Origin of the sequence: Paraburkholderia sp. C35 (assembly GCF_003121405.1) — a bacterium.
Taxonomy (GTDB): Bacteria; Pseudomonadota; Gammaproteobacteria; order Burkholderiales; family Burkholderiaceae; genus Paraburkholderia.
In genome coordinates this window covers 1-49760 of sequence record NZ_QBUY01000060.1, presented here as the reverse complement: position 1 = coordinate 49760, position 49760 = coordinate 1, and the positions used below count along the sequence as shown (strand labels likewise).

At 62.4% G+C, this 49760-nt stretch carries 47 protein-coding genes, 1 pseudogene and 1 riboswitch; of the genes and pseudogenes, 17 read left to right on the top strand and 31 right to left on the bottom strand.

The features are described 5' to 3' along the window. Positions 1–136: 136 nt before the first annotated feature. The gene (gene treA / locus DK391_RS28120) at positions 137–1849 is read right to left on the bottom strand and encodes an alpha,alpha-trehalase TreA (protein WP_239482974.1); all 1713 of its coding nucleotides are present in this window, start codon (positions 1847–1849) and stop codon (positions 137–139) included. 313 nt (positions 1850–2162) lie between these two features. Here treA and pdeR point away from each other — a divergent pair, with 313 nt between their 5' ends. Continuing rightward, positions 2163–4166: a cyclic di-GMP phosphodiesterase gene (gene pdeR, locus DK391_RS28115; protein ID WP_109481281.1), complete on the top strand. Its 2004-nt coding sequence runs from the start codon at positions 2163–2165 to the stop codon at positions 4164–4166. Positions 4167–4389: 223 nt separating this feature from the next. On the opposite strand, the gene DK391_RS28110 is transcribed toward pdeR, so the two are convergent. The 3 genes from DK391_RS28110 to DK391_RS28100 form a co-directional block, all read right to left on the bottom strand. Continuing rightward, positions 4390–5268: a crotonase/enoyl-CoA hydratase family protein gene (locus DK391_RS28110; RefSeq protein ID WP_109481280.1), complete on the bottom strand. Its 879-nt coding sequence runs from the start codon at positions 5266–5268 to the stop codon at positions 4390–4392. Positions 5269–5757: 489 nt separating this feature from the next. Then, positions 5758–6864, bottom strand: coding sequence for a malate/lactate/ureidoglycolate dehydrogenase (locus tag DK391_RS28105; RefSeq protein ID WP_109481279.1), 1107 nt, complete (start codon positions 6862–6864; stop codon positions 5758–5760). A gap of 153 nt (positions 6865–7017) precedes the next feature. After that, positions 7018–8478 (bottom strand): M20 family metallopeptidase, encoded by a 1461-nt coding sequence (locus DK391_RS28100; protein WP_109481284.1) that lies wholly within the window; start codon positions 8476–8478, stop codon positions 7018–7020. 228 nt (positions 8479–8706) lie between these two features. On the opposite strand from DK391_RS28100, the gene DK391_RS28095 reads away from it, so the two are divergent. From DK391_RS28095 to DK391_RS28085, 3 genes are all read left to right on the top strand, one after another. Beyond that, complete coding sequence (locus tag DK391_RS28095; RefSeq protein ID WP_109481278.1) at positions 8707–9015, top strand: superinfection immunity protein; 309 nt, start codon at positions 8707–8709, stop codon at positions 9013–9015. Between the two features lie 84 nt (positions 9016–9099). Then, complete coding sequence (locus tag DK391_RS28090; protein WP_109481277.1) at positions 9100–10254, top strand: epoxide hydrolase family protein; 1155 nt, start codon at positions 9100–9102, stop codon at positions 10252–10254. A 116-nt stretch (positions 10255–10370) separates the two neighbouring features. Next, positions 10371–10505, top strand: a riboswitch (ZMP/ZTP riboswitch). A gap of 39 nt (positions 10506–10544) precedes the next feature. Next, entirely contained in the window at positions 10545–11177 is a 633-nt protein-coding gene (locus tag DK391_RS28085; RefSeq protein ID WP_109481276.1) for a LysE family translocator, read from the top strand. 122 nt (positions 11178–11299) lie between these two features. Here DK391_RS28085 and DK391_RS28080 read toward each other — a convergent pair whose 3' ends face one another. The 5 genes from DK391_RS28080 to DK391_RS28060 all read right to left on the bottom strand — a co-directional run bounded on the left by DK391_RS28080 (position 11300) and on the right by DK391_RS28060 (position 15743). Next, the gene (locus tag DK391_RS28080) at positions 11300–11578 is read right to left on the bottom strand and encodes a YodC family protein (RefSeq protein ID WP_109481275.1); all 279 of its coding nucleotides are present in this window, start codon (positions 11576–11578) and stop codon (positions 11300–11302) included. Between the two features lie 534 nt (positions 11579–12112). Next, positions 12113–13600 (bottom strand): MFS transporter, encoded by a 1488-nt coding sequence (locus DK391_RS28075; protein WP_109481274.1) that lies wholly within the window; start codon positions 13598–13600, stop codon positions 12113–12115. A 49-nt stretch (positions 13601–13649) separates the two neighbouring features. Then, the gene (locus DK391_RS28070) at positions 13650–14282 is read right to left on the bottom strand and encodes a TetR/AcrR family transcriptional regulator (RefSeq protein ID WP_109481273.1); all 633 of its coding nucleotides are present in this window, start codon (positions 14280–14282) and stop codon (positions 13650–13652) included. 90 nt (positions 14283–14372) lie between these two features. Continuing rightward, complete coding sequence (locus tag DK391_RS28065) at positions 14373–15209, bottom strand: isocitrate lyase/phosphoenolpyruvate mutase family protein (protein ID WP_109481272.1); 837 nt, start codon at positions 15207–15209, stop codon at positions 14373–14375. 108 nt (positions 15210–15317) lie between these two features. Next, the gene (locus DK391_RS28060; RefSeq protein ID WP_109481271.1) at positions 15318–15743 is read right to left on the bottom strand and encodes an OsmC family protein; all 426 of its coding nucleotides are present in this window, start codon (positions 15741–15743) and stop codon (positions 15318–15320) included. A 321-nt stretch (positions 15744–16064) separates the two neighbouring features. Between DK391_RS28060 and DK391_RS28055 the strand changes: the two genes are divergently transcribed. After that, entirely contained in the window at positions 16065–16358 is a 294-nt protein-coding gene (locus tag DK391_RS28055) for a DUF4148 domain-containing protein (protein WP_109481283.1), read from the top strand. A 134-nt stretch (positions 16359–16492) separates the two neighbouring features. Here DK391_RS28055 and DK391_RS28050 read toward each other — a convergent pair whose 3' ends face one another. The 4 genes from DK391_RS28050 to DK391_RS28035 form a co-directional block, all read right to left on the bottom strand. Further along, a complete protein-coding gene (locus DK391_RS28050) occupies positions 16493–17047 on the bottom strand; it encodes a carboxymuconolactone decarboxylase family protein (protein WP_109481270.1) in 555 nt (184 codons plus the stop codon). A 49-nt stretch (positions 17048–17096) separates the two neighbouring features. Continuing rightward, a complete protein-coding gene (locus DK391_RS28045) occupies positions 17097–18434 on the bottom strand; it encodes an aspartate aminotransferase family protein (protein WP_109481269.1) in 1338 nt (445 codons plus the stop codon). A gap of 35 nt (positions 18435–18469) precedes the next feature. Next, a complete protein-coding gene (locus DK391_RS28040; protein WP_109481268.1) occupies positions 18470–19516 on the bottom strand; it encodes a C45 family peptidase in 1047 nt (348 codons plus the stop codon). Positions 19517–19643: 127 nt separating this feature from the next. Then, on the bottom strand, positions 19644–20504 hold the full coding sequence (locus DK391_RS28035) for a MurR/RpiR family transcriptional regulator (protein WP_109481267.1): 861 nt from the start codon (positions 20502–20504) through the stop codon (positions 19644–19646). 244 nt (positions 20505–20748) lie between these two features. On the opposite strand from DK391_RS28035, the gene DK391_RS28030 reads away from it, so the two are divergent. The 4 genes from DK391_RS28030 to DK391_RS28015 all read left to right on the top strand — a co-directional run bounded on the left by DK391_RS28030 (position 20749) and on the right by DK391_RS28015 (position 24307). Continuing rightward, entirely contained in the window at positions 20749–21006 is a 258-nt protein-coding gene (locus DK391_RS28030; RefSeq protein WP_162600924.1) for a hypothetical protein, read from the top strand. Positions 21007–21105: 99 nt separating this feature from the next. Further along, entirely contained in the window at positions 21106–21744 is a 639-nt protein-coding gene (locus tag DK391_RS28025; protein WP_109481265.1) for an NUDIX hydrolase, read from the top strand. A 126-nt stretch (positions 21745–21870) separates the two neighbouring features. Further along, positions 21871–23769, top strand: a complete 1899-nt coding sequence (locus DK391_RS28020; protein WP_109481264.1) for an acyl-CoA synthetase — start codon at positions 21871–21873, stop codon at positions 23767–23769. A 301-nt stretch (positions 23770–24070) separates the two neighbouring features. After that, positions 24071–24307, top strand: coding sequence for a hypothetical protein (locus DK391_RS28015; RefSeq protein WP_109481263.1), 237 nt, complete (start codon positions 24071–24073; stop codon positions 24305–24307). 134 nt (positions 24308–24441) lie between these two features. Here the strand turns inward: DK391_RS28015 and DK391_RS28010 are convergent, their stop codons facing one another. The 3 genes from DK391_RS28010 to DK391_RS45400 form a co-directional block, all read right to left on the bottom strand. Beyond that, the gene (locus DK391_RS28010; RefSeq protein WP_109481262.1) at positions 24442–25353 is read right to left on the bottom strand and encodes a LysR family transcriptional regulator; all 912 of its coding nucleotides are present in this window, start codon (positions 25351–25353) and stop codon (positions 24442–24444) included. 111 nt (positions 25354–25464) lie between these two features. Next, positions 25465–26211, bottom strand: coding sequence for an acetoacetate decarboxylase family protein (locus tag DK391_RS28005; protein ID WP_239482976.1), 747 nt, complete (start codon positions 26209–26211; stop codon positions 25465–25467). After that, positions 26112–26735: a tautomerase family protein gene (locus DK391_RS45400; protein WP_239482973.1), complete on the bottom strand. Its 624-nt coding sequence runs from the start codon at positions 26733–26735 to the stop codon at positions 26112–26114. Before DK391_RS45400 ends, DK391_RS28005 begins: the two co-directional genes overlap by 100 nt. Positions 26736–26962: 227 nt before the next feature. Here DK391_RS45400 and DK391_RS27995 point away from each other — a divergent pair, with 227 nt between their 5' ends. Beyond that, positions 26963–27844 (top strand): LysR family transcriptional regulator, encoded by an 882-nt coding sequence (locus DK391_RS27995; RefSeq protein ID WP_109481260.1) that lies wholly within the window; start codon positions 26963–26965, stop codon positions 27842–27844. A 79-nt stretch (positions 27845–27923) separates the two neighbouring features. Here the strand turns inward: DK391_RS27995 and DK391_RS27990 are convergent, their stop codons facing one another. Next, positions 27924–28295, bottom strand: a complete 372-nt coding sequence (locus DK391_RS27990) for a hypothetical protein (protein ID WP_239482972.1) — start codon at positions 28293–28295, stop codon at positions 27924–27926. A gap of 157 nt (positions 28296–28452) precedes the next feature. Next, complete coding sequence (locus tag DK391_RS27985; protein WP_109481258.1) at positions 28453–28797, bottom strand: hypothetical protein; 345 nt, start codon at positions 28795–28797, stop codon at positions 28453–28455. A gap of 449 nt (positions 28798–29246) precedes the next feature. Here DK391_RS27985 and DK391_RS27980 point away from each other — a divergent pair, with 449 nt between their 5' ends. Continuing rightward, positions 29247–30437 (top strand): porin, encoded by a 1191-nt coding sequence (locus DK391_RS27980; RefSeq protein ID WP_109481257.1) that lies wholly within the window; start codon positions 29247–29249, stop codon positions 30435–30437. Between the two features lie 73 nt (positions 30438–30510). Here the strand turns inward: DK391_RS27980 and DK391_RS27975 are convergent, their stop codons facing one another. Both DK391_RS27975 and DK391_RS27970 read right to left on the bottom strand, forming a co-directional pair. Continuing rightward, on the bottom strand, positions 30511–31860 hold the full coding sequence (locus DK391_RS27975; protein ID WP_109481256.1) for an LLM class flavin-dependent oxidoreductase: 1350 nt from the start codon (positions 31858–31860) through the stop codon (positions 30511–30513). Between the two features lie 66 nt (positions 31861–31926). Beyond that, positions 31927–33150, bottom strand: a complete 1224-nt coding sequence (locus DK391_RS27970; protein WP_109481255.1) for an acyl-CoA dehydrogenase family protein — start codon at positions 33148–33150, stop codon at positions 31927–31929. Between the two features lie 329 nt (positions 33151–33479). Between DK391_RS27970 and DK391_RS27965 the strand changes: the two genes are divergently transcribed. Then, positions 33480–34268: a MetQ/NlpA family ABC transporter substrate-binding protein gene (locus tag DK391_RS27965; RefSeq protein ID WP_239482975.1), complete on the top strand. Its 789-nt coding sequence runs from the start codon at positions 33480–33482 to the stop codon at positions 34266–34268. Positions 34269–34371: 103 nt separating this feature from the next. After that, positions 34372–34569 (top strand): hypothetical protein, encoded by a 198-nt coding sequence (locus tag DK391_RS27960; protein ID WP_109481253.1) that lies wholly within the window; start codon positions 34372–34374, stop codon positions 34567–34569. A 23-nt stretch (positions 34570–34592) separates the two neighbouring features. Here the strand turns inward: DK391_RS27960 and DK391_RS27955 are convergent, their stop codons facing one another. Further along, positions 34593–35615, bottom strand: coding sequence for a fatty acid desaturase (locus DK391_RS27955; RefSeq protein WP_109481252.1), 1023 nt, complete (start codon positions 35613–35615; stop codon positions 34593–34595). Positions 35616–35755: 140 nt separating this feature from the next. On the opposite strand from DK391_RS27955, the gene DK391_RS27950 reads away from it, so the two are divergent. Beyond that, positions 35756–36328 carry a hypothetical protein gene (locus tag DK391_RS27950; RefSeq protein WP_109481251.1) on the top strand — a complete coding sequence of 191 codons (573 nt, stop codon included), beginning with the start codon at positions 35756–35758 and terminating at the stop codon, positions 36326–36328. Between the two features lie 67 nt (positions 36329–36395). On the opposite strand, the gene DK391_RS27945 is transcribed toward DK391_RS27950, so the two are convergent. From DK391_RS27945 to DK391_RS27930, 4 genes are all read right to left on the bottom strand, one after another. Continuing rightward, positions 36396–37661 carry a hypothetical protein gene (locus tag DK391_RS27945; RefSeq protein ID WP_109481250.1) on the bottom strand — a complete coding sequence of 422 codons (1266 nt, stop codon included), beginning with the start codon at positions 37659–37661 and terminating at the stop codon, positions 36396–36398. A gap of 93 nt (positions 37662–37754) precedes the next feature. Next, the gene (locus tag DK391_RS27940) at positions 37755–38090 is read right to left on the bottom strand and encodes an HdeA/HdeB family chaperone (RefSeq protein WP_109481249.1); all 336 of its coding nucleotides are present in this window, start codon (positions 38088–38090) and stop codon (positions 37755–37757) included. Positions 38091–38284: 194 nt separating this feature from the next. After that, the gene (locus tag DK391_RS27935; RefSeq protein ID WP_109481248.1) at positions 38285–38950 is read right to left on the bottom strand and encodes a response regulator transcription factor; all 666 of its coding nucleotides are present in this window, start codon (positions 38948–38950) and stop codon (positions 38285–38287) included. Between the two features lie 107 nt (positions 38951–39057). After that, entirely contained in the window at positions 39058–40182 is a 1125-nt protein-coding gene (locus tag DK391_RS27930) for an SBBP repeat-containing protein (RefSeq protein ID WP_162600923.1), read from the bottom strand. Positions 40183–40524: 342 nt separating this feature from the next. Between DK391_RS27930 and DK391_RS27925 the strand changes: the two genes are divergently transcribed. Then, positions 40525–41703 (top strand): hypothetical protein, encoded by a 1179-nt coding sequence (locus DK391_RS27925; protein WP_162600922.1) that lies wholly within the window; start codon positions 40525–40527, stop codon positions 41701–41703. A 309-nt stretch (positions 41704–42012) separates the two neighbouring features. Continuing rightward, the gene (locus DK391_RS27920) at positions 42013–42216 is read left to right on the top strand and encodes a hypothetical protein (protein ID WP_109481245.1); all 204 of its coding nucleotides are present in this window, start codon (positions 42013–42015) and stop codon (positions 42214–42216) included. A gap of 72 nt (positions 42217–42288) precedes the next feature. Here DK391_RS27920 and DK391_RS27915 read toward each other — a convergent pair whose 3' ends face one another. Continuing rightward, a complete protein-coding gene (locus tag DK391_RS27915; protein WP_109481282.1) occupies positions 42289–42966 on the bottom strand; it encodes a response regulator transcription factor in 678 nt (225 codons plus the stop codon). A gap of 704 nt (positions 42967–43670) precedes the next feature. Between DK391_RS27915 and DK391_RS27910 the strand changes: the two genes are divergently transcribed. Then, positions 43671–44333, top strand: a complete 663-nt coding sequence (locus tag DK391_RS27910) for a GntR family transcriptional regulator (RefSeq protein ID WP_109481244.1) — start codon at positions 43671–43673, stop codon at positions 44331–44333. A gap of 2 nt (positions 44334–44335) precedes the next feature. On the opposite strand, the gene DK391_RS27905 is transcribed toward DK391_RS27910, so the two are convergent. From DK391_RS27905 to DK391_RS44985, 5 genes and pseudogenes are all read right to left on the bottom strand, one after another. Continuing rightward, the gene (locus tag DK391_RS27905) at positions 44336–44506 is read right to left on the bottom strand and encodes a hypothetical protein (RefSeq protein ID WP_162600921.1); all 171 of its coding nucleotides are present in this window, start codon (positions 44504–44506) and stop codon (positions 44336–44338) included. A gap of 42 nt (positions 44507–44548) precedes the next feature. Beyond that, positions 44549–46132 carry an AMP-binding protein gene (locus DK391_RS27900; protein WP_109481242.1) on the bottom strand — a complete coding sequence of 528 codons (1584 nt, stop codon included), beginning with the start codon at positions 46130–46132 and terminating at the stop codon, positions 44549–44551. A gap of 144 nt (positions 46133–46276) precedes the next feature. Continuing rightward, positions 46277–47020, bottom strand: coding sequence for a DUF2278 family protein (locus tag DK391_RS27895; RefSeq protein ID WP_109481241.1), 744 nt, complete (start codon positions 47018–47020; stop codon positions 46277–46279). Positions 47021–47050: 30 nt separating this feature from the next. Continuing rightward, the gene (locus tag DK391_RS27890; protein ID WP_109481240.1) at positions 47051–49330 is read right to left on the bottom strand and encodes an amylo-alpha-1,6-glucosidase; all 2280 of its coding nucleotides are present in this window, start codon (positions 49328–49330) and stop codon (positions 47051–47053) included. A 232-nt stretch (positions 49331–49562) separates the two neighbouring features. Then, positions 49563–49760 (bottom strand): annotated as a pseudogene (locus DK391_RS44985) (hypothetical protein); the annotation flags it as partial.

Below are 49760 nucleotides of genomic sequence, written 5' to 3'. Positions count from 1 at the left end.
TTTTGCCTACTTTTCTTTGCCGCGGCAAAGAAAAGTAGGTGCTGCCCCGCACAGGGGCGACGCATGAAGTACTGACACCGAATCGCGGATGCCAGCGAAATCAAAAGCAAAAAGCAAAACCAAAACCAAAACCAGCTCACTCCCCAGGAGCATAAAGATCCAACAACTTCAAAGTAACACCATTAGTCCACCCAAACCCATCCTGCAAAGGATACTCACCCCCACCACCACCTCCCGTCCCGGAACCCTCCACCACATACTTCTCAACCAGCTTCTGCTCCTTGCCATAAACATTCTTCACATCGGCAAGAAACCGCGTCCCAATCTGCTGCGCGAGATCCGCGCGTCCATACCGCCGTAAACCTTCGATCGCGATCCAGTGCAACGGCGCCCAGCCATTCGGTGCATCCCACTGCTGGGTCGTGTCGTACGTCGACGTAGTCAATCCACCCGGCTTCAACAACACCCCCGCGACGACATTCGCCGTCTTCTGCGCCCGATCAGGCCACGCCGCGCCCGCGAACAGCGGATACAGCATCGCCGGGGTCTGGTTGTCGCGCGACTTCGCGAGCTTCCAGTCGTAATCGCCGTAGTAACCCTTGCTGTTCCACAAATACCGGTTGATCCCCTCGGCACGTTTCGCCGCCTTGCCGATGAACTGCACCACGCAGCCAAAATCCCGCGCCTCGGAGCAGCCGCGCGCAATCGTCGTCTCCAGATGAAACATCAGGCTGTTCAGATCGACAGGAATGATCGCAGTAGTACGAACGGTCGTCAGATTCATGTTGTCGCCGAACCAGCGCGAACTGAAATCCCAGCCGCTCTCCGCCGTGGCGCGCAGATCGCGATACACCTCGTTCGGCGCGCGCCCCGTTGCCTGCTGCGCGGTCTGTATGTCCTCCAGATACGATTCGTCGCGCGGCGTGTCGAGCGCGTCCCAGTATCGGTTGAGCACCGTCCTGTCCGGCAGCACGACGACGTTGCGCGTCGCTTCACCCGGCTTCGTGGTCGACGCGCCCTGCATCCAGTACGCGTATTCCTTGCGCATCTGCGGCAAATACTTCTGATACACCCGCCCGCCCTCGACCTTCGCCGCCAGCTCGACCATGTACGAGAAGAACGGCGGCTGCGAACGGCTCAGATAGTAGGTGCGATTGCCGTTCGGAATGTGGCCGTACGTGTCGATCATGTACGCGAAGTTATCGAGCATGTTGTCGACGAGATCTTCGTTTCCCGACTCCTGCAACCCGAGCATCGTGAAATAGGTGTCCCAGTAATAGCCCTCGCGGAAACGCCCGCCGGGCACCACATAGGGCTTGGGCATCGGAATCAGCGAACTGTATGACGGCGCGCTCGTCGTCGTGCGCGTCAGTTCGGGCCACAGCCAGTTGATGTGATCGCGCAACGACTGGTTCGGCGGCGGCGTGATCACCGGCTCGGACGGCGGTGTGAAGTACTGGTCGACGAAACTCGCCAGCGAGAAATTGGGATGGTTCTTCTGTGTCTCGTAGGCTTGCAGGATGGTGGCGGGATCGGCTTTCGGCAGCGCGTCCACGAAGGTCTTCTGGTCCGGGTAGATCTGCTGGGTCTGCACGGCGACGAACAGGTCGCCATAGAGTTGATCGGGTGGCGGCGGCAAGGGGCCGCCGACTTGCGTATCGGCGCTCGCCACGCGCGCGATACCCGTCAACAGCGTGAAGCCTGCCAGTGCGACAGCGCACGCGACGCGTCGCTTGCGCTGATACGGTGCGTACGAACGCGCCGCGCATGGAAATGGATCGAAAGGAACGGCGCCTGATTGAAGATGGGCCGCGATAGCCCTGCGACGAACTGACGACAGCGTGCTCATGTCTCCCTCCTCGGAAAGGTGGACAACCGGTCTGGTCTGCCGTCGCGCTTTTTATATCGCCACGCGAGCATGGCATGTAGCACGGACGTGCGCAATCGCGCGTCAACGTTTGCGGAACCGATCCCCATCATGCATCATTTATTTCTATGCTTTGTGGTTAAAGAAAGGTGATTCAAAGGTCGTTAATCAATTCGGAGCCGCAGGCCCGGCCGCTTCGTTACAATGAAGCAATCAGTCAATAAGACCTTCGCCGCCGCGTGCTGTACTCGTATTCGGAGCTCGACTGGAGGCAATTTTTGCCCGGGGACCCCTAATGAACGACGACCAACACGATCAGGTGCTTTTCGCCCGATTCGGAACGAGCAGCCCCTGCTGGCGGCTGTCGAGCGACAGCAATGCGCTCGAACTGACGCCCGAGACAGACGACGATGCGGCCACGGTCGCCATCGCGCTGTCGGGCGCGCAGGCCGCGCAGATCCGCAAGCTCTCGGGTATCACCTCGCACCTGACCATGGACGTGCGCCTGTGCGGCGAATCATTGCGTCTGCATCTGGTCGGCAAGAAACTCAACAGCAGCACCTGGGCGGGCACGGCGTCGGCGTACGAAGACACGGAATCGGTCGCGCGCGATCTCGTGCATGGTCTGTCGTTTGCCGAGCAGGTCGTGTCGGAAGTCAATTCCGTGGTCGTGATCGTCGACAAGAACGGCCGCATCCAGCGCTTCAACCGGCTCGCCGAAGAACTCACTGGCATGCGCGAAGAAGACGTGGTCGGGCGCAGCGTGTGGGCGCTTTTCATGTCGTCGGAAGCGGGCGCGGCATCGAGTCACAACATCTCGGGCTTCTTCAACCAGGGCGTCGCGTATGAAGTCGAGCGCCGCGTGCGCACCGTGCAGGGCGAACGGCTCTTTCTGTTTCGCAACAAGTTCGTGATGAGCGGCAGCGGCGTCGACGAACAGTTCCTGATCTGCTCGGGCACCGACATCACGGAAGAAAGGCGCGCGAAGGATCGTCTGTCCGAACTGGCGAACACCGATTCCCTCACGGGTCTGCCCAACCGCAACGCGATCCACGACAAGACGCGCGCGGCGATTGCCGGCGCGGCAGCGGGTGAATCCGTCGGCATCCTGTTTCTCGATCTCGACAACTTCAAGAAGGTCAACGACCACTACGGCCACGTGTTCGGCGACCGGCTGATCCAGGATGTGTCGGCGGCCGTGCGCGAGTGCCTCGCCGACGAAGACACCCTCGCTCGCCTGGGCGGCGACGAGTTCATCGTGCTGTCGCCGGTGGCTTCCGTGGCGTCGATGGAGGCAATGGCGCAGCGCATTCTGGAGCGCCTGCGCGTGCCGTTCAGCCTTGGGCTGGTGGAGGTCTACACCGGCTGCTCGATCGGCATCGCGATGTTCCCCGAACACGGCGACAGCCTCGAAGCGCTGATCCGTGCCGCCGATACGGCCATGTACGTCGCCAAGGACGACGGCAAGCGCACCTATCGCGTGTTCTCGCCGGAGATGAACCGCAAGGTCGCCGAGTACATGTGGCTCGACACCAACCTGCGGCGCGGGCTCGAAGAAGGCCAGCTGACGCTGCACTATCAGCCCAAGCTGTCGCTGGCCACGGGCACCGTCTACGGTGTCGAGGCGCTGGTGCGCTGGAATTCGCCGGAGCGCGGGCAGATCATGCCCGCCGCCTTCATCCGTTACGCGGAAGAGTCAGGGCTGATCGGGCCGCTGGGCCGCTGGGTGATGCAGACGGCGGCCGAACAGGCCGCGCAATGGAAGGCGCGCGGGCTGTCGCTGCGGGTGGCGCTCAACGTGTCGGCGCGACAACTGGTGGATACGGCTGTCGTGACGCATTTCAGCGAGGCGCTGGAGCGCGCGCACCTCGATCCCTGCCTGCTCGATATCGAATTGACGGAAAGCTGCCTGATCGAAGACGAGGCCGCCGCCATCGATCTCATCACGCAATTCCGCGATCTCGGCGCGCAGGTTCATCTGGACGATTTCGGCACCGGCTATTCTTCGCTGTCGCAACTCGGGCGCATTCCGCTCGACGTGATCAAGCTGGATCGCAGTTTCGTGAGTTCGATCAATGCCGACAGGAAGTCTCAGGCGCTGGTGCGCTCGATGGTGGCCGTCGCGCAGGCGCTGCAGCTGAAGGTGGTGGCGGAAGGGATGGAAACGGAATCGGAAGAACTGTTCATGAAGGGACTGGGCGTTGAATACGTACAGGGTTATCTGTACGGCAAACCCATGCCTGCAGCCGAATTCGAACGCTGGCTGCATGACAGGCAGAAGATCCGGTTGATCGCCTGAACCCCCGAAAAGTTCGCTCGACCTGAGAGATCTCCTGCCTGACGACTGCTGGTGCGATTGCTTACTGCAGATTGCATGCTGCGTGTTGCCTATTTATTGCCTGTTACCGTTGAAGCGATGTTGACGCCATGCTGAACATTGCGTGAATTCCTGACGGGTGCAGACGGAGCGCGAGTATTTCCAGGGCGCGGGGGCGTTCTGCCAATCAGACTACCTTCTCTCTTCACGCAACGTTGATAGCGGCAGTACGCAGATTACCCGAGCGGCGGGTCTGCAGCATCACGAGGCGTTCCATGAACGCCAGATCCTTCTCTTCGATCGTGAACGCGGCCTGCACCCAGTCTTCCGTGATTTCCATCAGTTCCGCGCGCGACAGCTGCAGCACGCGCTGGCGCGCCCGCACCATCGCACGGATGCCGTTGAGCTTGGGGCGCAACGTATCGATGAAAGTGCGGGTCGCGACATAGGCATCGCCCGGTTCGAACAGCTGGTCGACGAGGCCACGGCTTTCGTACCACTCGGCCGTATGCGATTCGCCGCCGCCGATCAGCTCTTCCGCGAGACGCATGCCCGCCTTGCGCGCCACGAGCGAGTAGCCGCCCATGCCGGGGAACAGGTTGAAGGCGATTTCAGGGAAGCCCATGCGCGCGTCGTTCTGCGCGAGCACGAAATGATGCGCGAGCGCGGCTTCGAAACCGCCGCCGAGCGCCGCGCCCTCGACCATCGCAATCGAAATCGCGCCGGTGTCGAAACCACGTGCAGCAGCATGCACGCAATCCACACAGGCACGCGCATACGCCATCAGTTCCTGGCGCCGGCCGCTGCGGATCGCGTCGGCGAAAAAGCTCAGGTCGCCGCCGACGTTGAACATCGTCGGAATTACCGAGCCTGTCACCCAGAAATCGATGCGCACGCCGGACTCTTGCGCGGCGCGCGCGAGTTCGAGAATGTCATGCACCAGTTCGAGGTTGAAGCACGGACGCGGTTGAGCACGCAACATCATCCACATGATGTTGCGCTCTTCTTCGTAATACGCGGCGATTTGCGACAGCTTGCCAGCTTCGAGGAACGGACGGCAGGCGTGGTGGCTTTGCAGATTCATTTTGAACGGTCCTTTTAAAGTTGGAATACTTCGGTGAAGCATTGCGAGCCTAAAACAGACCAGAATCCGCTGGGGGGGGCTAACGTACAGAAGAATGCAGTTCGTCATAACTTTGGCAACGCCCACTGGACGGGCTTCTTGCCAGGAGCGGGTTGCGCAAACGATTGCCTCCCGAAGCAAAACTTCAAACGCTTGTTCTGCGCGTCGCTTTACAGAGGGAACAAAGCAGTAATTAGAAGATTGGTTTTAATTTCGGTCGAATTGACCGGCAAACGATCAGCAAACGTTTTAACGCAATCGACGCCTATTCCGATTGCATTCTTTGTGGATTTTGGGCGAAAAGCGGCAAATTGGCGGAATCGCCGCTTTCGGGTCAATGTGAACTGGATGGCTGCGCGCGCCCCGCTCTCGCAGCGTGTGACGCGCCGATGTCGAAACGTGGATTTCGATGTGGATGCAACGGTCTGTGCCGTCGCTATATCTGGCGGCCTAGCGCAGGTGTGCCGACCAGTCATCGGCGGCTTGCTGCGGCAATCCTGCTGCGAGCGCGGCTTCGCGGATCTGCCGCCACGTTTGCGGATCGACGGGAATGCCGTTGGCTTCGCGCTCCGCGCGCGTCGCACGTTCCGGCTCGCCGGGCGCATAGATGCGTTCCGCGCCCGCTGCGAGCGGCGACGCTTTCACCCAGTCGATGAACGCATCGGCTTCGGCCTCGGCATTCGGTGCGTCGAAGGCGGCGGGATCGGCGATCACCGACACCATGCAGTTGATGATCGCGTTGGTCTTTTGCAGCGTGTCGGTGTGCGTCGTGTAGCCGCCCGACAACGCGCCGCCGAAGATCTCGCACATCGCCGCGAGGCCAAAGCCCTTGTGGCCGCCCGCCTGCCCGCCTACGGGCATCAATGCGCCGAACGGTTCTTCCATCATCACCTTCGGTTCGATGGTCGGATTGCCGGCGTGGTCGATCAGCGCGCCGGGCGGCGTCGGCTTGCCCTGGTTGTACGCCACGCGCGCCTTGCCATACGCGATGGCGCTGGTCGCGAAGTCGAGCACGAGCGGCGCCTTGCCTTCACGCGGAAAAGCCGCGCAGAACGGATTGGTGCCGATACGCCGGTCGGCGCCGCCGAACGGCGCCACGAGTGGATCGCCCGCCACGTTGACGAAGTGGAACGACGCGAAACCCGCCTTCGCGCACTGCTCGGCCCAATGCCCGATGCGGCCGATGTGATGCGCGTTGCGCAGCGCGACAGCGCACACGCCGAGTTTCTTCGCGCGCTCGATGCCGAGTTCCATCGCTTCATGCGCGACGACCTGGCCGAAGCCCTTGTTGCCGTCGATGGTGAGCACCGCGCCGACATCCTTCACCACGCTCGCCTGCGTATTGAGCTTCAGCTGACCGTCACGCAGCGAATCGACATAGCGCGGAATCATGCCGACGCCATGCGAATCGTGTCCCGTGAGATTGGCCGCGACGAGGTGATCGGCGACGAGTTGAGCCTCACGCGGCGAACTGCCCGCTTGCAGCCAGATGGCGCGCACATACTCGTGCAGTTGAGCGGCGGGGATACGGAGAGCAGGCGTGCGCGTGTCGTTCATTCGATGATGGCTCGTCAAGGAAAGCGATTGGACAGCGGATAGACCGCGAAGAAACAGCAGAAACCCAGCAGGAAACCAGCAGATAGACAGCGGGAGAAGCCATCCGGCCTCTCCCGTGCAAAGCGCTTCAATGCAGACGGCGCGTGAACAACATCAAGGTGCCGAAGCGATCACCTCAGCGACGGCGGCCGTCAGTTTCTTGCCGTACGGCACGTGCAGGAACTCGTTCGGGCCATGCGCATTCGACTTCGGACCGAGCACGCCGCACACCATGAACTGCGAGGTCGGGAAGCCCGCCTTCAGCACGTTCATCAGCGGGATCGTGCCGCCCTGCCCGATGAACGCAACGTCTGCGCCGAAGTGCTGGCGCGAGGCGTCGTTCAGTGCCGTGCCGAGCCACGGCGCGAGTTCCGGCGCATTCCAGCCCGTCGCGGCGCCCGCGTCCGGCTTGAACGTGACCTTGGCGTTGTACGGCGGATCGAATTCCAGCAGCGACTTCATCTGCTGCACGGCCTTTTCGGCGTCGACCAGCGGCGGCAGACGCAGCGACAGCTTGAACGCAGTACGCGGACGCAGCACGTTGCCGGCATCGGCGAGCGACGGCAGACCCGCCGCGCCCGTCACCGACAGCGACGGACGCCACGTCGAGTTGAGCAGCGCTTCCTTGGGATCGGTGGTGGTCGGCAGCACGGGGCCGCCGTCCTGGCCGCAGGCCCACGGCAGTTTTTTCCACACGTCGTCGCCGAGAATCTTTGCGGTCGCTTCGGCTTCGTCGAGACGGTCGAGCGGGATCGGGCAATGGAACCCCTTCGGCAGCAGCGTGCCGTCGGCGGCGTCTTCGAGACGCTCGAACATCTGCCGCATGATGCGGAAGCTCGACGGCGCGATGCCGCCGTAGCCGCCCGAGTGAATGCCTTCGTCGAGCACCTGCACTTCCAGATCGCCCGATACCAGCCCGCGCAGCGACGTGGTGAGCCACAGCTGGTCATAATTACCCGCGCCCGAATCGAGGCACACGACGAGGCCAACCTTGCCGAGCCGCTCGCGCAATGCATCGACATACGGCAGCAGATCGTAGCTGCCCGACTCTTCGCAGGTTTCGATCAGGCCGACGCAGCGCGGGCGCTCGATGCCCTGCGCGTCGAGTGCCGCGATCGCCGTGAGGCTCGCGTAGATGGCGTAGCCGTCGTCCGCGCCGCCGCGGCCGTAGAGCTTGCCGTCTTCGAACTTCGGCGTCCACGGGCCGAGGTCGTTGCGCCAGCCGTCGAATTCCGGCTGTTTGTCGAGGTGGCCGTACAGCACGATGGTGTCCGTGCTGCCCGAGCGCGTGGCGGGCGATTCGAAGAAAATCACCGGCGTGCGGCCCGGCAGGCGGACGATTTCCAGCTTCAGTCCGCGCACCGGCTGCTGCTCGGCCCACTTCGCGGCTTCCGTGATCACGCGCTCGATGTAGCCGTGCTTTTCCCAATCGGCGTCGAAAGCCGGACTCTTCGCGGGCACGGCGATATAGTCGGTGAGCGCCGGCACGATCTCATCGTTCCATTTGCGATCGACGAATTCGCGCAGTGTGTCGTGATTGAGCGTTTGAGCCTGTTGGGTATCGTCGGAGATCATGATTGCCATATCCGGTGCAGTCGAAACGCACATGATAGACCCTCGTGGCCGCGTTGCCGAATTCGTAGGAACCATGCGGCACGCTCGTGCGGCCGCGCCTGCCGGCTGGCTTACGATCAGCTTGACGCGTCGCCTTGCAATCGCCCTTCAGCGCCGAGCGCGCAATGCCCGTTCGCGCGACAATGACGGGATAACACCGCGGATCACGCTGCGCCAAGGGGAGGCTCGATGAACAAAGAGATGATGATGCAGGGCGTCGCGACGGTGGCCGCGCTGGCGCTGTACTTTCTACCGTCGATCATCGCCGACCGCCGCAAGCGCTACGACATGCTGACCATTGCGCTGTTCAACGCGTGTCTTGGCTGGACGGTGTTCGGCTGGCTGGTTGCGCTGTACTGGGCATGGCAGCCGAATCCGCCCGTCAATCTGGAAGGTGAAGTGGTGCGCTCGCGGCGCATCATCAGCATGCGGGCGTTCACCAAACGGCTCGGCGAGCGCGTGCAGTTGCGTCAATCGCGCGATCGCTCGGCTAAATAACGCCGTCAGGGGCGCCGTTTATCGGCGCTGTGCATGACATCGCTCGCCGCGAGGCTTGCCGCTCTACCGCAAAGGACACATCCGATGCAGATCACGCCGTTCCAGATTTCGATTCCCGACTTCGAGCTGGCCGCGCTGAAGACGCGGCTCGCGCAAACGCGCTGGCCCGATCCATTCGACAGTGCGCCGTGGGCGCTCGGCACCGACCTGAATTATCTGCGCGATCTCGTCGATTACTGGGCGGGCGCGTACGACTGGCGCGCAGCCGAAGCGCGCCTCAATCAGGCGCCGCAGTTCATCGCGCAGACGGGCGACCTCGCCGTGCATTTCGTGCACGCGCGCGGCATGGGTCCGAAGCCCTACCCGCTCGTCATCACACACGGCTGGCCTGGCTCGTTCATCGAATTCAGCGAACTCCTGCCGCAGTTATGCGACCCGGCCTCGTTTGGCGCAGATCCTGCCGATTCATTCGACGTCGTGGTGCCGTCGATGCCCGGTTATGGTTTTTCGGAGCGCCCGTCGAAGCCCGGAATGTCGGTGTTTTCCATCGCCGATTTATGGGTCGAACTGATGCGCGGACTCGGCTATGAACGCTTCGGCGCCCAAGGCGGCGATCTCGGCGCAGCCGTGTCGATCGCGCTGGCCACGCACCATGCGCAACATGTCGACGGCATTCATCTCAACTTCCTGCCCAGTTCGTACGCACCGGGCATCGCGCCCGGCGATCCCGCCATCACGCAGGAAGAACAGGATTTTCTGGCATCGAAAGCCGTATTCGCCGATGCCGAAGGCGCCTATGCGCACATGCACGCGACCAAACCCAATACGGCGGCAGTCGCATTGAACGATTCGCCTGCAGGACTGGCCGCGTGGATCGTCGAAAAATTCCGTGCGTGGAGCGATTGCGATGGCGACATCGAGCGCGTTTTCTCGAAGGACCAGCTGCTGACCGATCTCTCGCTGTACTGGCACACGCAGACGATCGGCTCGTCGATGCGGCTCTATGCCGAAACGCGCGCGCGGCCATTGCGCTTCGAGCCGGGCCAGCGCGTGACGCCGCCGCTCGGCTTTGCGCGCTTTCCGAAGGAGATCAGCCAGCCGCCGCGTTCGTGGATCGAGCGCGTGTTCAACCTCGCGCAATTCGCCGACATGCCGCGCGGCGGCCACTTCGCTGCGATGGAACAACCCGCGTTGCTGGCCGAAGAGATCCGGCGCTTCTTCCGGCCGTTGCGCAACTGAGCTTGTCGCGGGTCGCGGCTAGTTCGTGGCGCGGACGGCAGCGTTGGCGCTCAAGTGTATCGACGGCTGAGGACGCTTCTGTCTCTGGCAGGCGCCAGCATCACGCGAAACAATGAACGGGTTCGCGCGACTGGCGCTCAATCGAGGTGGATCACCACCGGGGAACGCGAACCGGGATACCTGGGTTTCAGTCCGGGTGTCGATTTCATTCCGATGTCATTCCCGTCACGCCGCGCGCCTGGGCCTTGCAGCGATCCTTCGACCGGTTGTCCTTCCACGGAGCTCACGCAATGCCCTCCTTCCCGCATCTCATTGCATTCGCGCTCGTCGCGCTCGGCATGGCGCTCACGCCAGGGCCGAACATGGTCTATCTGGTTTCACGCTCGATCTGTCAGGGCCGCACGGCGGGTCTGATTTCGCTTGGCGGTGTCGCGCTTGGCTTTGTGTTCTATATGTTCTGCGCGGCGTTTGGCATTACTGCGTTGCTGCTCGCTGTGCCGTTCGCGTACGACGCGTTGCGGTTCGGCGGTGCGCTGTATCTGTTGTATCTCGCGTGGCAAGCCGTGAAGCCGGGTGGGCGCTCGCCGTTTCAGGTGCGCGATCTGCCTGTCGACAGTCCGCGCAAGCTCTTCACGATGGGATTCGTCACCAACCTGTTGAATCCGAAAATCGCCGTGCTGTATTTATCGCTGCTGCCGCAGTTTATCGATCCGCAGCACGGTAGCGTGCTGAGCCAGTCGCTGATTTTTGGCGCGGTGCAGATCGCATTGAGCATTTCCGTCAATTCGACGGTCGCGATGACGGCGGGCTCGATTGCCGTGTTTCTGGCGCGCAAGCCAACATGGCTCGTCGTGCAGCGCTGGATGATGGGCACCGTGCTGGCAGGCCTTGCCGTGAGAATGGCGACGGAAGCACGGCGCTAAATGACAAGCGCGAGCCGACGGCCCGCGCCTGGGTATTCAGATTGGGGTTGTCGCAGGCATTCGCGATATGACTTGCTGCTTCACGAAGTCAGATCGCGAATAACAGCGACGGAAACACCCGCTCAGCGAGCGACAAACCTCGCAAATCTGTGCTGATGCACGGATCCGGCCGGAATCGAACGCGGCTGCACCCGCACCTCTTCGTGCGAGAAAGTTTCCTGGCGCAATTCACCGTGATCATCGAACCATTGGCACACCAGCCATTCACCCGCCTGGCGGGCAAGCGCGCCAATATAAGTCACGGTCATGCGGGGGCCGCCCGCCTTCAGCGTCACCACATCCCCAACATTGATTTGCGGCGTTTGTGTCGTATCAAATGCGTCGAAAGTAGCAGTCAGCATGGATGTCCCCGTTATAAGCATTAGGCTGGCTGAAAATTCACTGCCATAAACGCACCGCGGTCCAACAGATTAATAAGAGTGGGGGCAAGATTAACAATCGAATATTTCGTCGGCAAGTAATTTTTATTGGAAGCGTTTTCAGCAAAAGCGAAATAGATGACTGTATACGTCGAACGTTCGTTCGATATTGTTTAGCGCTGGAACTGCTTGCTGGCAAAGGCGCCATGCTGTTGCGCAACACGCATCAGTTTGCCGTTTAGGCCTGGTATTCAGGGTATACGTAAATCCAGCCGACCACCGGCTGTCATAATGATGACATCGAGGCCACAAACGTCGATTAAAAACCCATGCAAGCGGGATAATCGGCGTCATCTGTGAATAAGCGCATCACTGCTGAACGGAAAAAATCAGTTGCGATGCGCAATGGCGGTCGGCTGCATTCCAGCTGCCGCAGCCGCTGGAAACGTTATCGGCGATTAACCGCCGTATATTTGTTCTGCCGATATACAAAAATGCAGCCGCTCGGGATTTTCCCTAAGCCGCTTTAATCGCACGTCGATGGGCATGCTGTTGATGCCGCACCAGTGTCACGCTGAGCGCGATGCACACCACCATCAGCACGGCATTGATCGCGAGGCTGCGCTGGAAGGCGTATGCGTAGCCCGCCGCCGTTGCATTCGCCGACAGCGCACCGAAGAACGCGCCACTGATGGCTGCCGTGCCGAACGCGGAGCCGATCTGCAACGTCGAGGTCACCACACCCGACGCGAGACCCGCCTTCGCCGGCGCCACTTCGCCGAGCACGATGCGCATGATCGACGGCAAGACCAGCCCCTGCCCCACGCCCGCGAAAAGCAGCCCGGCGTAGAACAGCGTACTGAGCGTGGCGTGCGTCGCCTCCCAGCCTGTGACGGAGAAACCGATCGCCATCATCGAGAAACCGAGCGTCAGCACATGGCCACCAATGCGCTTCACCACGGCCGGCGACGTCAGCGGCCCGGCGACGAAGCCCAGCGCGAACGGCATGATCGCGATGCCGGATTGCAGCGGCGTCCAGTGCAAGCCTGTCTGCAGATAGATGCCATAGGTGAGAAAGAACGCGCTATTGCAGTAGAAGAGGAATGCCAGCACGAGTCCCGTAGAAAAAGCCGGATTGCGGAACAGTTGCAGATCGACGAGCGGGCTGCCGCCGCTGCGCTCCACCTGACGCTCAACCGCAATGAACGCAGCGAGCGCAGGCGCCGCGAGCGCGAACATCGCGAAGGTCCACCACGGCCAGCCGGCTTCGCGCCCGTGCGTCATCGGATAGATCAGCAGCATCAGCACGACCGCCAGCAACGCGACGCCTTTCAGATCGACGCTCTCGCGCGTGGCCGACTGATTCTCCGGCACGAACTTCCACGCGCCGATGAACGCCAGAATGCCGACGGGAATGTTGATCAGGAAGATCGCGCGCCAGTCGAGCCCGAACGGACGATACGTGATCAACGCGCCGCCGCCGAGTTGCCCGACGATCGACGCGAGACCGAACACGAAGCCATAGAAGCCCATCACGCGCGTCTGCTGATGCAGCGGCACGACGGCACGCACGGTCGCGAGCACTTGCGGCGCCATCACCGAAGCGGCCATGCCCTGCACGATCCGCGCGATCACCAGCACGTGCCCGTTCGGCGCAAAGCCGCACAACGCCGATGCCACCACGAAACCCGCCATGCCCGCCATAAACATGCGACGCCGGCCGAACAGATCGCCGAGCCGTCCACCCGTAATCAGCAGCACCGCGTAGGCCGAGGCATAGGCCGAGACGATCAGCTGCAATTGCGCGTCGGAGGCGTTCAGGCCGGTGTGAATGGCAGGCAGCGCCAGATTGACGATGAAGTAATCGAGCGGCGCGAGAAATGCACCGACGAACAGCACCGTCAACGCCAGCCCTTGCCGCTCGAAGCGCTGATGCGGTTGCGCTTCAGGCTTGCCAGGAGGCTGTGCGGTTGCGGACGGCACGCTCACGCCCGATGCTTTCATGCATGTCTCATTCATGACTGATCGTTCAAAAAATCGACAAAAAAAATTTTCAGGTGAGTGCGCGCATGGCGACATCGACGACGGCTTTCAGCTCGTCTTCCTTGCGCTGGCATTTGCCGAGCACGCGCAAGCCTTGCGTCATGCACAGCAGGAAATCGGCGACCGCCTTTTCATCGAGATCGCTATCGAAAACGCCCGCCGCCTGGCCGCGGATCACGGCAGCCGCAAGCAGAGTCACGACACGCCGCTGGATTGCGCGGATTTTCGCGTGCAGCGCTTCGTCTTCTGGCTGCAGTTCGAGCGTGCTGTTGGTAATGAAACAACCTGTCAACGACGAACTGGCACGCGTGTGGTGCAACAACGCATTGCGCAGCGCGACTTCGGGCGCCACGTTCGCGTTCAGGCGCTCGACAAGGCCCGCAATCGCGCCTTCCGCATAGTGGTCGAGCGCGGCCATCATGATGCCGTGCTTGTCGCCGAACACGCCGTAGAGGCTGCCGCGCAGCACGCCCGTCGCGTTGCACAGATCGTCGACGGAGGTGCCGTGGAAGCCGTTGCGCCAGAACACCTTGCTCGCCTCGGCCAGCACGGCGTCGGTGTCGAATTCGCGTGGGCGTCCACGCGGACACACGGATTCCGGTTTGGCAGCGCTTGCGCGCCGGGATACGGGATGGTCGGTCATGCAACCAATTTTATGACTGCCTGTTCAAGAATTCAAGAAAAACCGGCGGCCTTCGCAGGGCCGCCGGAACAACACTCCATTCAGTCCGATTCAGCGCGGCTGGCGCACAGCCGCGAACAGATCGGTGATCTGCTTCATCGACGCCGCTTCGTTGGTGTACGTGAACGTGCCCTGCCCGAGCATTTCATTGGCGGCGCGCAGCATGGCGCCCAGCGCCGCGCGCGCCAGCGCCCCGCCGACGCTGAGCCGCTTCACGCCGAGTTCCGCCAGATCGTCGACGGAAAACGGCATGCCTGCCATGCCCATCAGCACGTTGACGGGGCGCTCGACGGAACTGACCACGGCGGCGATGTCTTCGCGCGTCTTCAGCGCGGGCGCGTACAGCACGTCGGCGCCCGCCTCCTGGAAGGCCTGCAGGCGGCGGATCGTATCGGCGAGATCGGCGCGGCCGACCAGATAGTTTTCCGCGCGCGCCGTCAGCGTGAACGGAAACGGCAGCGCGCGCGCCGCTTCCACGGCTGCGCGCACCCGCTCGACGGCGAGGTCGTGCGCGTAAATGGGATCGTCGGCGCGGCCCGTCGCATCCTCGATCGAACCACCGACGACACCCGCGGCGGCGGCCTGGCGAATGGTTTCTGCAGCATCTTCCGGCGAGTCGCCGAAGCCGTTTTCGAGGTCTGCGCTGACGGGCAGATCCGTCGACGGCGCGAGTTCGGCGAGATGCCGGATCATCTGTGCGCGGCCGACGGCGTTGTCCGGCAAGCCGAGCGTGAATGCGTAGCCGGCGCTGGTGGTCGCCAGCGCCTTGAAGCCGAGTGCCTCCAGCAGGCGCGCCGAGCCGACGTCCCACGGGTTGGGAATGATGAATGGACCGCTTGCCTCATGAAGCGCGCGAAACGCCCGCGCCTTGTCTGCCTGTGTTGTCATGGCTGCTCCATCCGTCGCGGATGTGGAACGGATACGGGAATAAGCGATTTGGCCCGGACGGACCAGGCCGGCCGGGCCAACGCGGAAAGCGATGCCTGCGATGCGCGCTCAGGTTTCGAGCTTCGCATCCATCGTGATGGTCGCGTTGAGAACCTTCGAGATCGGGCAACCGGCCTTCGCGTCGGCGGCAGCCTTGTCGAATGCCGCCTTGTCGCCGCCCGGGATCTTCACGACCACGTCCAGATGCGAGGCCGTGACCGCAAAGCCGCCGCCGTCCTTGTCGAGCGTGACGGTGGCCGTGGTCGAGATGCGCTCCGGCTTGATGTTCGCCTTGCCGAGTTCCGCCGACAAAGCCATCGAAAAGCATCCCGCATGCGCCGCCGCGATCAGTTCTTCCGGATTCGTGCCGATGCCATTTTCGAAACGCGTCGAGAACGAATACTGCGTGTCCTTGAGCACGCCGCTATCGGTGGAGATCGAGCCCTTGCCGTCTTGCAGACCGCCCTGCCAGATTGCCGATGCTTTGCGCTTCATTAGTCTCTCCTGTGTCGAGTCCGTGCCGCCGCGCTCTCAACCGCGATGCCCGCCGCGCCGGTCCCGCCCGGAATCCGCAGCTCGGCACCCGTCACGCATGCCGCACCAGACTAGCCGTGGGCGTGGACCGAAACCTCATCATAGGCGGATATCGGTGGCACTGCCGTGAAGTGGCGCGCATGACCATTATTTCACCCTACGCAAGAATGTTTATCCGATCTGCTTCTTTTTTCATCACCACTGGCGGAAATACACTCTGATCCAACGGTTCGGACAGCGTGTTCAAACCGAACCGATCAACAAATGTTCTCGGAGGTCATTATGAAATCGCTTATTTCCGCAGTGGTCGTCGCATCGGCTCTGATCGTTCCCGCTGTTTCGTTCGCGCAGCAGTCGAACGCGCCCGTGTCGCGCGCGCAGGTTCAGGCTGAACTGGTCGCTGCACAGCAAAACGGCTCGCTCGACCAGAACGACGTCGCGTACCCGCCCGCCAAGCCGCAATTCGGCGCGACGGCAGGATCGTCGGAAGTCGGTGGCGTGCAAGCCGGCACGTCGCAATCGGGCAAGCGCCCGAGCGTTGAAGAACGCATCTTCTCGACGTTCCGCGGCAACTAAAACCCGCTGCGCGTGCGTGGTCTGACGATCACGCGCTGCCGTTGAAACAACAAAGGCTCCGGCCGACTGATCCAGTCGCCGGAGCCTTTGCTTTTGGGTTTGATCCTGGTTCTGCTGGATTGGATGCGCGGCGCTTATTCGGCGAATGGCAGCGAATCCTGACCTTGCGCGCGCATGCCGAATACGTTCAACGTCATCGCGACCAGCGCGTAATAGCCGAGCAAACCGACCAGATTGATCGTGACCTCGTGGCCGAAGCGCTCGACGGTCTTCGCGTAAGTCGCATCGGACACGCGCTTCGCGTCGTACAGTTCCGTGGCGAATGTGTAGATGAGCGCGTCGTCGGCATCGGCGAACGCGGGTGGCTGGCCCAGGCGGATCGCTTCGGCGTCTTCGGCGCGCACGCCTGCATCGATCGCGATCGGATAGTGGATGAACCACTCGGCCTGCGCCTGCCAGCGCGACGCGGTGACGAGAATCGCCAGTTCCGACAGGCGCAGCGACAAGCCCGTCTTGTAGCGGCAGAATGCGCCGAGCCGCTGCGCGTGCTGCGCCAGCTCCGGGCTATGGATCCAGCCGAGAAACGGCCCGTTCAGATTGCCGCGCGGACCCGACAGGATCTCGTCGAGCACGGCTTTCTGGTCGGGCGTGGCGTGGCTGGCGTCGAACGTGGGCAGGCGTTGAGTCATCGGAAGTTCTTTCGTACAAGGGTACAAGGGTACAAGGGTTCATGTTCGGTCAGGCGGCGCCCGTCGCGGCGAGCGCGCCTTCGATGGCATCCGTCAGGCGGCCGACGATCTGTTCGATATCGCGCGGCGTGCAGATGAACGGCGGCGCGAGCAGCACATGATCGCCGCTCTTGCCATCGACGGTGCCGCCCATCGGATACACCATCAGCCCGCGTTGAAACGCTTCGCGCTTGATGGCGGCGTGCAGCTTCAGTTTCGCATCGAACGGCGTTTTCGTCGCGCGGTCCTTCACCAGCTCCACGCCGACAAACAGGCCGCGACCACGCACATCGCCGATAAACGGATGCTGCGCGTAGTGCTCGCGCAGCAGCGCGCGCAATTGCTCGCCGCGCGCGTTGACGTTATCGAGCAGATGCTCGTCCGCGATCACACGCTGCACTTCTAGCGCAGCGGCGCACGCCGTTGCGTGGCCGATATACGTGTGGCCATGCTGGAAGAAGCCGGAGCCGCCCGTGATGGCCTGATAGATTTTGTCGCTGACCAGCGTCGCGCCGATCGGCTGATAGCCGGCGCCGAGGCCTTTCGCGATGGTCAGCAGATCGGGCACGACGCCGTCTTCTTCGCATGCGTACAGATAGCCCGTGCGGCCCATGCCGGACATGATTTCATCGAGTATCAGCAGCACGCCATGACGGTCGCACACTGCGCGAATCTTGCGGAAGTACTCGCGTACGGGTGGCACCGCGCCCGCCGTCGCGCCGACCACGGTCTCTGCGACAAACGCGGCGACGGTGTCCGGCCCGAGTTCGAGAATTTTCTGTTCGAGTTCATCGGCGAGGCGCTGCGCGAACTGCTCGTCGGTTTCGCCTGCGCGCTGCTCGCGATACGCATAGCACGGCGTCACGTGATGCGCGTCGATCAGCAGCGGCAGGAACGGCTCGCGCCGCCATGCATTGCCGCCGATTGCCAGCGCGCCGAGCGTGTTGCCGTGATAGCTCTGACGGCGCGCGATGATGTGCCGGCGCTGAGGCTGCCCTACTTCGACAAAGTACTGGCGCGCGAGCTTCAACGCGGCCTCGATGGCCTCCGAGCCGCCCGAGACAAAATACACATGCTCCAGCCCTTGCGGCGCGCGTTCGACCAGATAGCTGGCAAGTTCTTCAGCGGGTTGCGTGGTGAAGAACGACGTGTGCGCATAGGGCAACGCCTGCGCCTGTTGCTTGATCGCGTCGATGACCCGCTGGTTGCTGTGGCCCAGGCACGAGACAGCCGCGCCGCCGGAGGCATCGATATAACGCTTGCCGGTCGAATCGATGATCTCGATGCCCTCGCCTTTGACGGCGACAGGCAAGGTCTGCTTCGGCATGCGGTGAAATACAGTGGTCATTGCGCTTTCCTGGAATGTGCGCAAACGGGTGGCATTCAGGCCGCCGCGCGTGCAATAAAGGTTTCGAAGACGACGGCGTGCTGTGCATGCACCCGCAGCGCGACACCGTCGCTGCCGATGTCGAACAGCGCGGTGGCGAGGGTGTTTTCTCCATCGGGATCGTGCGGGTCGTCGCGATAGATGGGCAGACCGGCGGGCGCCTTGTCGTGCAGCATGTCGACGAGTGCGGCACCGTCGCTCTGCTTTCCGCGCGCTTCGAGCAGCACGCCGACGCGGCTCTGACGGTCGCGCGACGAATCGGTGACGATCTGCGGCTCGTCGTTGCAACCGGGATGGATCATGTGATTCGCGTGGCCCGACACACCCACGACCGTTTCGATCGAGCAGCGCATGGCAGTGGCCTCGACGCTGAGCACACGGGCGTCGCCCGCGGCGCCCAGTGTGTGATGAAAACCGCTGGCACGCGGCGTGTCGCGCAGAAGCTGTGCGGCTGCGTCGAGCGAACGCTGATCGAGCACGGCGCGCGCGAGCAGCATGCGCGGCACGCCCGTTGCGGGCTGACGGATGCGCAGATTGTTGATGGCCTGCGCGAGACCCGCGCGGTTCGCCGCGAATGTATGACCGGGCAGCGAACCGGGGTAATAGAAGCTGATGAAGCCGGGCTTGCCTTCAGGCTGCACATCGACCAGCATGCCTTTGCCTAGCAGGAACGGATCGCCGTCTTCGTTGTGTGCAATGAGCGTGTTGCTATTGCCCTGACTCACCGCCGCAAAGGTCGTGCAGCCGTCGGGCGCGTTGTGCACGAGTTCACCGCGACAATTCCACAGGAAGATATCGTCGGCAGACCAGCCGAGACCGGCCGCGAGGCCGTCAAGCTCGGCCAGTTGCGCGGGACAATGCACGCGCGCCGCGTCGCGCAGGTGCTGGACGAACGCGTGGCCGCGCCACGCCTGCACGGCGCGCCAGGCGTCGCTTTGCTGCATATATGCACCGAACACCGGCCGCGCCAGTTCGCCAAGCTGCCGGCCAATGTCAAATGGCCCGCCCGCTATCCGATGCAACTCCCAAACCTGCTTCGACACACGACACCTCGAACATCAATCAACACGCGATGCGCATTTATAGTTCACAACAACATATGTTGTCAATGAAGATGCATTGTACGCGTGTGTTGTCTCGAACGCATGGTGGTCGGATACGTCCGGGTCGTCAGGGCACGTAAGCGCCCTTCGCGTGCAACGACTGCTCGGCGAGTTCGAGTTGCTGGACAGCATCGGTGCCTTCGAGCGCGAGCAGATGCGCGACCAGCGATTCTGCAATCGCCGTTGCCGCCACCAGCGACGGGAAGAACGACGGGCTTTCGTGCGAGAAGATCAGTACCTTGTCGGCATTGAGCGCGATGGGCGACACGGCGCTATCGGTGATGGCAATCAGCTTGCTGCCCTTCTCCAGCGCGGCTTCGGCGACGCGTGCCGCCTCGACGGAATACGGCGCGAAGCTGACGACAACCGTCGCGCTATCGCGCTCGATGCCGCGCAACTGCATTTCGAGCGTGCCCGCTTCGCCAGTCAGCAACGACACGGACGAACGGAACAGCCGGTAACCGTAGACGAATCCGAAGGCCACGGCATAGCACGAGCGGAATCCCGCGACATGCACGTGCGGTGCGCGCCGCAACAGCTTGGCGGCTTCGACAGTCACGCGTGTATTGTGCGCGGCCGTCACTTCGAGATTGTGCTGCTGCGCGACGAGCAGATCGTGCGCGAGCGCGTCTTTCGCGTGGCCTTTGACCAGCGAGCGAGCGCGGCTTGTCAGCGGTTCCGGGCGCGTGCGCACGCGCGCGACGAACAGATCGCGCAGTTCGTTCCACCCCGGAAAACCCAGTTGCTGCGACAGCCTCACTAGCGACGCGGGTTGCACCTGTGCGCGTTCGGCTACTTTACGCATCGACGAAACGGCAACCTCGTCGGGATGATCGAGCAGAAACGCCGCGCCCATCTGGAATTGCGGACTGAGTTCGGAGAAACGTCCGCGGATCAGGGCGGCGAGCTGGTCGAAGTTGTCGGGCATACGGTGTACCGGGCATTAGGATGACAACAAATGTTATCACCCGGAGATGTGGGGGGCTGATGAAGGGGTGGCGTATCGGCCTACAGAATTCAATGGGTTGAACACTCAGCGCTGGCGGCTCGTCTGATATCTCTTCACTGCACGTGCACATACGTCGATGCAAGCTCGCGATCGAGCACGCTGTCGAATGGAATGCCCGTTATGTGGTTGCCAGTTGGCGTTAGCGATCTGATGGTCAGGCACCGTGCTGGCGGGAAGCGGTGTCGGCATGGTGTTCCAGAGCGCGCTGCGCACGTTGCTGCCACTGGCCGACGCGAAGGAACGTGGTGCGCTGATGGCCGCGTTCTATGCCGTCAGCTATCTGGCCTTCTGCGTTCCCGCCGTCATTGCGGGTGTGCTGGTCAATCTCGTCGGCATCGACGCCACAGCGGGCGGCTATGGCATCGCGTTGCTCCTGCTCGCGTTGCTGACAGGCGTGCGCACCGCGAGACGAACCGCATAGGCACTCGATCATGCGCGCAATGTTTGCTCTAATGCGTTTTTGACCGCTGCTCCACGACTGGTTAGCCCTCGACAACGCGCGACATATAGCGAGCATCCGATGATCGCACCCACCATCAGCGACGCTTTCCAACACCGCCTCGGCCAGGCTCGCCGCCTGCTGGCACTGGCACAAACGGGGTTGCATTACGCAACCAGCCCATTCGACCGGGAACGCTACGACGAGATCGCCAGCATCGCCCATAGCCAGATTGGCGAGATTGCGTCACTGGACGCCGGTACGGTGGCAGACATGTTTGCCTTCGAATCGGGTTATGCGAACCCGAAACTCGATGTTCGCTGTGCCGTGTTCGACGAGGGCGGCCGCATCCTGCTGGTGCGCGAGGCAGCAGAAGGCCTCTGGTCGCTGCCGGGCGGCTGGGCCGATGTCGGTTTGTCGCCTGCCGAGAATGCCGCGAAAGAGGCACGCGAGGAAAGCGGCTACACGGTGCACATCGAACGTGTGCTCGCCGTGTGGGACAAGAACAAGCACGCGCACCCCGCTTCCGTATTCCATATCTGGAAGCTGGTATTTCTCGGCGTCATCGAGCAAGCGGGAACGGTGATCGGCACCGAGACGGACGAGGTCGGCTTCTTCGATCTCGACGCACTGCCCGCGTTGTCGCTGGGCCGCGTGCTGCCTGCACAGATTCACCGTCTGAGCGAGCTATATCGCAGCGGTGGAGTCGATTTCGACTGAATCCATGCGCTACGACGTTTGCAGCAAAAGCTGAATGGACAGCCATCGCCAACGCGCGCATGCTAGCCTCGATGCGCCCAGCATCGCGATGCGCGTATCCCTTCTGTCAGCAGCAGGGAGAAACCGATGGCCTTCAGATCTCTGCTCGACGTCCAGCAAGCCGAGGCGGTTCCACTTGAAGCACGCGGCCTCGCGGCAAGCACCTACGAAACCATTCAACGCACCGCGCACGCCCATCCGGACTCGCCCGCGCTGAGCTTCTTCCTCGATGCGGCGCATTACACGCGCGCGCACCACTGGACCTACGCACAGTTTTTCGCCGACATCACGCGCGCCGCCAACGCATTTCATGTGCTCGGCGTCGGACCTGACGATGTCATCGCTTACGTGCTGCCGAATCTGCCCGAGACGCACTTCACTATCTGGGGCGGTGAAGCGGCGGGCATCGTTCTGGCCGTCAATCCGATGCTGGATGGAGCCCAGATCGCCGCCCTCATCGACACGGCTCGCGCCACCGTGCTGGTCACGCTGGCGCCGACGCCGGGAGTCGACATCTGGCCCAGACTCGTCGCGCATCTGACGCAAATGCCGACCTTGCAGCAGATCGTGTGGGTCAATCTCGCGCCCTATGTCAGCAAGATCAAAGGGCTTGCACTGCGGCTCGCAGCCACGCGCGAAAAGATCCGCCTGCGGAACTGGCCCGTGCATGATCTGCGGCATCTGATGCGCGCCCAATCCGCAGATCGGCTAGAGAGCGCACGCGCATTCACGCGCGACGACACCGCTTCGTATTTCTGCACGGGCGGCACCACCGGCCTGCCGAAAATCGCCGTACGCACGCATGGCGCCGAAGTCGCCGATGCGTGGTCGACGATGGCGCAGTTCGAGTTCGACGGCACCACTGTGACCAACTTTTGCGGCCTGCCGCTCTTTCATGCCAACGCGCCGATGGTCACGGGACTCATGATGTGGATGCAGGGGCATCACGTGATCCTCGGCACGCCCCAGGGCTATCGTGGCGCGGGCGTGCTGGCGAATTTCTGGGCGATCGTTGAACACTATCGGGTCAACTTCTTCGGCGGCGTGCCGACCGTGTATGCCGCGCTGCTCCAGTATCCGACGGGTTCTCACGACCTCTCCTCGCTCGCATTCGGCCTGTGCGGCGCGGCGCCCATGCCCGCCGAACTGTTCCGCGAATTCGAGCGGCGCACGCAGATCCGCATTCTCGAAGGCTATGGCATGACGGAATCGACTTGCGTATCGACCTGCAATCCACCCGATGGCGAACGGCTGCCCGGCTCGATTGGCATCCGGCTGTGCTACCAGGGCCTTCGCGTCGCGATACTCGACGACGCAGGCCGCTATCTGCGCGATGCACAGGCCGACGAGGCCGGGGTCATCCTGATCTCGGGGCCGACGCTGTTCAAGGGCTACCTCGAAACACACCATAACGAAGGCGTTTTCCCGACCATCGACGGTCACCGCTGGTTCAATACAGGCGACCTCGGACGACAGGACGCGCGCGGCTATTTCTGGCTGACGGGCCGCAAGAAGGAACTGATTATCCGCAGCGGCCATAACATCGAGCCGAAGCTGATCGAAGAGCCGCTGCAGTCGCATCCCGCTGTCGCGCTGGCGGCCGCTGTCGGCGCACCCGATGCCCATGCGGGCGAAGTGCCCGTCGCCTATGTGCAGTTACGCGCTGGGCGCGAGGCGACGGCGGACGAGTTGCTGTCCTTCGCTGCACAGTCGATTGCCGAACGCGCCGCCGTTCCGAAGCGCATCGAAATCGTCGACAGCCTTCCCCTCACGGCCGTTGGCAAGATCTACAAGCCCGCACTCGTCCAGCGCGAAATCAAACGGGCGATTGTCGCGGAAGCGCACGCGGCTGGCATCGAGGATATAGCGGTAGAGATGGTGGTCGACGGACGGCGCGGCGTGGTCGCGCGCATTCGCACCGGCACAAAGCAACAGACGCTCACGCAGCGGCTCAGCCGCTACACATTCCAGATCGACTGGACATGAGCGCGAACCGCGCAAATCTCACGATACGGAACGGGGAACCGTGTCACAAAACTATTTGCTGCATGGCACCGTAATAGCAATGCGCATCGGAAAAACTCGTTTCTTATCGTGAAACGACGATCGCAAGCCAATGATTTTATTTAATAAATATTGTGTGCGAAGCGACACATTCGACGTTCGCGTGTCGCAGCAACTTCGGTACGCTCTTATACAAGAGGGGAATGTTCGACGGCTCCCTGCCAGGTGACCGGCAAGCCGATAAGAACGCCCAGTGATTGTTCAAACCGCTGGAGAAAATACCATGTTGCATGTTTACGTCGAACCCGTGCCGAAGGGCCGATGGGGGCCGATCGATGGCTACACCGTCGAATTCAAGGACGGCACCAAGGTCACCCCGGAAATCTACCGCTCGGAAATGCTTGCCGTCGGCGAAATCAAGCTGCGCGGCTACCTGCCGCTGATCGCGAAGGTTCGCATCACCGACAAGGCCGTCAACGAACACTGGCAGGCTGCCGAAGCAGCGCAGCAACCAGGCTGACGCCATCTCTTCTGGCCAGTTGTGTATCGTTCACGCGTGCTTCGCGATCTCGCGAAGCACGCGCTTCCCATTGACGGACTGACGCGCAACGCCAGACATGAACCCGGCGCGATCAGCGATCAGCGATCAGCAAATCACCGCCCGTCGCGCTGCAATGTCTCCGCGAGATGATTGACGACTGCGCGCGTCTTCGCCGCCATCTTCTGCCCGAGCGAGATGATCGCGTGCACGGGCGGTCCGTCGACATCGGTTTGCGGCAGCAGATGCACGAGGCGTCCCGCCGCGACATGTGGAAGCGCCACACGATCCAGAATCTGCGCGATGCCGAACCCCGCCACGGCGGCTTCGACCAGCGCTTGCCCATCGGCTAGCACCAGCACAGGTTGAGGCGAATAGTCCCGGACGGCATCGCCGTCCTGCAGCGACCACGCACGCAACCGCCCCGACGGGCCGCGAAAGACAATCGCATCGTGACTGGCGAGCGCGCCGATGTCGCGAATCTCGCCGCGCCGCCCGATATAGTCGGGCGACGCATATAGACCGAGCCGCAGGTCGCACAGCTTGCGCACCGTCAGTTCGCTGTCGTCGGGCAATGCGCCAATCCGCACGACCACATCCCAGCCCTCGCCGATGGGGTCCGACATCCGGTCGGTGAGCGCGACTTCGAGTGTGATTTTCGGATGCTTCTCTCGCAACTCGATGAAGCTGGGCAAAAGCAATCGTCCGAACCCGGCGGGCAGATCGATCTTGACGCGCCCCGCCGGCTCCGAGCGACGCGAGGCAAGCTGCTGCTCCGCTTCACGCAAGCCATCGAGCGCCTGCTGCGCGGCCTGCAAATATGTTTCGCCGTCTTCCGTCAGCCGCACGGCGCGCGTGGTGCGCTGAAACAGCTTCGTGCCCAGCCGTGCTTCGAGCCGTTGCACCGCCTTACCGACATTCGACTTGCTGCTGCCGATTTCTTCGGCAGCCCGTGTGAAGCTGCCGCTCTGCGCGACGGCAACGAAGACCGCGATCTCGTTGACGGGTGCATCTGCGCGTTCGTTCATGTGACGATCGATCGGTCTGGAATCGGAGTTCGGCCACTTTAGCAGTTCCGTTGCGTTCGCGCGTACGGCGCGCGGCCTGCACGCGCCGCGCACTCAACGTAATCAACGCACTCAGTCCAGCGTCTTCAGATCCGTCACCGTGTACGACATCGACAGTCGATAACCCGCGCCGACGCGCACGGGCGCGAGATCGGCGATCTCTTCACCCTCGGCTGCAGGCAGGGTCAGTTGCCCTTCGCCCGCCCACACGTCGGCCATGCGCGGGTTGTCCATGATCGACATCACCAGTTCGTGCACCGCGGGCTTGTCATGCTGACCCGCCGCGAGGCTGGGGAAATGACGCAGGTTCACGATCGGGCGTCCGGCGAGACTGAGCGTCGAAGGATCGTCGACCTTCGCTGTCAGCTTGACCTCGGCGCGTGCAATGCGCTGACCGGCCGTCGATGCCGTCGCGGCAAAGCGTGCGCCGGGTGCGACCTGTGCAGCCGCGAGGCTCGGCGCTGCGAACGTGCGCGTCTGATGCACGGCGCCGAGGCGCTTCGGAAAGCCCTGGATCAGGCCACGCATGATCGCCGAATCGTTGTCGACAAAAATGTATGGGCAGTAGGCGACCGGCTTGCCGTCGTGCAGCGCATCGACCAGCAGGAAAAACTCGCGGTACTGATAACGCGCCGGGTCGAGCAGTTCATCGTTCTCACCCGTGAACTGCCAGTCGACGAAGATTGCCGTGGCATGCCCTTGCGCAGCCGGATCGACAGTCAGGCCTTCCGGCAAGGTCGCCGCGACGGCAGCGGGATCGGCCCAGAACTCGACCACCAGAAAATCGCCCGAATAGTGCCACGGCGGCGGCGGTGCGATGCTCGACAGGCCACGGGGCGAAAGAGGAACGGCGTATTGCTTCGACATGATGTGCTCCAGAATTCAATGTATCGGAATGAGGTGAATGGCTGTCCGTCTGCGGGGCACGCTGCCGGGGCCGCGCCTGACGCGCCTGCCGCCATCGCTGCGCTGCGTCCCGCGAGACCGTTGCCCGCCGTCCAGTTTTCGCTCGCGACTTCGATGAGGTTGATGAACACGTCGGCGGGCTTCACGCCGGGGTTCGCCTCGAGACGCGCAACGAGATCGCGATAGAAGCGCTCCTTGGCTTCGGCCGAACGGCCCGCCGTCAGCGTGATCTGCACGAGCAGCAAATCAGCCGAGCGTGTGAACGGAAACGTGGTGTTGACGTGAAAGTTCGCGTCGTCGTATTCGTTGACGGTCATGAAGAACGCTTGGGGATGCACACCCAGCGATCCGTGAAGCGTCGCGTGGATCCCTTCGAGCACGGCGATGCGATAAGCCGCAGGCTTGCCGCAGCGCATCGAGACATGAGTCATTGGCATTTCAAACTCCCAGGTGCATTTGCTTGAAACCAATCTTAGGCTCGCCGGGAGATAACACCAATTCATCACCCGGTATTTCTGTGATGATTTTTCTCAATGATTTATTCGATCGATTCGAACATAGTCAGCGCGTGTAGCACGACACCAATGTCTCCATAAATCGGTCCCAATGCACGAATTCAGGCTTCGTCCTATGATTGATCAGGCAGATGACTGGAGACACCACGATGAGTACCGTTTATCAATCGCCGCCCCGCCGACTCGACCTCGACGACGTCCAGGCCTTCGTGCTGGTCGCCGATCTCAGCAGCTTCACGCGCGCGGCTGAAGTGCTCGACATCACGCAATCGTCGATCAGCCTGAAGATGAAACGGCTCGAAGAGCGGCTCGGCAGGCGCCTGCTCGAGCGCACGCCACGGCGCGTGCAGTTACTACCCGAAGGCGCCGCTTTTCTCGCGTCCGCCCGCGAACTGCTGAGCGCGCATGACCGCGCGCTCAATCCCGTCGTGCAGGTGCAGCGCAGCCTGCGGCTGGGCATCATCGATCACACGGCTGCCGATGGCCTGATCCCGCTGATCGCGCGCATCTCGACGCAAGATCCGACGCTGCGGGTCGAAGTGAAAATTGGCGCGTCGAGCGAAATGCTCGCCGACTACGACTCCGGCGAGCTCGATGCCGTGTTCGCGCGGCGCGACGCCACGCGCCGCGACGCGGAGAAGCTGTTCGTCGAACACTGCGGCTGGTTCGCGTCGCCCCAATGGACGCACACGCCTGGCGAGCCGCTGCGCATCGCCTCGCTGTCGGCGCCGTGCGGCGTGCGGGCGACCGCGCTGAAGGCGCTGGATGAAGCCGGGATCAAGTGGACCGAGGTATTCGTGGGCGGCGGCATTGCCACCGTCGGCGCGGCCGTGATGGCCGGCCTGGCCGTTGCGCCGATGACGCGGCGCGGCTGCCCGCCGCGAGCTGTAGATGTCGGCAGCCGCCTCGGTCTGCCACCGCTCGCCTCTATCGAAATCGCCGTCTATACGCGTGTGCGGGACGCGAGCATGCGCGAAACGATCCGCAGCCTGGGCGCTGCGCTGCGCAGCGCGAATGCGTCCGCGATGTGACGCCGCTGCACGTCGAGCTTTCGGTTTCGTCCGATGGTTAGTTCGGGCGACACCGCACGTCACGCGCGCCCGTCATGCATCAAAAACGGGGATGACACTCGAAGGTAAGCTGTGCCTCGTGGACTTCGAGCGACCGCACGCCTCGCGATGATTCCGACACGATGCTCGGCACCTCGCCGCGTTGCGCGCAGAAATCGTTCGCGCTCTGAATGACGGCCTTGTGCGATCGCGCCCACGCGACATTGCCGCCCGCCGCCGACGCATGCAACGTATAACGCCCCGCATCGCCCGTCTCGACGACGGGGCTGGAACTGGCGCACGCCTGCATCAGCACGGGTAAGAGCATGAAGAGAGCCGCACGCGCGGTGCGCTTTTGCAATGCGCCTGCCGCGCGTTGCCTGACGCGACGCGTCAGATCAGACAGGACTTGCTCGAGTCCGGATGGATTCACGACAACCTCTAAGCTGAACGCACCTGCCCTATGCGGTGCGAGACCGTCGCGAGTATGAATCGGTCTGGCCCCGCGATCAGCTATCGAAGTTGCAATACAGTGTTCGGCTGGTACAACGATCCTTCCTGGCGTCGCGCGTGGCGATGAGCGCGCCCGCTCACAGTGCTTCCTGGCACAGCGACATCATTCGCTGCACCATCGTGCTGGCTTCGTTCAATTCCATCTCGCTGGTGAAGAGCGCGTTGACGCTCGACAGCCGCACGGCGATCCCCGCTTCCAGCAGATGGTCGCTCGCGATCTTCAGCGCGAACTGGCCGATCCTGACGCGATCGAGCCAGTCCATCTCCACTTCGTTCTTCGCGAGCCAGCGGCGGCAGCATTCGACCACGTTGTCGACGCGCCATTCCTGCGTCAGCGCGTACGACGCCGCCGCGATGGCAACCAGATAGCACAGCAATTCGGGACGCGCGCTGCCGGCGTTATTGAATTCGGGTTTGAGCATGGGTTGTGGACCTCGATTCTGTTTGTCCAGTCTTCAATACGTATGTGCTTTTGCACTGAAAACAACCTGCGCGCTAGCGCTGAACGCGGCAACCCGCGCCGGCGCCGCGGCACGCCCGGTTCGGCGCGCGGTTTGACCTGCGGTTCCAGGTGCGGTTCCACGTGCGCCAGTCAAAAGTCTACGCCTTTTTCCCCACCCGCCGATTTATGCGCGCACTCACCGTGCACACATAGACCGACCGTACGGTCGACTCTCGGTCGCACGATGAAGACGGCCACTGTGCCACATCGAAATCAGCCCTGCGGCTCAACGAATTTCACTGCGTGCATCCGTTATAAATCGCAAGTCATGCGGATTACAAAGTAGAAATCGTTGCTTCGGGTTTGGTGTTCGCCCGAATAGCATCGGGTTCCTTACTAACCACTTGACTCCAACAAAAAGGGAATCCGATGAAGCGTGTTGTTCTAGCCAGCGCAGCAAGTCTCGCTGCGGCATCGCCCGCACTTGTCCAGGCGCAAAGCAGCGTCACGTTGTACGGACTCGTCGATGCGGGCATCACCTATACCAACAACCAGAAAGGCGCGAGCAACATCCAGCAGACGAGCGGCAAACTGAGCGGCAGCCGCTGGGGCCTGCGCGGCGTCGAAGATCTCGGCGACGGCCTGAAGACGGTGTTCACACTCGAAAGCGGCTTCCGCCCGAACGACGGCACTGCAGGACAAGGCGGACGCCTGTTCGGCCGGCAGGCGTTCGTCGGCGTGCAGAAGACGGGCATCGGCACCGTGACGCTCGGGCGTCAATACGAGCCGGTGACGGATCTCGTCTCGCAGTTCGCGGGCCCTGGATTCTGGTCGCCCTCCACGCACATCGGCGATAACGACAATCTGAACCAGACCTTCCGCATCAACAACGCCGTGAAGTTTCGCAGCGACCCGCTTGCAGGCTTCACCGTCGACGGTCTGTATGCGTTCAGCAATCAGGCCAACGGCAACAACGGTACAGGCTTCAGCAACAATCGCGCGTGGGGTGTCGCGGCGAACTACGTGAACGGGCCATTTGCGATTGGCGGCGGCTACAACGTGCTGAATCATCCGAACGCAGCATCGAATACGGTTGGCGCGATCGGCGGCGCGTCGACCACAGCGGGCGACGACTACAGCGGTGCGTTCTTCTATGGCCTGAACGGTGGCGTCGCGCGCCAGCAGATTGCGGCGGCGGGCACCAGCTATGCGCTCGGCGCAGCGACCTTCGGTTTTGCATGGAGCCACACACAACTCGACTACAACGATGGCTCGTCGCGCAAGTTCAACAACTACGATCTGAATGCGCGCTACCTGTTCACGCCCGCGCTGACGTTGATCGGCGTGTACACCTACACCGATGGCCGCGCGACCAACCTGCCGGGCACCAACGGCGCGAACCTGAAGCCGCGCTGGCATCAGTTCACGCTCGGCGTGGATTATGCGTTGTCCAAGCGCACCGATCTGTATTTGTCGGCCGCGTATCAGCTTGCGGCAGGCGATGCATCGACGCGCGTCGGCGCGGGTTACCAGAGGATTGCCGCGATTGCCGATGCCGGCACGGCGTCATCGACGAACCGTCAGGTCGCGTTGTTCTCCGGCTTGCGCGTGAAGTTCTGACACGCGTGAATGCAGCAAGCCGCAACGAAGGGTTCTATCGTTGCGGCCTGTGTTCCGACTGCGGTGGATGGATTCAGGCACTCTTGCGCCATAGCTGCGCATTGTCGGGCCGCGCCAGCCCGAGGTGCTCGCGCAGCGTCGTGCCTTCATATTCGCTGCGGAAAATGCCGCGTTTCTGAAGGATCGGCACGACGCCGTCGACGAAATCGCGCAAGCCGTCCGGTAACGCGTCGGGCATCAGGTTGAAGCCATCGGCGGCGCCGCCGTTGAACCAGTGTTCGATATCGTCGGCGATCTGCTCGGGCGTGCCGACGATCACGCGATGCCCCGTGCCTCCCGCCAGCGAACGGATCAGTTCACGCACCGTGTAGCCATGCCGGCGTGCCTGCGCAACCGTCGCCTGAAAAAACGTGTGATTGCCGTTGCCATCGCCGGGCAAGGTCAAATCGGCCGGCAATGGCTCGTCGAGCACGAGGCGCCCGGCGTCGATGCCCAGCGTGCCTGCCAGACGGTTCAAGCTGTAGCGCCACGGAATCTGGTCGATCAGTTCGTCACGGCGGCGCAAGGCTTCCGCTTCCGTCGCGCCGATGATGGTCGTCAGCCCCGCGAGCACCTTCACGCCAGTGCGGCCATACGCCGCCGCTCGCGCGTTGAGATCGCGCCGGTACGCAGCCGATTCCTCGAACGACTGCGACGCGGAGAACACGGCTTCTGCGTGATGCGCAGCGAGATCGCGGCCATCTGCCGAGCCACCCGCCTGCACCACCACGGGATGCCCTTGCGGCGAGCGCGGCAGGTTGAGCGGACCCTGCACGTCGAAGTGCTGCCCGCGATGCGCGACGGGATGCACCTTCGCGACATCGACGAAACGTCCGCCCGTTTTGTCGCCTACGAACGCATCGTCTTCCCAGCTATCCCACAGTGCCTTGACGAGTGCGGTGAACTCGGCGGCACGTTCGTAACGTTGCGCGTGATCCGGCACGGCATCGCGGCCGAAGTTGCGCGCCGAAGGCAGATCCGCCGTCGTCACGACGTTCCAGCCTGCGCGTCCGTGGCTCACGTGATCGAGCGTCGCAAAGCGCCGTGCGATGTTGTACGGCTCGTTATAACTCGTCGATGCCGTGCCGATCACGCCGATATGCGTGGTCGCGGCAGCGATGCTCGCCAGCAGTACGGTCGGCTCCAGCGCGGTGATCGGGCGGAAATCGATCTGATCGACGATCGCCGCGTTATCGGCCAGAAACACCGCGTCGAGCTTCGCCGCTTCCGCGATCTGCGCGACGCGCACGTAGTGGCCGACATCGATGAAAGCACGCGGGTCGGCATCGGCGAGCCGCCATGCGGACGGCACGAAACCCGAGTGCAGGATGTTGACATTCAGATGCAGGCGGCGCGGTGCCGCCTGGGCCGTGATACGACTCATCGTGATGCTCCGTGGTACGAGTGTGAATCTGCCTGCTTGCGCATGCCTGTGAGTGCGCCTAAAGCCCTAGAAAACCCGGCCCTCCGTCAGATGGGTCGTCACGCCGTTCAATGCGTAGTCGCCGATCACGCGGGCTTTGTGCAGCAGCGGGTTGTGGCTGAAGAGGGTGCGCAGGTTGCGCCAGTGACGGTCGAAGTTGTGCGCGCGTGACGTCGCCGATGCGCCGCCCGCTTCGAACATGCGCTCGGCAGCATGCAGCGCGAGCTTGCTGACGATCAGCTGCGTGCGCGCCGTCGCGAGCGCGGCTTCGAGTACGAGAGCTTCCGCATCGGACTCGCCGTTGCGAATTGCCTGCGCGGAGCGTTCCAGCACGCGCGCGTTGTCGCGCACGAGCACGTCGATGGCATGGCTGTGCGCCGTCAGGTCGCCGATCACCTGCTGGATGAACGCGTCTTCGCGCGCGGAAGGTGCGGGGCTGTGCAGCGCCGGACGTCCATGCTGCAGCACATAGCGCTGCGCATCTGCGACGACATTGCGCACGATGCCCGCGCCCACCGCAACGAGATGCAACTGCCGCAGCGCACCGCCATGACGACCGGCCAGCGTGGTCTGCACACGCGGCGTGATTTCGTCGGCGCGCACCAGCAGGTTGTCGAATGCGAGGCTGCCACTTGCCGTCATTCTCTGGCCCATGCCGTCCCAGTCGTCGAGCACGCGAAAGCCTTCGCGCTTCACGGGCACGATAGCGATCACGGCATCGCCATTGTCGTCCTGCAGGTTCAGGCGTGCATAGTCTGAAAACGCCGTGCCCGTTGCGTAGTACTTGCGGCCGCTCAGTCGATAATGCTCGCCCTCGCGGCGCAACTGCGGCGTGATCTCGCCGGGACGGGACGTGCCCAGTTCCGTCGATGCCCCGCCGAAAATCGCACCCTCCGCTACCCGCTCGATCTGCACGACGTTGAACGGTGTGCGCGGCGACAGCAGCAGCGCCTCGGTCTGATCGAAATGAATGCGCAGCGCGTGCGCAAGATTGCTTTCTGCAGCGGCGAGCGTCGCGATCACATGGAACACATCGTCGAGCGAGCCGCCCAGGCCGCCCCATTCGACGGGCAGACGCAACCGCCCAAGCCCCGATTGACGAAACAACGCGAAGCCGTCGAACGGCAATTCGCGCCGCGCCTCGCGCGACGCCGCGCCTTCGCCAATCGCTTTCGCGAGAGCCGGCAATCCGGCTAGCGCCGTGTGAAGCCGCGCCCGCGCGGCGCGATCTGTGAGCTCTTGAGCAGGCATTCGGTGATCCCTTGTTCTGGACATGCGGTCCGATATCGGCGTGTTGCCGACAGACAGGCGAGCCAGTATAAGGACGCACGTTCGTATGGATAACCACCGATTTGCGCTTACGTTATTCGCGTACGTGCATTGAACAAAGTGCTGATGACCGATTGATTCGCAGCGAAGCAATTCACCTCGCCGGGCCTAACGATCGCTCGATTCGTTCTTTGACCTCGCCATTCTCGGGTCACGATAATCGGCATCCCATGATTACGATCAGGAGCGCGTTCATGCGCACATTTGCCTCATTCGCGCACCTCGTCACGGCTGCCGCCTGCTCGATGCTGATGTTATCCGCCACCGCAGCGCACGCCGCCGACGATCCCGCAGCGAAAGCGCAGCAAACGCTGCGCATCGGCTTCGTGCCCGGCCCTTATGCCGATGAATTCCGTCAGGGCGTCGAGCCGCAACTCGTACGCAAAGGCTATACCGTGCGCTACGTCGAATTCAGCACCGGCCTCGAAGCCAATCAGGCCGTCTTCAGCGGCGAAATCACCGCCGACGTGATGCAGCACAGCGTCTATCTGAAGTCATACAACGATCGCAACGGCACCGATCTGGTGCCCGTCGTGCAGGTGCCGACGCCGCCCATGGGTCTGTATTCGACGAAGCATCGCTCGCTCGCCGATGTGAAGCACGGCACGACGGTCGCCGTGCCGAACGATCCCGTCAATCTGGAGCGCGCGCTGAAGATCCTGCAGGCGATCGGCTGGATACGTATTCGCGCGAACCCGAATCCCGTCGATGTCACCGAGCGCGACGTGATCGCCAATCCGGCGGGCATCCGTATCGTGCCGCTCGAATCCGCGCAGGCACCGCGCGCGCTCGAAGATGTCGATTACGCTGCGATTCAGGGCAATTTCGCGATTTCGAGCGGGCATCGTCTCGCCGATGCGCTCGCGCTCGAACAGATGACGTCGCCCTATGTGAATCAGGTGGTCGTGAAGGCTACCAATCGCAATGCGCGTGCAACAGCCGATATTGTCGCGGCGTACCAGTCGGATGAATTCCGCAGCGCGATACTGGGGAACCGTGTCTATGATGGATTTCGCCTGCCGGACTATTTTAATCGCTGAACCGGACACGGGCGGCATGCAGGTCTGCATTTGCATTTAGCTGCCGCGCGCGGCTGCACCAGGTATACGATGGACACATTAGCCACCGTTATCAGGAGGCGCGATGAAAGCGATATGTCCGTTGCACGGGCCGACCACCATCGTTCGCACCAACGAATATGGCTTCCCCGTCTACGCGTGCTGCTGCAACGACGTCCCGTATACGACGCCGCCCGACGCATGCACGCGTGCGCCCACACAGCAAGGCAACGATCCCCGTCAGCAACCCGAACAGCCGAAGACCCATCGGGAGCCACGTTAGACGAAGGTCGAGCGGCCGTACGATCACGCAGTCAGATCCTCGCGTTGCGCACGTTTGTGCGCGCGACGCGGCATGCGCCGGTTCACTGGCTGTTCGACCAGCCGGGGAAACACGGGAAAATCGGTTTCGTGCAATGCATAGCGCGTGAGCAGTTCCCAATATCCACCGTGAATCACGAAGCCGCCGTTCTTCGCCGCATACGCTTCGCGACGCATCCGGTAGGCACGCGGCAATTGATACCACGGCAGATGCGGCAGATCGTGATGCACGAGATGATAGTTGTTGTTCAGGTACAGCAACCGCATCAGCAGTCCGGCTTCGTTGATGACAGTGCGATGCTTCGGTTCGCGTGCCACACGGTGCTCGTATAGCGACCGGATCATCGCCAGCGACAGCGCAGGCCATGTCACGGCCAGCAGGTAGTACCACCACGGAATCCCCGCGAAGCAGTCCAGCGCGGCAAGCAGCAGAGCGACGAGCAGTGCATGGATGATCCACGTCGACACATAGCGCCTGTCGCCACGCCGCCACTCGCCGAACGCGCCTGCAAGCATCGTTGCGACGCTGAGCGGCGGACCGATGAGCAGACGCCCGATGAAATCCTTGCGCATGTGCCATACCGCGCGTTGCACACGCGTCGCGTTGATCCATTGCTCGGGTGTCACATAGTTGCTTTCGGGATCGATACCCGGCACGGTGAGCGTTTCGTCGTGATGATGCGCGATGTGACTGTCGCGATAGATCGTGTATGGATACCAGATCGCGAGTGGCACGCTGCCCAGCAGCCGGTTGATGAATGCGGACCGCGTCGGATGGCCATGCAGCAGTTCATGCTGAAGCGACATGTGCCACGTGCACAACACGATGAGCAACGGCGTCGCCATCCATAGCGACAAGACACCCGCGTGCACGCACAGCACCACGGCACACCATCCGCCGTAAATAAGCGCGATCAGCAGCCATGTCGGCCATTCCGTGCGTGCCATGAAAGAAGTGCGCAGCGAGGCGATTTCGCGTGCGTGCGCGGCGTCGAAGTAGTCGGCCATTTTGCTGAACAGAAACGTTGATCACGCACGCAATCTAAAGCCCGTCACTAAGCGCGGAATTACGTGAATGCGTTACGACGACCATCATTCATCGCTAAGTGTCGAGGCCGACAATCGGCCTGAAAAATGGAGGTGAAATCATGAAGATGAAACTCTTTCTGCTGGCGCTTGCCGCCGTGCTGCCGATCTCGGCTCATGCCGCTGATGGGTATGTTCGTACCGCCGAGCTCGTATCAAACGCGCCGCAGGTTTTGACGCAGGCGGAAAGCACACTCGGCGGTCCTGTTGCATCGCCCGCTATCCTGCCTGGCCAGCCGGATCATCTGTTCGCGTATGCCGATACCGACAGACAAACGGGCAACTACACGCTCTTCATCGATAGCCAGCCCGATTGCCAGGGCGCGCATTACTGCAATATCGGTTCATTGAGTGTCACGAAAGGACAGCGGCCCACGCGGCTACGCGATCTCAACGGCAACATCCTGACTATCAAGGTGCAGATGGCGGGCGGCCGGGTTGCGTACTTCACGCCGGGACACAGCATGGGCGACTACTGGCCCGCGCGGATCGAATGGATGCGTCAGGGCGCGCTCTACTCGCTTTCGTGGAACGGCAAGTTTCCGGACGGCGAGAAGCGCACCTTGCTGACGCTGGCGAACTCGGTGGGCGTGGCAAGCGCTGCCGGATCGACTTCGGCGCGAAGCGGCAGTTAGAGATTGATCAGGGAGATGAACGTGCGGCACACAGGGTGTGTGAGCCGCACGTTCATGCGCGAAGCCGTTACGCCTGGCAAGCTGACATGAGCCGGCTGACGGCACGTTCCGAGAGCGTCCGCATGATCGCGGGTTCGATGAACTCTTCCACATACACGGTATTCGCGACCAGCACGCCGTCATACACCGACACCGAAACGTTCGGGAATGTCTTCAGCCATCCGCACGCGTATTCGAATCCCGTCACTTTCAGTTGTTGCGTCGGCCAATGAAACTTCACAGCCTGCATGTCGGAAATATTGCGCGCGACGGGGGCCTGCTGCGTGCTGCCGAAAGCCTTCGGATAGTTCTCGTAGTCGTGAAAGATGAGACCGTTGGCGACACCTTCATGAATCTCGCGAAAGATATGCTGCGCGATATCGAACAACGGACGGTCGAGATCGTGAATCGGCGTGATGTGTCCGGTGATCGCCGAGAAAACGAGTTCGGCAGAAACATGCGGTTCGATCCTGCGGCGCATGTCGATCGACGATCGCATGAGAATCCGGCGTGGCGCTTCTTTCGCCACGTCGCCAATGGCGAGCGCAAAAGCGGCAAGCAGCAGCGAGTGCACGGAAGAACCATGTGCATGTGCTGCCGCGCCGATCCGTTGCATGTCATCGGCGCTAATCACGATCCGGTCGTTGCGATGCGTTACACGATCACTACCGCAAGGCACACGCTGCGGGATTTCGGCGAACGCGCCGCTGTACGGCGTGAGACTGCTGGCATGTTCCGCCGGCAGCGCAGCCAGACTTCGTCTCACGGCGGCATCGACGGGAATGGGGAACGGTTGCAGATTCACCGTCGGGATCATGCCACGTACGATGCAATCGCAAAGATAGGCAATGCACGAATGCAATTCGATCAGCGATGTGGCATCCGTCACGGCATGCGAGCTGAGCATGAAGACGTCGAGCGTGTTGTCGCCGGCAATGACATGCACGCTATAGATGCGCTTGCCCGTATCTAGCTCGGCGTTGAGCAGCATGTCGTACATCGCGTCGGGCGTGCATGTCGCGGCCGATTGCCACGACTCGACGCCCGCCACGTCGTCGTCCCGCTCGACGAAGAGTCCGTCTTCGACGATGGTCCGCAAGATGCCGTAGCGAGCTTCGAGAAATTCGATTGCCGTATCGAACTGCTCACGGCTGACCGTTCCCTCTATGCTGCTGCGGCTCACCACGAGCGTGCGCGTGCGGATATAGGTCATTTCCGTCGGCGAGGCCTTGCGATAGATACGCCGCACGGTGCGCAGCGGGTCGTGTGAAATTCGTTCGCAAAGGCTCTGCATGACGGGCTCCTGACAACGGAAGAAGATGAAAATAGGGCGGCTGGTCCGGCGACAGCGCTGCGCGCGTGTCGCCGGAACTCACCGCCGAAGCCATCACGAATGTTCGAACAGCTTGATCTGCTTCGACTTGATCATCTCGCGGACCTTCGATTTGAACGGCGTTTGCGGATCTTTCTCGCATGCCTGCGCGACCGTCTCGGACACGGGATGCGCGGTATCGACCACCATCGTGTCGGTTTCCTTCACGCCGAGCTTGTCGACGCCTGCGACCCAGTACACCAGCGCGGGGCGATACACTTCATCGACTGATACATAGTCGGCACACGTCATCTTGGCGGGGCTGACTTTCGTTTGCGCTGCGCTGGCGGTTTGCGCAGCGGAGATGGCGGCGAGGGAAGCGAGGACCAACACGATTTTTGCGTACTTCATAAGACACTCCATGATTTGAGTTGCCGGAATCGTCGCAAGGGTGACGACCTGGTGGCGATTGACCGGCACCTGTGAGCCGGTATGCTTCGCATGGTAGAGAGGCAGAATTAGCCGATCATTAACAGTGCGATCGCTTCCACCGATGTGTTTCAGCCGCACTCATTCACTGCTAACTGTGGTTCGATAAGCTCGCGTCACGCATTGGCGTGTGCAACCGTCCAGCCAAGTCCGCGCACGTTGCGGATCAGCGCTTGACCGTATTTCTTGCGCATCGTGTGGATGAGCACATCGACGGCATTGCTCTCCACTTCCCTGCCCCAACCGTATAGCCGGTCTTCCAGCTGCCCGCGCGACAGCACCGTGCCGGGCCTTTCGAGGAAAGCGTGCATTAGCGCGAACTCGCGCGCCGACAGCAGCGACGCCACGCCATTGCAGATCAGCGTGCGCTTCTCGAGATCGAGGCCGAGCGCTGCATCGCCGATCGCAGATGTCGCATAACCCGCTCGACGGCGCAACACGGCACGGATACGCGCCAGCAGTTCGCGCACGGCCAGCGGCTTGAGCACGCAGTCGTCCGCGCCAGCCTCCAGGCTGCCGACGCGCGCATCGAGATCGTCTTCTGCGCTGAGAATCAGCACGGGCACGCTATTGCCCGCCGCACGCAGCGCGCGCAGCACGTCGAGTCCCGTCGTATCGGGCAGGCCGAGATCGAGCAACACGGTCGCATAGTAGGCCGTGTCGATCGCGCTTCTGCCCGTCCTGCCGTCACGCACCCAATCGACACTGAACTCTGCCGCCTTCAGCGCACGGCACAATTCGTTACCTGCCTGCACATCATCTTCAATCAATAACACCCGCATGATGTCCTACCGTTTGATCAAGAACCTGTCGAATGCGATTGCGCCGCCATCGAGCGGCGGCGCGCAATCCCGGTGGAACGGCGAACCTTCGCCGTTATCTGGCTGGTTTATTGCAGCGGTCCAATGCTCAGCACGACGTTATCGTCGATATCCGTCGCATAGAGCGCCCCGCCCGTCCACAGCAGTCCACCGATATCCGGCAGCGTCGCGGGCAACGGTCCCGTCTGCAGGTTCGTTTGCCCTGCCACGCCTGCCACCGTGCTCACCCCGCCTGCCGGAGAGATCTCGCGGATCGTGCTGTTGTTGAAATCGCTGGCGAAGACATTGCCCGACGAATCGAGCGTCAACGCATCCAGACCGCTAAACGTGGCGACGTTGCCCGGCCCGTCCGTCGCGCCCGAGATGGCCGTCGTGCCGGCCAGCGTGGTCGCGACGCCCGCGGTTCCGTTCAACGCGATCTTGTAGAGCACGCCTGCGTTCGCGTTCAGATCGTCGTCGGAGACATAGATGTTGTTGGACGAATCGACCGCGATGCCCTGCGGGTTCACCAGCGCGAGCGCGCCGCCACCCGAGGCGCTCGTCAGCGAAATCAGGTTCACTACGCCGGCGGGCGTGATCTGCGCGAGCACGCTCGATTGCGATGGCGTGGACGTGAACACGTACACGTTGCCGCTGCCATCAACCGCGATCGCACCGCCGCCGTCCGTCTGGATCGCGAGACCGGTCGAGGCATCCTTGAGCGTCGTGACCTGGCCGGCCGGCGTGATCTTTCTGATGACTGCCGCTGTCGCGTTGACGGCCTGATCGGTGACGTAGAGATTGCCTGCACTGTCCGACGCCATCATCCAGGGACCGGCGAATTGCGCGCCTGTGCCCATGCCGTCGGCGGAACCTGCCTGCCCTGGCGTGCCCGCAAACGTCGACACCACGCCGTTGGTGATCTTGCGGATCGTGTAGTTGGCTGTGTCCGCAACGAACAGATCGCCTTGCGGATCGTTCGCGAGACCTTGCGGCAGATTGAACTGCGCTTTCGTGGCGGCACCATCGACATAGCCGCCCGGGGTCGTCATGCCCGCAAAGATGCTGATGGTCGGCCCCGTCACCGGCGTCGGCCCTGACGAAGGGGACGACGATCCACCGCCGCCGCACGCGCCGAGAAAGCCCGCGAGCACAGTGGCCGCAACCACGCGGCTGATTGTGGACAGATTCGAAATGGTTGAAGTCAGTTTCATTTGAAGCATTGCCTTTCGTAAAGAAGCGCCCTGCCGCCACGCAACGGACAGGCGTAGGCCTGCCGCCTGCGAACAGCGCGCACGGATGTCTGATCTGAATGTGCCGACAGTCGGCCAATAGCGCCGGAAAGATCGGCGAGCTGCCTGCGGCCGTTACGCAGCTGGCTCGTCGTGGCTTTGTTCCGGAGCGAGACAAAGCCGGCTCGTGTATCGCGTCCGGCACAGCGCCGGACGGCGGGACCTCCACGGATTCGGCGTGGGTGAATTGTGTAAAATCCCGAGGAGAATTCCATCCCCCGAACAGGGTATGAAATGCCCTCGTTCTGCTTGTCGGAGACGCATGTGGCCAGGTCCGACGTGTCTGACGTGATCGATCTCATCTACGGCGCGACGCTCGGGGACGACGTTGCGTGGTCCGACCTTGCGCCGCGGCTATGCGCGATGTTTCGCGCGCAACGGGTTTCACTAGGGCTATCCGAGCCCTCCGGCGTATTGCGCTATCTGCTCGGCGGCGGCAACGAATATGCCGACGCTTACTCCGCCTACTACCACCGCGTCGATCCCTTCCGGCAGCGCGCCGAGCGCGTCTTTCTGCGCCTGAACGGCGCATCCATGCAAGCCATGCTGGGCGAACAGCTCGTGCCCGACGAGGTGCTGCTGAAGTCCGAGTTTTATGTCGACTTCGCACGCGCAGCGGGCATTCGCCATGTGCTCGGCGGATCGCTCGGCGTGCGTTCAGCCAGCCCCATCGCCCTGCAGCGCGATGCACGCGCAGGCGCTTTCGACGAAGACGACAGAAGGCTTCTGCTGATGCTGCTGCCGCATTTGCAGCGCGCTCTGCAACTGGAAGAACGTCTCGCCGTCACGCATCGCACCCGACTGGGCATGGGCGCGCTCGATGCGCTCGCCATCGGCGTGGTGGTGGTCGATGGCGCGATGCGCGTGCTGCACGCGAACACTGCCGCCAGCCGGCTGATGGACGGCGCACGCTGCGGGCTGACCATGGCGCAGGCGGGACCACGTCCTGGCATCGGCGACATCTCGCTGCACGCGCGACATCCCGACGATCATTCGACACTCGGCAAACTCATAGCATCGGTTGCAACGGGCGGCGCGGGTGGCGCGCTCAGACTGCGCAATACGCGCGACGAACCCGCGCAACATGCATCGCTTGCCGTGCTCGTGTCGCCTGCCGTAAGCCACTTTCTCTCCGACGTGCGCGACGCATGCCGGGTCGTGCAGGGTGCGGCCACCCTCGTCATCCGACAGTTGAATCACACCTTGCGGCCGCCGCCTGCGTTGATGAGCGAGCTCTATGGACTCACCAGAGCCGAGGCCGACGTGGCGCTGCGCTTCAGCGGCGGTGCGACTGTCGAAGACGTCGCGCGCGTGCGGCAGGTTTCCCTCGAAACGGTCCGCACACAGGTCAAGACGATTCTGCGCAAAACGAACGCCGCCAGCTTGCGAGACCTGGAGCGCATCATCGCAATCAGTTCGGCACTGGTACCCGCTGAAACGTAAATTCATTGCGATCATCCCGGCGATAAAGTGATGAATGAAATAGCAACGATGTTTTGCGTAATGTGCCAGCGCAGACTTAGTTGATTCTTAATGAAACGTGCGCGCTACTTTCTATTTATCGCCTGAGACATTCAGGGCTTGTTTTAGCGGCTATTTGCGTGTCGGCACGATGCGAGCGGCTCATTCGCGGCTAATTCTCTGTCGTTAATCTGTTTGCGTGCGTATTCGACAATCGCCACGAGAGAAACGGCGATACTTTACGTATTGAGCCAGAAGCACTGGCACGCCAGAGAGATGAAAGGAGGTTTTATGAGAGCGCTAACCGATGAACGGCTCAGCACATTGAGCGAAATTGCGGCTGACTGTTTCGATGTCGATCTGCTGGATGCCGATGCACCCGAGCAACGCGTATGGGTCAAACCGGCCGATATCGTGCGAGCGCTAGAAACTGCCTACGACATGGGCCTGATCGTCGGGTATCAGTTGACGCGCTCGGGCAGGGTTCGCGCATAACGTGACGAGGCAGCACAGGCAGTGTGCTATCCGCAGAAACGAAGCGGGCCTCCCGGCCCGCCTTCGCATCACTCAAGCAGCGCCCGCTTCCCGTGAACGGGTGACCGTCCAGCCGAGACCGCGCACATTGCGGATCAACGTTGGGCCGAAGCGCTTGCGCATCGAATGAATCAGCACGTCGACTGCATTGCTGCCGATTTCTTTTCCCCAACCGTAAATGCGATCCTCGAGCTGACTGCGCGACAGGATCGTGCCGGGCCGCTCCAGAAAGCTGTGCATCAGCGCAAACTCGCGTGCCGACAGCGTCGACGCAACACCATGACGATGCAGCGTGCGCTTTTCCAGATCGAGACTGAGTGCTTCGTCGCCAATGCGCGAAGTGGCGTAACCCGCCCTGCGCCGCAACACCGCGCGCAGCCGCGCGAGCAGTTCGCGCATATCGACAGGTTTCAGCACGCAATCGTCCGCACCGACATCGAGACTGCGCACCCGCACGTCAAGATCGTCGCATTCCGTGAGTATCACCACGGGAACGGGATTGCCCGCGCCGCGCAGCGATTTGAGCAGATCGATTCCGCCGACATCCGGCAGCCCGAGATCGAGCAGCACGGCCGCGTAGCAGGTGGAATCGATGGCGATGGCGGCAGCCTTGCCATCCCGAATCCAGTCGACTGTATAGTGCGCGTCCTTCAATGCGCGAAAAAGGCTTTGACCAACCTGTACATCGTCTTCAACCAGTAAGACTCGCATCATTCCCTCTGTACATGGCCGCAAGCATTCGGGCAACACATGGCCGAACGCTCTTGGGATCGGTGGACCTCCCCGGGTTCCTTCTGGATAACGTATTAGATGTTCTCTCAGACATCCAAAGGCAGGACCGGGCACCTTTTGTTTTGATCGTGATCGCGGTGCGCGAGTAAAAGTCCGTGCTGCGTCAAAGAAAGCGAAACGCCGGCGGCTGACAGAGAAACCTCTGTAGTAACAGTACAGCGTTACTAAGAAGTGAGTGGATTCTAGTTCAGGGAAAACCGCAGACAATAAGGGATAACCCGTAGCCCCTCAGAGCCTTTGTGGAAGCGTTTCCCACGGTGCTCAGACCCTTTGCTGTGCCGCTAGTTTTTCCGGATAAAGCTCGATATTTCAACGATTAGAAGCGCTTCCACGGTTTTCACGTCCCTAGCGACGGCCGATCGGAGCAGCGCGTCTCACCCGATTCGACAGAAGACGAATTCTCGTGTCACACTGCGCTTGCGAGTGCTGGCAAGCTCCTGTAGTTTTCGCTTAATAATCTGTTTATTTTCAGTAGCGCGCTACTAAAACGGGCTGCCTGACCGAAACAACGGCGTGAGCCAATCTGGCGCCGTGCGTGAGGCGGTTTTGTTGCATGGCACGCCGCGCGCCGGCAACAACGCTTGAGTACACTCAAACCACTTCGATTGATACCGAGGAGCGAGATGGAGTTGCTGCAAGGCATTGCTGCAGGGAACCTGCGGGAACAGGTTGTCGAGCGTGTGCGCGCCGAGATCGTCTCCGGACGCACGCCGCCCGGCAGCGTGTACTCGGTGCCCGGCCTCGCCACGGAACTAGGCGTATCGACCACACCCGTGCGCGAGGCACTGCTCGAACTGACGCGCGGCGGCTTGCTGGTTGCCATGCGCAATCGCGGCTTCCGCGTCGAGCGTCTTTCGCTGCAAGCGCTCGATGATCTCTTTACGATGCGCGAGCTGCTCGAACGCTTCGCGCTCGAAACACTCGCACGCCAAGGCCTGAAAGACCGCGACGCACTCGTCGGCCATGCAGACGACGTCGCGCGCGCAGTCGAATCGAGCGATGTCCCGTCCTATATTGCGAGCGATCGTTCGTTTCATGAAGCGATGGTCGAGCAGGTCGGCAACCCATTGCTGACCCGGATGGTGATGCAACTGCGCGACGATATGCGGCTATACGGCATCGACTCTGCCGATGGCGTCCAGCGTCAGAAAGAATCGGTGGGCGAGCACTATCAGATGATCGAACTCGCTGAACAGCGGGACGTGCAGGCAATCGGTGGTCTGATCAGCCGGCACATCCTCGCGTGGAAGCCGCTCTTCAAGGCGGCACTCGACACGCAGAACTGATGTCAGTGCAGCATCGCAACGGCCAGTTTCATTTCGGCCAGACCGAGCAGCACGACAACCACGATACACAGCAATAGCGGAAACGGCCTGCGCTCCCGTCTGGTCTCATCAGCCTTGTTTCCAGACGGGTCCGCACTACAGCCGTGCTTCCGTTGATGTTGGCGAGCGGGCATGTTGTTCATCTCCTTCGAAGCCGTTCGCGTACGCCGATCGGATCAACAAGGGCGAAGCGGTTCGCCGGCAGTTCGACGCGCGGCCTGCACACGCGCCTGGCTCTCGGTGCGCGTCCGATCGAACAGCGTCCTTTCGAGCGCGCCCCTGTCCGCCTTGCCCTGCTCCGTCAGCGGTATCGCCTGCGCTTGCGCCAGTCCGACCGCATTGGCCACCAGATCGCCGAAGGCGGCGCTCAACGCCCGCGTGCATCGTGCGAGATTCACCCGCTTTCCCGCCCAAGGCTCGACGGCCGCATACCACGCGTGTCCGCCATTCACGTCGGTCGCGGCAAATACCACCGCATAACGCACGTCGGGCAGCCGGCAGAGCACATCTTCGATATGCACGGGGCCGATGGTGCGTTGATCGATTTCGGCGACATCGGACGCGCGGCCAATTACATGAAGATAACCTTCGTCATCGATCAGGCCGATGTCGCCCGTCAGGCACCAGCCGTCGCGGAATTTGCGCGCGCCTTCCGCGGCCTGGTTGCGATAGCCCTGCGCGACGGCTGCGGAGCGCACCTCGATACTGCCGGGATGCCCGTTTGCCGCGAGCGAGCCGTCGGCGCAGCGCAGGCGCACCTCGACACCCGTACGGACGCGCCCCGCCGTCTCCAGAAGCGCGGGACTGGCTGCGTAGCCGGCGGGCGGCAGGACACTCACCAGCCCGGCTTCGCTGGCGCCGTACATGTGCGTCAGCACGGGACCAAGACGTCTGAGCGCGCGTTGCCGCAACACGGCAGGCGCCGAGCCGCCGACGTGCGCAATGCTGCGCAGCGAGGACAGATCGCGGCGTCCCACATCGGGATGGTCCATCGTTTCGAACAGTTGCGGCTCGACCAGCAGCACATCCGTGATGCGCTCCGAATCGATGGCCGCGAGCGTGGCTGCCGCGCTGTATTCGCGATCCAGCACCACCGTGCCGCCGCCAATCAGCGTGGTATCGACGAGTACTTGCGACAGATACGCGAGCGGCCCGTTGACCAGTTGCCGCCGCTGCGTGTCACGCGGCCCCGTCACCATCGCCGAATAGGCGGCGAACGAACGGCGGCTCGCTTTCGGCACGCCCGTCGTGCCGCCCGCCGAAACGATCACAGCGAGTTCATCCGGCATCGCGCGGCTTTCGCGCGGCAGGCCCGATTGCACATTGGCGAAGCTGTCGAGATGAATCCGCGTGCTCTGATAACCGACCGAGACGATGCGCGCATCGACGACATCGCGAACAAGGTGTGCCGTCTCCGGAAATACGACCAGCAGCGTGGGCCTGATCCGCGCAAGCAGTGTTGCGCGCCGCTCGGGACTCGCGAGCGCGGGCAGGAACATGGTCGCAGCACCGAGCAGGTTCGCGGCATAGCGGACAGCGAGCGCATCGGGCCGGTTCGGCGCATAGAGCGCGACGATCGCGCCCCGGCCGATGCCGAGCGCGCCGAGCGCCCGCGCATAGCGATAAATCGCGCTGCGCAGCGCGCTTCCTGACACGTCCCCGCCTTGATAGCGGATCACAGTCCCGTTGGCGCGCGCCGCCAGTTCGTCGAGCAAAGGATCGACGTACGGTCGACCGGCTGCTTGGGCGTTGGCTTCCATGTTGTTCTCCTGCTTCTGCTGTGGCGACCCGCATCGGGGTTCGATTGGAAGCATCTTGCCGGTCGAGAATGAGACTCGAATTAAGCGGCAGCGATGATGCGCCTTGTCAGCAGAAAACAGAGAGAACGCCGGCCCCGCCGTGCGCTAACCGAGGATCGGATGCGACGTGCCGGGAATCGGCCAGCCCCGGTTGTCGGTCGGCACGAGCTGGGTCTGGAATGCGACGAACAGCGCCTGAAAGCGCCCGTTCACCTCGACGATGACGGCACCATCCTGGAACGTGCCGTTCTCCGACGAATGATCACGCTCGCGGCTACCGTGCGGCGGCTTTGGATTGCCCTGGTTCATGTGCGTCTCATGCAGGCCGTCGTGTTCCGGCTCGAACAGAAAGCCGAAGCCATACACCGTGACATCCGTGGACGGCTTCCAGCCGCGCCGCATGTCGTTGCCGCTCTTGCCAGGATACAGATAGTCGACAGGTGCCGCCGACATATCCAGTTGCAACATGCCGTTGACGAGCGCGTTGATGTCGTTGTGCTCGGTTGCGGTATCGAGCGTGATGGGCCGCATGGTCGAGAGATCGACGAGACGTGGGTCGTGCACGTAGTCGAGCTTCGGAAAACCCGTCTGCGCGAGGCCGGGCGGCAGTTTCGCCAGATCGGTCACCATCGGGTGATCGAAGTACTGGTTCCACGAATACAGCACGTTATAGCCGGCTGCGCCCGTAAGCGAACTGTCCGACTTCACATTCGTGACGATGGCAAAGTCGCCGCCATTCGCATCGTCGACCACGATCACATAGTGCGGATCGCCATTGTAGCCGTTGAGGAACGGCACGCCGAGCTTCAGCGCGCCCTTGAACATGACATAGACGTTTTGTTGCGGCATGTCTTGCAGTTCCGTGAGAGGTTGAACGCGTTACAGTAGCGCGATGACCCGCACGTCGCCCTGCTCCGCCGACGCCACGACCTTGCCCGCCACCCGCCGGAACGTGATCGACACCGACGCATCGCCGACGCGCAGATCGCCGATCTCGATCCAGTCGATACCTTCGGGCAGCATCGGCTGTTCGATCAGCACTTCGCGCCGCGCCGCGTCGATGGTGATGCCCAGACACGCTTCAAGCATCATGAACGGCGAGCCGGCTGCCCAGGCTTGCGGCAGACACGCGACGGGATAAGCCGTTGGCGGCTCGCCGCGACGGCGCGGGAAACCGCAGAACAGTTCGGGCAAACGCATATCGAAGTTGACGGCGGCCTGGAACAGCGCCTGCAGCAACCGCACGGCCGCCGCCTTCGCACCGTAGCGCGCCAGCCCGCGCGCGCACAGTGCGTTGTCGTGCGGCCATACGGAACCGTTGTGATACGCCATCGGATTGAAACGCGGCTGACCAGCAGCGAGCGTGCGCACGCCCCAACCCGTGTGGAACAGCGTGGATTCGAGCGCACGCGCGACCGCCTCGCCGCGCTCGCGCGCAGGCAGCCCGAATGCGAGCAGATGGCCCGCATTCGACGCCAGCACGCGGCACAACTCGCCCTTGCCGTCGAGTGCGATGCCGTAGAAGTTCGAATCGTCCATCCAGTACTTGTCTTCGACACACGCGCGGATCGACGTGGCGCGCTGCGTGTAGCGCACGGCGTCGTCGGCCTGGCCGCGCAGCATCGAGAATTGCGCCATGGTGTCGAATGCGGCGCTTGCGTAGGCCTGGACTTCTACCAGTGCGATCGGTCCTTCGGGGAAGCGCCCGTCGGCATGGAACACGGAATCGTGGCTATCTTTCCAGCCCTGGTTCGCCAGCCCGCCATCCGATGCGCGCTGATAGTCGAGCAATCCGTAGACGTTGCGGTCGCACACGCCCGCCACCCACTTCGCCGCGCGTTCGAGCGCCGGCCACAATTCGTCGACCAGCGACGTGTCCCCCGTGCGTGCAACATAGGCGCCCGCCAGCACGATGAAAAGCGGCGTGGTATCGACGCCGCCGTAATACAGCGCGAACGGCACCTCGCCCGTCGCCGCCATTTCGCTGCGGCGCATTTCGTGCATGATCTTGCCGACCGCGGCGTCGCGGAACGCGGAATCTTCTTTCGCCTGATGTTCGGCCAGAAAGCGCAGCACCCCGCGCGCGAGGCCGGGCTGAAGCCACAACATCTGCAGCGACGTGATGACGGCATCGCGCCCGAACGGCGTCGAGAACCACGGAATGCCCGCATACGGATACGGCCCGGTGTCGAGATCCGTCGTCAGCAGATTCAGGTCGGCCTGCGAGCGATCGATCCACGCGTTGAAGAGCGGGTTGCTCGAACGCACACGCGCCGACGCACGGCGCCGCTCGCGCATCACGAGGTGGGCATCGACGAGTGCCGCGCGCACGGCCGTACGACCCACGCGCGGGCGCGCAGCATCGACCTGCGACACATGCAGTTCGGTGACGGTATGCGTGGACTGCGGTACATGAATATCCGGCTCGCCCTTATGCGCTGCGACCTGCACGGCAACCGACAGATAGATCGACACGCAGGCCTGCGCGGGCAGCTTGACGGAATAGTCGGCGCGGTCGGCGAGCAGCTTGTCGGGCATCGGCGAGAAGGCGACGCGCGTGTGGCGCGTGACATCGTCGAGACCGATATAGCCGAGCACCACTTCGTTGTTGTGCACGCGCGGCGCTTCGACCGTGCCCTGCTTCGCGCGCTTGAGGCCGCGCACTTCGAACATGTCGCGGAAATCGCTGCCGAAGGAGATGGACAGCGGGACGACAGCGTCGGTCGTGCCGTAATTGGTGAGTTCGATGGCCTCGTTCATCACGGTGCCGGACAGCACGCGCACGCGCTCGACGTGGATCACGCCTTCGGGCGTGCTGTCGCCGCCGAGCGGCGGCAGCGGACGATTGGTCAGATGCGCGGTGAATGACGTGTTGTCGCTGCTGACGCTGCCCGATAGCAGCGAAGGCGCGCGACCGCCGAAAGTCAGACGCAATTGTGACAACACGCGTGTGTCATTGACGAACAGACCGTCGTCGTGGCCGGTGACATCGCCGAGGGGATCGTTGACGATGAACGTGCCGCCTGATTTCAGCACATGCTGGGTCGCGCTGGCGACGTTGAGGTTTTCCGGTGCGATGAATGCACCATCGCTCTCGTCGCCGCGATAGTCGACGCCGCCTTGATGGGTCAAACCGCCGAGTGCTTCTGGATCCTGCATCAGCTTGCTCCTGTGCTATGGGCTTTCGGTTTGGGTTTTTGTGCCTTGTTCCGGCTTTCTGTTCTGGTGATTGTAGAGGGTTCGACGGGTTACGACAGATGATACTGGGTGAGGTGCCCCGAATCGGGGCGAAATTTTTTTCTGATCTTGTTGTAGGGGTGGGGTTGGCACGGGTCGTGCTGTTTATTCGCGTGCGCTACTGGCGAGTTTTGGTTTTGCTCTTTGAGGCGTGTCAGTCTGTTACGCAGGTTTTTCTAATTGGTTCGGCGTCCTTTTGAAGTTTTTTTGTTTTGGATATGTGGCTTGCGTTGGCGGTTCTTCGGTGGCATCCGCTTTTTGTTAGTGGTCCGCTAGCGTTGCCCCTGTGCGGGGCGGCACTTACTTTCTTTGCCGCCGCAAAGAAAGTAAGCAAAGAAAGCGGGCTAACACC

What these genes read in the sequence shown, in the direction of transcription:
- treA (WP_239482974.1), bottom strand. Translation starts at nt 1,849, where the DNA reads ATGAGCACGCTGTCGTCAGTTCGTCGCAGGGCTATCGCGGCCCATCTT.
- pdeR (WP_109481281.1), top strand. Translation starts at nt 2,163, where the DNA reads ATGAACGACGACCAACACGATCAGGTGCTTTTCGCCCGATTCGGAACG.
- DK391_RS28110 (WP_109481280.1), bottom strand. Translation starts at nt 5,268, where the DNA reads ATGAATCTGCAAAGCCACCACGCCTGCCGTCCGTTCCTCGAAGCTGGC.
- DK391_RS28105 (WP_109481279.1), bottom strand. Translation starts at nt 6,864, where the DNA reads ATGAACGACACGCGCACGCCTGCTCTCCGTATCCCCGCCGCTCAACTG.
- DK391_RS28100 (WP_109481284.1), bottom strand. Translation starts at nt 8,478, where the DNA reads ATGATCTCCGACGATACCCAACAGGCTCAAACGCTCAATCACGACACA.
- DK391_RS28095 (WP_109481278.1), top strand. Translation starts at nt 8,707, where the DNA reads ATGAACAAAGAGATGATGATGCAGGGCGTCGCGACGGTGGCCGCGCTG.
- DK391_RS28090 (WP_109481277.1), top strand. Translation starts at nt 9,100, where the DNA reads ATGCAGATCACGCCGTTCCAGATTTCGATTCCCGACTTCGAGCTGGCC.
- DK391_RS28085 (WP_109481276.1), top strand. Translation starts at nt 10,545, where the DNA reads ATGCCCTCCTTCCCGCATCTCATTGCATTCGCGCTCGTCGCGCTCGGC.
- DK391_RS28080 (WP_109481275.1), bottom strand. Translation starts at nt 11,578, where the DNA reads ATGCTGACTGCTACTTTCGACGCATTTGATACGACACAAACGCCGCAA.
- DK391_RS28075 (WP_109481274.1), bottom strand. Translation starts at nt 13,600, where the DNA reads ATGAAAGCATCGGGCGTGAGCGTGCCGTCCGCAACCGCACAGCCTCCT.
- DK391_RS28070 (WP_109481273.1), bottom strand. Translation starts at nt 14,282, where the DNA reads ATGACCGACCATCCCGTATCCCGGCGCGCAAGCGCTGCCAAACCGGAA.
- DK391_RS28065 (WP_109481272.1), bottom strand. Translation starts at nt 15,209, where the DNA reads ATGACAACACAGGCAGACAAGGCGCGGGCGTTTCGCGCGCTTCATGAG.
- DK391_RS28060 (WP_109481271.1), bottom strand. Translation starts at nt 15,743, where the DNA reads ATGAAGCGCAAAGCATCGGCAATCTGGCAGGGCGGTCTGCAAGACGGC.
- DK391_RS28055 (WP_109481283.1), top strand. Translation starts at nt 16,065, where the DNA reads ATGAAATCGCTTATTTCCGCAGTGGTCGTCGCATCGGCTCTGATCGTT.
- DK391_RS28050 (WP_109481270.1), bottom strand. Translation starts at nt 17,047, where the DNA reads ATGACTCAACGCCTGCCCACGTTCGACGCCAGCCACGCCACGCCCGAC.
- DK391_RS28045 (WP_109481269.1), bottom strand. Translation starts at nt 18,434, where the DNA reads ATGACCACTGTATTTCACCGCATGCCGAAGCAGACCTTGCCTGTCGCC.
- DK391_RS28035 (WP_109481267.1), bottom strand. Translation starts at nt 20,504, where the DNA reads ATGCCCGACAACTTCGACCAGCTCGCCGCCCTGATCCGCGGACGTTTC.
- DK391_RS28025 (WP_109481265.1), top strand. Translation starts at nt 21,106, where the DNA reads ATGATCGCACCCACCATCAGCGACGCTTTCCAACACCGCCTCGGCCAG.
- DK391_RS28020 (WP_109481264.1), top strand. Translation starts at nt 21,871, where the DNA reads ATGGCCTTCAGATCTCTGCTCGACGTCCAGCAAGCCGAGGCGGTTCCA.
- DK391_RS28015 (WP_109481263.1), top strand. Translation starts at nt 24,071, where the DNA reads ATGTTGCATGTTTACGTCGAACCCGTGCCGAAGGGCCGATGGGGGCCG.
- DK391_RS28010 (WP_109481262.1), bottom strand. Translation starts at nt 25,353, where the DNA reads ATGAACGAACGCGCAGATGCACCCGTCAACGAGATCGCGGTCTTCGTT.
- DK391_RS45400 (WP_239482973.1), bottom strand. Translation starts at nt 26,735, where the DNA reads ATGCCAATGACTCATGTCTCGATGCGCTGCGGCAAGCCTGCGGCTTAT.
- DK391_RS27995 (WP_109481260.1), top strand. Translation starts at nt 26,963, where the DNA reads ATGAGTACCGTTTATCAATCGCCGCCCCGCCGACTCGACCTCGACGAC.
- DK391_RS27985 (WP_109481258.1), bottom strand. Translation starts at nt 28,797, where the DNA reads ATGCTCAAACCCGAATTCAATAACGCCGGCAGCGCGCGTCCCGAATTG.
- DK391_RS27980 (WP_109481257.1), top strand. Translation starts at nt 29,247, where the DNA reads ATGAAGCGTGTTGTTCTAGCCAGCGCAGCAAGTCTCGCTGCGGCATCG.
- DK391_RS27975 (WP_109481256.1), bottom strand. Translation starts at nt 31,860, where the DNA reads ATGAGTCGTATCACGGCCCAGGCGGCACCGCGCCGCCTGCATCTGAAT.
- DK391_RS27970 (WP_109481255.1), bottom strand. Translation starts at nt 33,150, where the DNA reads ATGCCTGCTCAAGAGCTCACAGATCGCGCCGCGCGGGCGCGGCTTCAC.
- DK391_RS27965 (WP_239482975.1), top strand. Translation starts at nt 33,480, where the DNA reads ATGTTATCCGCCACCGCAGCGCACGCCGCCGACGATCCCGCAGCGAAA.
- DK391_RS27960 (WP_109481253.1), top strand. Translation starts at nt 34,372, where the DNA reads ATGAAAGCGATATGTCCGTTGCACGGGCCGACCACCATCGTTCGCACC.
- DK391_RS27955 (WP_109481252.1), bottom strand. Translation starts at nt 35,615, where the DNA reads ATGGCCGACTACTTCGACGCCGCGCACGCACGCGAAATCGCCTCGCTG.
- DK391_RS27950 (WP_109481251.1), top strand. Translation starts at nt 35,756, where the DNA reads ATGAAGATGAAACTCTTTCTGCTGGCGCTTGCCGCCGTGCTGCCGATC.
- DK391_RS27945 (WP_109481250.1), bottom strand. Translation starts at nt 37,661, where the DNA reads ATGCAGAGCCTTTGCGAACGAATTTCACACGACCCGCTGCGCACCGTG.
- DK391_RS27940 (WP_109481249.1), bottom strand. Translation starts at nt 38,090, where the DNA reads ATGAAGTACGCAAAAATCGTGTTGGTCCTCGCTTCCCTCGCCGCCATC.
- DK391_RS27935 (WP_109481248.1), bottom strand. Translation starts at nt 38,950, where the DNA reads ATGCGGGTGTTATTGATTGAAGATGATGTGCAGGCAGGTAACGAATTG.
- DK391_RS27930 (WP_162600923.1), bottom strand. Translation starts at nt 40,182, where the DNA reads ATGAAACTGACTTCAACCATTTCGAATCTGTCCACAATCAGCCGCGTG.
- DK391_RS27920 (WP_109481245.1), top strand. Translation starts at nt 42,013, where the DNA reads ATGAGAGCGCTAACCGATGAACGGCTCAGCACATTGAGCGAAATTGCG.
- DK391_RS27915 (WP_109481282.1), bottom strand. Translation starts at nt 42,966, where the DNA reads ATGCGAGTCTTACTGGTTGAAGACGATGTACAGGTTGGTCAAAGCCTT.
- DK391_RS27910 (WP_109481244.1), top strand. Translation starts at nt 43,671, where the DNA reads ATGGAGTTGCTGCAAGGCATTGCTGCAGGGAACCTGCGGGAACAGGTT.
- DK391_RS27905 (WP_162600921.1), bottom strand. Translation starts at nt 44,506, where the DNA reads ATGCCCGCTCGCCAACATCAACGGAAGCACGGCTGTAGTGCGGACCCG.
- DK391_RS27900 (WP_109481242.1), bottom strand. Translation starts at nt 46,132, where the DNA reads ATGGAAGCCAACGCCCAAGCAGCCGGTCGACCGTACGTCGATCCTTTG.
- DK391_RS27895 (WP_109481241.1), bottom strand. Translation starts at nt 47,020, where the DNA reads ATGCCGCAACAAAACGTCTATGTCATGTTCAAGGGCGCGCTGAAGCTC.
- DK391_RS27890 (WP_109481240.1), bottom strand. Translation starts at nt 49,330, where the DNA reads ATGCAGGATCCAGAAGCACTCGGCGGTTTGACCCATCAAGGCGGCGTC.